Annotated in this window: 52 protein-coding genes and 2 tRNA genes (2 of these 54 only partly in view); 16 read left to right on the top strand and 38 right to left on the bottom strand. The window is 56.5% G+C overall.

Translation table 11 applies throughout. The annotated features are described in order from the left end of the window. The 18 genes from rplB to AB8880_03140 all read right to left on the bottom strand — a co-directional run. Window positions 1-153: the start of a 50S ribosomal protein L2 gene (rplB, locus tag AB8880_03225; protein XDZ66419.1), read on the bottom strand. It extends 672 nt beyond the left edge of the window; the window shows 153 of its 825 coding nt (coding positions 1-153); its start codon is at window positions 151-153; the stop codon falls past the left edge of the window. 4 nt (window positions 154-157) lie between these two features. After that, entirely contained in the window at window positions 158-487 is a 330-nt protein-coding gene (locus AB8880_03220) for a 50S ribosomal protein L23 (protein ID XDZ66418.1), read from the bottom strand. Then, window positions 484-1,101, bottom strand: coding sequence for a 50S ribosomal protein L4 (gene rplD / locus AB8880_03215; protein ID XDZ66417.1), 618 nt, complete (start codon window positions 1,099-1,101; stop codon window positions 484-486). Before rplD ends, AB8880_03220 begins: the two co-directional genes overlap by 4 nt. Before the next feature lie 5 nt (window positions 1,102-1,106). After that, on the bottom strand, window positions 1,107-1,976 hold the full coding sequence (gene rplC, locus AB8880_03210; protein XDZ66416.1) for a 50S ribosomal protein L3: 870 nt from the start codon (window positions 1,974-1,976) through the stop codon (window positions 1,107-1,109). A gap of 15 nt (window positions 1,977-1,991) precedes the next feature. Continuing rightward, the gene (gene rpsJ, locus AB8880_03205) at window positions 1,992-2,300 is read right to left on the bottom strand and encodes a 30S ribosomal protein S10 (protein XDZ66415.1); all 309 of its coding nucleotides are present in this window, start codon (window positions 2,298-2,300) and stop codon (window positions 1,992-1,994) included. 70 nt (window positions 2,301-2,370) lie between these two features. Further along, window positions 2,371-3,561: an elongation factor Tu gene (tuf, locus tag AB8880_03200; GenBank protein XDZ66414.1), complete on the bottom strand. Its 1,191-nt coding sequence runs from the start codon at window positions 3,559-3,561 to the stop codon at window positions 2,371-2,373. 26 nt (window positions 3,562-3,587) lie between these two features. After that, on the bottom strand, window positions 3,588-5,723 hold the full coding sequence (gene fusA / locus AB8880_03195; GenBank protein XDZ66413.1) for an elongation factor G: 2,136 nt from the start codon (window positions 5,721-5,723) through the stop codon (window positions 3,588-3,590). A gap of 24 nt (window positions 5,724-5,747) precedes the next feature. Continuing rightward, a complete protein-coding gene (rpsG, locus tag AB8880_03190) occupies window positions 5,748-6,218 on the bottom strand; it encodes a 30S ribosomal protein S7 (GenBank protein XDZ66412.1) in 471 nt (156 codons plus the stop codon). A gap of 12 nt (window positions 6,219-6,230) precedes the next feature. Further along, complete coding sequence (gene rpsL, locus AB8880_03185; GenBank protein XDZ66411.1) at window positions 6,231-6,602, bottom strand: 30S ribosomal protein S12; 372 nt, start codon at window positions 6,600-6,602, stop codon at window positions 6,231-6,233. Between the two features lie 290 nt (window positions 6,603-6,892). Then, a complete protein-coding gene (gene rpoC, locus AB8880_03180; GenBank protein ID XDZ67009.1) occupies window positions 6,893-11,098 on the bottom strand; it encodes a DNA-directed RNA polymerase subunit beta' in 4,206 nt (1,401 codons plus the stop codon). A gap of 15 nt (window positions 11,099-11,113) precedes the next feature. Continuing rightward, window positions 11,114-15,292 carry a DNA-directed RNA polymerase subunit beta gene (rpoB, locus tag AB8880_03175; GenBank protein XDZ66410.1) on the bottom strand — a complete coding sequence of 1,393 codons (4,179 nt, stop codon included), beginning with the start codon at window positions 15,290-15,292 and terminating at the stop codon, window positions 11,114-11,116. Window positions 15,293-15,431: 139 nt separating this feature from the next. Then, a complete protein-coding gene (gene rplL / locus AB8880_03170) occupies window positions 15,432-15,815 on the bottom strand; it encodes a 50S ribosomal protein L7/L12 (protein ID XDZ66409.1) in 384 nt (127 codons plus the stop codon). 48 nt (window positions 15,816-15,863) lie between these two features. After that, entirely contained in the window at window positions 15,864-16,373 is a 510-nt protein-coding gene (gene rplJ / locus AB8880_03165) for a 50S ribosomal protein L10 (GenBank protein ID XDZ66408.1), read from the bottom strand. A gap of 218 nt (window positions 16,374-16,591) precedes the next feature. Further along, entirely contained in the window at window positions 16,592-17,281 is a 690-nt protein-coding gene (gene rplA, locus AB8880_03160; protein ID XDZ66407.1) for a 50S ribosomal protein L1, read from the bottom strand. A 3-nt stretch (window positions 17,282-17,284) separates the two neighbouring features. Continuing rightward, a complete protein-coding gene (gene rplK, locus AB8880_03155) occupies window positions 17,285-17,713 on the bottom strand; it encodes a 50S ribosomal protein L11 (GenBank protein ID XDZ66406.1) in 429 nt (142 codons plus the stop codon). 36 nt (window positions 17,714-17,749) lie between these two features. Continuing rightward, window positions 17,750-18,280, bottom strand: a complete 531-nt coding sequence (gene nusG, locus AB8880_03150; protein ID XDZ66405.1) for a transcription termination/antitermination protein NusG — start codon at window positions 18,278-18,280, stop codon at window positions 17,750-17,752. A 52-nt stretch (window positions 18,281-18,332) separates the two neighbouring features. After that, window positions 18,333-18,530, bottom strand: a complete 198-nt coding sequence (gene secE, locus AB8880_03145) for a preprotein translocase subunit SecE (protein ID XDZ66404.1) — start codon at window positions 18,528-18,530, stop codon at window positions 18,333-18,335. Between the two features lie 225 nt (window positions 18,531-18,755). Next, complete coding sequence (locus AB8880_03140) at window positions 18,756-19,427, bottom strand: haloacid dehalogenase type II (protein ID XDZ66403.1); 672 nt, start codon at window positions 19,425-19,427, stop codon at window positions 18,756-18,758. Between the two features lie 246 nt (window positions 19,428-19,673). Between AB8880_03140 and AB8880_03135 the strand changes: the two genes are divergently transcribed. Further along, a complete protein-coding gene (locus tag AB8880_03135; protein XDZ66402.1) occupies window positions 19,674-20,903 on the top strand; it encodes an amidohydrolase family protein in 1,230 nt (409 codons plus the stop codon). A 7-nt stretch (window positions 20,904-20,910) separates the two neighbouring features. Here the strand turns inward: AB8880_03135 and AB8880_03130 are convergent, their stop codons facing one another. The 5 genes from AB8880_03130 to AB8880_03110 all read right to left on the bottom strand — a co-directional run bounded on the left by AB8880_03130 (window position 20,911) and on the right by AB8880_03110 (window position 27,578). Next, entirely contained in the window at window positions 20,911-22,224 is a 1,314-nt protein-coding gene (locus AB8880_03130; GenBank protein XDZ66401.1) for a TRAP transporter large permease, read from the bottom strand. Window positions 22,225-22,244: 20 nt separating this feature from the next. Beyond that, on the bottom strand, window positions 22,245-22,748 hold the full coding sequence (locus AB8880_03125; protein ID XDZ66400.1) for a TRAP transporter small permease subunit: 504 nt from the start codon (window positions 22,746-22,748) through the stop codon (window positions 22,245-22,247). A 68-nt stretch (window positions 22,749-22,816) separates the two neighbouring features. Continuing rightward, window positions 22,817-23,815, bottom strand: coding sequence for a TRAP transporter substrate-binding protein (locus AB8880_03120; GenBank protein ID XDZ66399.1), 999 nt, complete (start codon window positions 23,813-23,815; stop codon window positions 22,817-22,819). A 38-nt stretch (window positions 23,816-23,853) separates the two neighbouring features. After that, window positions 23,854-25,536, bottom strand: a complete 1,683-nt coding sequence (locus AB8880_03115; protein XDZ66398.1) for a hydantoinase B/oxoprolinase family protein — start codon at window positions 25,534-25,536, stop codon at window positions 23,854-23,856. Further along, window positions 25,533-27,578 carry a hydantoinase/oxoprolinase family protein gene (locus AB8880_03110; protein ID XDZ66397.1) on the bottom strand — a complete coding sequence of 682 codons (2,046 nt, stop codon included), beginning with the start codon at window positions 27,576-27,578 and terminating at the stop codon, window positions 25,533-25,535. Before AB8880_03110 ends, AB8880_03115 begins: the two co-directional genes overlap by 4 nt. Window positions 27,579-27,684: 106 nt before the next feature. Between AB8880_03110 and AB8880_03105 the strand changes: the two genes are divergently transcribed. Together AB8880_03105 and AB8880_03100 are read left to right on the top strand one after the other, a co-directional pair. Continuing rightward, entirely contained in the window at window positions 27,685-28,404 is a 720-nt protein-coding gene (locus AB8880_03105) for a GntR family transcriptional regulator (protein ID XDZ66396.1), read from the top strand. Between the two features lie 11 nt (window positions 28,405-28,415). Then, entirely contained in the window at window positions 28,416-28,898 is a 483-nt protein-coding gene (locus tag AB8880_03100) for a GAF domain-containing protein (protein XDZ66395.1), read from the top strand. Between the two features lie 6 nt (window positions 28,899-28,904). Here the strand turns inward: AB8880_03100 and AB8880_03095 are convergent, their stop codons facing one another. Beyond that, entirely contained in the window at window positions 28,905-30,053 is a 1,149-nt protein-coding gene (locus tag AB8880_03095; GenBank protein XDZ66394.1) for a M24 family metallopeptidase, read from the bottom strand. A 137-nt stretch (window positions 30,054-30,190) separates the two neighbouring features. On the opposite strand from AB8880_03095, the gene AB8880_03090 reads away from it, so the two are divergent. Genes AB8880_03090 through argE form a run of 3 tightly spaced genes read left to right on the top strand, consistent with a single transcriptional unit; the run spans window position 30,191 to window position 33,320 of the window. Beyond that, the gene (locus AB8880_03090) at window positions 30,191-31,042 is read left to right on the top strand and encodes a phytanoyl-CoA dioxygenase family protein (GenBank protein XDZ66393.1); all 852 of its coding nucleotides are present in this window, start codon (window positions 30,191-30,193) and stop codon (window positions 31,040-31,042) included. A gap of 8 nt (window positions 31,043-31,050) precedes the next feature. Beyond that, entirely contained in the window at window positions 31,051-32,166 is a 1,116-nt protein-coding gene (locus AB8880_03085) for an aromatic ring-hydroxylating dioxygenase subunit alpha (protein XDZ66392.1), read from the top strand. After that, window positions 32,163-33,320, top strand: a complete 1,158-nt coding sequence (gene argE, locus AB8880_03080; protein ID XDZ66391.1) for an acetylornithine deacetylase — start codon at window positions 32,163-32,165, stop codon at window positions 33,318-33,320. Before AB8880_03085 ends, argE begins: the two co-directional genes overlap by 4 nt. A 16-nt stretch (window positions 33,321-33,336) precedes the next feature. On the opposite strand, the gene AB8880_03075 is transcribed toward argE, so the two are convergent. Next, window positions 33,337-34,011: a DUF1028 domain-containing protein gene (locus AB8880_03075; protein ID XDZ66390.1), complete on the bottom strand. Its 675-nt coding sequence runs from the start codon at window positions 34,009-34,011 to the stop codon at window positions 33,337-33,339. Window positions 34,012-34,014: 3 nt separating this feature from the next. Continuing rightward, complete coding sequence (locus tag AB8880_03070) at window positions 34,015-34,437, bottom strand: RidA family protein (protein XDZ67008.1); 423 nt, start codon at window positions 34,435-34,437, stop codon at window positions 34,015-34,017. Window positions 34,438-34,615: 178 nt separating this feature from the next. On the opposite strand from AB8880_03070, the gene AB8880_03065 reads away from it, so the two are divergent. After that, window positions 34,616-36,151, top strand: a complete 1,536-nt coding sequence (locus tag AB8880_03065) for a 4-hydroxyphenylacetate 3-hydroxylase family protein (GenBank protein XDZ66389.1) — start codon at window positions 34,616-34,618, stop codon at window positions 36,149-36,151. Window positions 36,152-36,235: 84 nt separating this feature from the next. Then, on the top strand, window positions 36,236-37,186 hold the full coding sequence (locus AB8880_03060; GenBank protein XDZ66388.1) for a LysR substrate-binding domain-containing protein: 951 nt from the start codon (window positions 36,236-36,238) through the stop codon (window positions 37,184-37,186). Window positions 37,187-37,189: 3 nt separating this feature from the next. Here AB8880_03060 and AB8880_03055 read toward each other — a convergent pair whose 3' ends face one another. The 5 genes from AB8880_03055 to AB8880_03035 form a co-directional block, all read right to left on the bottom strand. Beyond that, on the bottom strand, window positions 37,190-38,008 hold the full coding sequence (locus AB8880_03055) for an ATP-binding cassette domain-containing protein (protein ID XDZ66387.1): 819 nt from the start codon (window positions 38,006-38,008) through the stop codon (window positions 37,190-37,192). Beyond that, on the bottom strand, window positions 38,001-38,954 hold the full coding sequence (locus AB8880_03050) for an ABC transporter ATP-binding protein (protein XDZ66386.1): 954 nt from the start codon (window positions 38,952-38,954) through the stop codon (window positions 38,001-38,003). The genes AB8880_03055 and AB8880_03050 overlap by 8 nt, the downstream gene beginning before the upstream one ends. After that, window positions 38,951-39,883: an ABC transporter permease gene (locus AB8880_03045; protein XDZ66385.1), complete on the bottom strand. Its 933-nt coding sequence runs from the start codon at window positions 39,881-39,883 to the stop codon at window positions 38,951-38,953. The genes AB8880_03050 and AB8880_03045 overlap by 4 nt, the downstream gene beginning before the upstream one ends. Further along, on the bottom strand, window positions 39,880-40,866 hold the full coding sequence (locus tag AB8880_03040; GenBank protein XDZ66384.1) for an ABC transporter permease: 987 nt from the start codon (window positions 40,864-40,866) through the stop codon (window positions 39,880-39,882). Before AB8880_03040 ends, AB8880_03045 begins: the two co-directional genes overlap by 4 nt. Window positions 40,867-40,927: 61 nt before the next feature. Continuing rightward, on the bottom strand, window positions 40,928-42,502 hold the full coding sequence (locus AB8880_03035) for an ABC transporter substrate-binding protein (GenBank protein XDZ67007.1): 1,575 nt from the start codon (window positions 42,500-42,502) through the stop codon (window positions 40,928-40,930). A 236-nt stretch (window positions 42,503-42,738) separates the two neighbouring features. Here AB8880_03035 and AB8880_03030 point away from each other — a divergent pair, with 236 nt between their 5' ends. Next, complete coding sequence (locus tag AB8880_03030; GenBank protein ID XDZ66383.1) at window positions 42,739-42,996, top strand: hypothetical protein; 258 nt, start codon at window positions 42,739-42,741, stop codon at window positions 42,994-42,996. Here AB8880_03030 and AB8880_03025 read toward each other — a convergent pair. From AB8880_03025 to AB8880_03005, 5 genes are all read right to left on the bottom strand, one after another. Then, window positions 42,993-43,529, bottom strand: a complete 537-nt coding sequence (locus AB8880_03025; GenBank protein ID XDZ66382.1) for an N-acetyltransferase family protein — start codon at window positions 43,527-43,529, stop codon at window positions 42,993-42,995. The genes AB8880_03030 and AB8880_03025 overlap by 4 nt on opposite strands. A gap of 107 nt (window positions 43,530-43,636) precedes the next feature. Continuing rightward, window positions 43,637-46,453: a cadherin domain-containing protein gene (locus AB8880_03020; GenBank protein XDZ66381.1), complete on the bottom strand. Its 2,817-nt coding sequence runs from the start codon at window positions 46,451-46,453 to the stop codon at window positions 43,637-43,639. 399 nt (window positions 46,454-46,852) lie between these two features. Next, window positions 46,853-46,928: transfer RNA gene (locus AB8880_03015), tRNA-Trp, on the bottom strand. An 8-nt stretch (window positions 46,929-46,936) separates the two neighbouring features. Then, window positions 46,937-48,127, bottom strand: coding sequence for an elongation factor Tu (gene tuf / locus AB8880_03010; GenBank protein XDZ66380.1), 1,191 nt, complete (start codon window positions 48,125-48,127; stop codon window positions 46,937-46,939). Between the two features lie 60 nt (window positions 48,128-48,187). After that, window positions 48,188-48,272, bottom strand: a tRNA-Tyr gene (locus AB8880_03005). Window positions 48,273-48,391: 119 nt separating this feature from the next. On the opposite strand from AB8880_03005, the gene rlmB reads away from it, so the two are divergent. Continuing rightward, window positions 48,392-49,276, top strand: coding sequence for a 23S rRNA (guanosine(2251)-2'-O)-methyltransferase RlmB (rlmB, locus tag AB8880_03000; GenBank protein ID XDZ66379.1), 885 nt, complete (start codon window positions 48,392-48,394; stop codon window positions 49,274-49,276). Between the two features lie 29 nt (window positions 49,277-49,305). On the opposite strand, the gene AB8880_02995 is transcribed toward rlmB, so the two are convergent. Together AB8880_02995 and AB8880_02990 are read right to left on the bottom strand one after the other, a co-directional pair. After that, window positions 49,306-49,467 carry a hypothetical protein gene (locus AB8880_02995; protein XDZ66378.1) on the bottom strand — a complete coding sequence of 54 codons (162 nt, stop codon included), beginning with the start codon at window positions 49,465-49,467 and terminating at the stop codon, window positions 49,306-49,308. 67 nt (window positions 49,468-49,534) lie between these two features. Further along, complete coding sequence (locus AB8880_02990) at window positions 49,535-50,536, bottom strand: NAD(P)H-dependent flavin oxidoreductase (GenBank protein ID XDZ66377.1); 1,002 nt, start codon at window positions 50,534-50,536, stop codon at window positions 49,535-49,537. Between the two features lie 173 nt (window positions 50,537-50,709). Between AB8880_02990 and AB8880_02985 the strand changes: the two genes are divergently transcribed. The 6 genes from AB8880_02985 to AB8880_02960 form a co-directional block, all read left to right on the top strand. Continuing rightward, complete coding sequence (locus AB8880_02985; protein ID XDZ66376.1) at window positions 50,710-52,689, top strand: AMP-binding protein; 1,980 nt, start codon at window positions 50,710-50,712, stop codon at window positions 52,687-52,689. Beyond that, the gene (locus AB8880_02980; GenBank protein XDZ66375.1) at window positions 52,686-53,531 is read left to right on the top strand and encodes an ABC transporter ATP-binding protein; all 846 of its coding nucleotides are present in this window, start codon (window positions 52,686-52,688) and stop codon (window positions 53,529-53,531) included. The genes AB8880_02985 and AB8880_02980 overlap by 4 nt, the downstream gene beginning before the upstream one ends. Window positions 53,532-53,599: 68 nt before the next feature. Further along, complete coding sequence (locus tag AB8880_02975; protein ID XDZ66374.1) at window positions 53,600-54,598, top strand: branched-chain amino acid ABC transporter permease; 999 nt, start codon at window positions 53,600-53,602, stop codon at window positions 54,596-54,598. A gap of 2 nt (window positions 54,599-54,600) precedes the next feature. Then, entirely contained in the window at window positions 54,601-55,677 is a 1,077-nt protein-coding gene (locus AB8880_02970) for a branched-chain amino acid ABC transporter permease (GenBank protein XDZ66373.1), read from the top strand. A gap of 54 nt (window positions 55,678-55,731) precedes the next feature. Continuing rightward, window positions 55,732-57,021 carry an ABC transporter substrate-binding protein gene (locus AB8880_02965; protein ID XDZ67006.1) on the top strand — a complete coding sequence of 430 codons (1,290 nt, stop codon included), beginning with the start codon at window positions 55,732-55,734 and terminating at the stop codon, window positions 57,019-57,021. A 96-nt stretch (window positions 57,022-57,117) separates the two neighbouring features. After that, window positions 57,118-57,671, top strand: partial view of an ABC transporter ATP-binding protein gene (locus AB8880_02960; protein ID XDZ67005.1) — the 5' portion only. The gene runs 262 nt beyond the window's last position; 554 of the gene's 816 nt are visible here — the first part of the coding sequence; it begins with the start codon at window positions 57,118-57,120; the stop codon falls past the right edge of the window.

Here is a 57,671-nt window from a genome sequence, read left to right as displayed (position 1 = left end):
GGCCGTGATATGACCGGAATTGTTCCTGCCGCCAGATTTGGTCAGGCCTTCGGTCAGTTTCTTGACTGGACCGCCCTTATGCAGATCGGAACGGTCAACGGTGACAAGACCACGCTGGCCGGGTGACGTCGGGTTATACTGCTTTAATGCCATCCCCTTACACTCCCTGCATCAGATCAATGCTCTGGCCGTCAGCCAGGGTCACGATCGCTTTTTTCTGGTCGATGCGGCGGCCCAGGACACCGCGGAACCGCTTTGTCTTGCCTTTCAGGACCGACGTGTTCACCGCCTCGACATTTACCTTATAGAGCAACTCAACCGCCGCCTTTATCTCAGGCTTGGTGGCGCTCATCGGCACGACAAAGCCGATCTTGTTCTGCTCTGCCTGCATCGTTGACTTTTCGGTTACGATGGGGCGCAGAATCGTATCATAGGCCTTATCCTGTGACATGAACGTTTCGGTCTTTGCGCGGGGACGGATACTCATTTCAGCCGCTCCTCAAGATGGGCCGCGCTGTCCTTGGTCAGAACCAGTACATCACGACGCAGAATGTCATATACATTAATTCCCTGCTGCGGCAGCACATCGATATTCGGAATGTTGCTGGCGGCGCGCTGGAATTTCTCGTCAATTGCCTCACCCCCGATAATGAGGGCGTTTTCAAGACCAAGCTTGCTGAGCTTGCCCTTGAGAGATGCTGTCTTGCCATCAGCCTTCAGCTCATCAACAATGAACAGCTTGCCGTCACGTGCCTTGCTGGAAAGAGCGGAACGCAGCCCAAGGGCACGAACCTTTTTCTGCAGGCTGTGGGCATGATCACGCAGGACCGGGCCATGAACAACACCGCCGCCACGAAAGATGTTGGTTGAACCTGCACCATGACGCGCACGGCCTGTTCCCTTCTGGCGATACATCTTGGCACCGGTACGGCTGATCTCGGAACGGATCTTGACCTTGTGGTTGCCGGCGCGGCGCTTGGCCAGCTGCCAGTTGACCACGCGGGCCATGATATCGGCACGTGGCTCAATCCCGAAGACATCATCGGCAAGACTTACGTCGCCTGCTGCCTTGTTATCGAGAGTTTTAACTGCAAGTTTCATCACACTTACTCGCCTTTCTTCTCTTCCTCAACAGCCTCAGCTGCGGGGGCTTCATCTGCCTGAGCTTCTTCGGCAGGGGCGTCTTCGGCTAGATTATCTTCTGCCGGGGCGCCCTCGGCTGCCATATCCTCTGCCTGAACATCTTCAGCCGGGGCGTCTTCGGCCGCAACTTCATCAGCAGGCGTTTCATCAGCCATGGCATCGGCGAGCAGACCGGCCGGGAACGGGGCTTCATCCGGACGCGCTGCTTTCAGTGCATCACTGATTAGCACATACCCGCCCTTGCTGCCAGGAATGGCGCCACGGATCAGGATCAGCCCTTCGGCCGGATCAGTAGCAACAACTTCAAGATTCTGGGTGGTCACCCGTTCAGCCCCCATATGGCCAGCCATCTTCTTGCCTTTGAAGACCTTGCCCGGATCCTGGTTGTTACCGGTGGAGCCGTGTGAACGATGCGAGATCGACACACCATGGGAGGCGCGAAGACCGCCAAAGTTATGGCGCTTCATGGCACCGGCAAAACCCTTACCCTGGGAAATACCGACAACATCAACCATCTGGCCGCTGACATAGTGATTGGCACCAAGTGTTGCACCAACCTCAAGCACCGCATCTTCGGAGACACGGAATTCAGCAAGTTTGGCCTTGGCTTCAACGCCAGCCTTGGCGTATTGACCGCGCAGGGCCTTGTTGACGTTTTTCACCTTGCGGGAGCCAACACCAAGCTGAAGGGCGGTATAGCCATCCTTTTCCTTGCTGCGGACCTGCGTGACCTGGCAGTTTTCCATCTGCAGGACGGTTACCGGCACATGGGCACCATCCGCGGCAAACACGCGTGTCATCCCAACTTTTCGAGCAATTACGCCGCAACGCATGGGTAAGACCTTTCCTTAAAGCTTAATTTCAACGTCAACACCGGCGGCCAGATCGAGCTTCATGAGCGCATCAACGGTCTGCGGTGTTGGGTCGATAATGTCAAGAAGACGCTTATGCGTCCGCATTTCAAACTGCTCACGGCTCTTCTTGTCGATATGGGGTGAACGAAGAACGGTGAACCTCTTGATCGAAGTCGGCAGCGGAATAGGACCGCAGACTTCAGCGCCAGTACGCTTGGCCGTGTTCACGATCTCTGTCGTGGACTGGTCAAGAATACGATGATCAAATGCCTTGAGCCTGATCCGAATATTCTGATTTTCCATTTTCTTAACCCTCTGGCGCTTACCAAAAGAGAACCGGCGAAAGTCCCGCCGGTTCTGATGATTAGTTTACCTACTTAACGATGCTTGAGACGACGCCGGCGCCGACGGTACGGCCACCTTCGCGGATAGCAAAGCGAAGACCTTCATCCATCGCGATCGGCGCGATCAGCTCCACCGTCATCGCAATATTGTCTCCGGGCATCACCATCTCCGTCCCTTCCGGCAACGTCACCGATCCCGTCACATCCGTCGTCCGGAAATAAAACTGCGGACGATAGTTCGAGAAGAACGGCGTATGACGTCCACCTTCATCCTTCGTCAGGATATACGCTTCCGCCTTGAACTCCGTATGCGGCGTGATCGATCCGGGCGCCGCCAGAACCTGCCCGCGCTCAACTTCCTCACGCTTCGTGCCACGAAGCAGAACCCCGACATTGTCTCCGGCCTCGCCCTGATCCAGCAGCTTCCGGAACATCTCAACACCCGTGCACGTCGTCTTCTCCGTCGCCTTGATCCCGACAATCTCGATCTCTTCGCCGACCTTAACCATGCCACGCTCAATACGGCCCGTCACCACCGTCCCGCGTCCCGAAATCGAGAACACATCCTCGATCGGCATCAGGAACGGCTGATCCTTCGGACGATCCGGCTGCGGTATATACGCATCTACCGCCGCCATCAGCTCCTCGATCGCCGACTTGCCGATCGTATCATTCGTCCCTTCAAGCGCCGCAAGCGCCGAACCCTTCACGATCGGAATATCGTCTCCAGGGAAATCATAGCTCGACAGAAGCTCCCTGATCTCAAGCTCAACCAGTTCCAACAACTCCTCATCGTCAACCTGATCGGTCTTGTTCATGAAAACCACCAGCGCCGGAACACCTACCTGACGCGCCAGAAGAATGTGCTCACGCGTCTGCGGCATCGGTCCGTCCGCCGCGGATACAACAAGGATCGCTCCATCCATCTGCGCCGCACCCGTGATCATGTTCTTCACGTAATCCGCGTGACCCGGGCAGTCAACATGCGCGTAATGACGATTGGACGTCTCATACTCAACATGTGCCGTCGATATCGTGATACCGCGAGCGCGCTCTTCGGGCGCCTTGTCAATCTGGTCATACGCCTGAAACTCCGCACCTCCGGATTCCGCCATCACCTTCGTGATCGCCGCCGTCAGCGTCGTCTTGCCATGGTCAACGTGCCCTATCGTGCCGATGTTTACATGCGGCTTGCTTCGATCAAACTTTTCCTTCGACATATCTGCCTCCTAGATGTCTTTCCGCCTTAGGCCATCTTGCTGCGGACTTCATCCGCAACGGCCTGTGGCACCTGTTCGTAATGGTCAAATTGCATCGTGTATTGCGCCCGGCCCTGGGACATGGAACGCAGGGTGTTCACGTAACCAAACATATTGGCAAGCGGAACCATGGCGCTGATCACACGGGCATTGCCACGCTGATCCATACCGCCGACATTGCCGCGACGTGAATTGAGGTCACCAATGATATCCCCCATGTATTCTTCCGGGGTAATAATCTCAACCTTCATCACCGGCTCGAGGAGACGCGGCGCTGCCTTCTGCATGGCTTCACGGAAAGCGGCACGTGCGGCTATCTCAAAGGCCAGCACTGATGAGTCCACATCATGGCTGGCGCCGTCGATCAGCTCGACCCCGAAATCAATAACCGGGAAGCCGGCGATCACGCCTGTGTCTTTTGCTGAAATAAGTCCTTTTTCAACACCCGGGACATATTCACGCGGAACCGATCCACCCACGACCTTGTTCTCAAAAGTGAAGCCTTCTTCAATCGGCTTGAAGACCAGCTTCACCCGCGCGAACTGGCCGGAACCGCCGGACTGTTTCTTGTGCGTGTAGTCAATTTCGACTTCCTTGGTGATCGTTTCGCGATACGCCACCTGCGGCGCACCGACATTTGCCTCAACCTTGAATTCACGCTTCAGGCGATCAATCAGGATATCAAGGTGAAGTTCACCCATCCCCTTCATGATGGTCTGGCCGGATTCTTTATCGGTGCTGACCTGGAAGGAAGGATCTTCCGCCGCCAGACGTGCAAGGCCTTGCGACATCTTTTCCTGGTCGTTCTTTGAATTCGGCTCAACGGCAATTTCGATCACCGGATCAGGGAAAGTCATCGTTTCGAGCACGACCGGGTTTGCAACATCGCAAAGCGTATCCCCGGTGGTGGTTTCCTTCATGCCTGCAAGAGCAACAATATCACCGGCAAAAGCCTCTTCGATTTCTTCCCGGTTATTTGAATGCATCATCATCATCCGGCCAATGCGCTCTTTCTTGCCCTTGGTCGAGTTCATGATGCTGTCGCCTTTTTTCATCATACCCGAGTAAATGCGCACAAAGGTCAGCGAGCCGACAAACGGGTCATTCATGATCTTGAAGGCAAGCCCTGAAAGAGGCTGGCCATCATCGGCATGACGCTCAATGTTACGGGTTTCCGTCTCATCACCTGGCTTGAACCCTTTATAGGCAGGAACGTCAAGCGGGCCCGGCAGAAAATCAATCACGGCGTTCAGCATGGGCTGCACACCCTTGTTCTTGAAGGCCGAGCCGCAAAGAACAGGAACAAAGGTCATGTTCAGGGTGCCTTTGCGGATCAGTTCACGCAAGGACTGGGGGTCAGGCTCTTCACCTTCAAAGAATTTTTCCATCCACGCATCGTCCTGCTCAACGGCAAGCTCGATCATGGCGGCGCGCATTTCTTCAGCCTTGTCCTTGAGTTCAGGACGAATTTCACCGAGAGTCCAGGATGCGCCAAGATCTTCACCGGCCCAGACCCATTCCTTCATGGTGATCAGGTCAACGAGCCCGGCAAATTCGCTTTCAGAGCCGATCGGCATATGAACCGGCAGCGGTGTTGCACCGGTGCGATCCTTGATCATGTGAACGCAATTGAAGAAGTCAGCGCCGATCTTGTCCATCTTGTTGACAAAAACCACGCGAGGCACTTCGTAGCGGTCGGCCTGGCGCCATACTGTTTCGGTCTGCGGCTCGACCCCGGCATTGGCATCAAGAACACAGACAGCGCCATCAAGCACCGCCAGTGAACGTTCCACCTCAATGGTGAAGTCCACGTGACCTGGTGTATCGATGATATTGAAGCGGAATTTTGCTTCATCCGCATTCGATCCATAAGGACCATCCGGGTTTTCCCCATCTTCGGTGCGGAACCACATGCAGGTGGTGGCGGCCGACGTAATGGTGATGCCACGCTCCTGCTCCTGTTCCATCCAGTCCATGGTGGCGTTGCCGTCATGAACTTCACCGATTTTATGGGATTTACCGGTGTAATAGAGAATCCGCTCCGTCGTGGTAGTCTTACCTGCATCAATATGAGCCATGATGCCGAAGTTGCGGTAGCGCTCAAGTTTATACTCTCTAGCCATGACGTCTAATCCTGTGCGTATGGGTTACCAGCGATAATGGGAGAAAGCACGGTTGGCTTCTGCCATCTTATGGGTGTCTTCACGTTTCTTGACGGCTGAACCACGGTTGTTCGAGGCATCGAGAAGCTCGGCGCTGAGGCGATCCATCATGGTATTTTCACCACGTTTGCGGGACGCATCAATCAGCCAGCGGATAGCCAGGGCCTGGGCGCGGGATGGCCGCACTTCAACCGGCACCTGATAGGTTGCACCCCCAACGCGGCGGGAGCGCACTTCAATATTCGGACGAACATTTTCAAGCGCATCATGGAACACCTTGATCGGCTCATTGCCGGAACGTTCCTTGACCTTGTCAAACGCGCCATAGACGATCTTTTCAGCGACCGAGCGCTTGCCGTCATACATCAGGCAAGACATGAACTTCGATACAACGACATCCCCGAATTTCGGGTCAGGCATTGCAGGGCGTTTGACAGCACTATGACGACGTGACATGGCTCTACCTCTTTATTTGGGCCGTTTGGCGCCGTATTTCGACCGCCGCTGACGACGATCGGCAACACCCTGGGTATCCAGCGTGCCACGAATGATATGATAACGAACACCTGGAAGGTCTTTTACCCGGCCACCGCGGATCAGCACAACCGAGTGTTCCTGCAGGTTATGGCCTTCGCCAGGGATATAGCTTGTTACTTCGAAACCATTGGTCAGCCGTACACGTGCAACTTTACGCAGGGCAGAGTTAGGCTTCTTCGGCGTTGTCGTATAGACACGGGTGCAAACGCCGCGCTTCTGCGGGCAGGCTTCCATCGCCGGAACCTTGTTGCGGGCCACTGGACGCGTCCGTCCATGGCGAATTAACTGGTTAATCGTCGGCATACCAGACTTTTTCCCATCATGTTCAAGCCGCATTAGCAATTGCCAGGTCAATACCGGCGGACTTCTGCGGAGTTAACAACCACCCTTGCAGGTGAACAAAGACCCGAGGCCGGGCCACTCTCCATATTTTGGCGTCAGTGTCTGTTATGATGCAGAATCACACACCACCTGAACCTTTGGAGTGGCCGGAAAGTAATGTTTTCCGGCCATCCGGTCAAGAGGTAAATCGCATACCTCCTGCAGATTTTTATTTGCCCGGGTTTCAGGCCCCGCCGAAGACGTAAATCCCTTTATTCCCCGGCACCGGCTTCAACCGCTTCCGGATCCTCCCCGGTTGCTGCAAAACTTTCCTCATCTGCAGCAAGAGCTTCGAGTTCCGCCTGTCGCTGGCTGATGATGCTGCGGTCCCGATCAGCGGCAATCGCCTTCAGGCGTGACATGACCGAACCTGTCCCGGCAGGGATAAGACGGCCGACAATCACGTTTTCCTTCAATCCACCAAGCGTATCTTCCTTGCCCGAGACGGCAGCTTCGGTCAGGACACGCGTGGTTTCCTGGAAGGACGCCGCCGAGATGAAGGAACGAGTCTGCAGGGAAGCCTTGGTGATTCCCAGAAGAACAGGCTTGCCCTTGGCTTCAGCGAGGCCTTCGGCCGCGGCCACGGCATTGGCAGCGTCGAATTCTTCGCGATCCACCTGCTCGCCCACAAGAAGGGTTGTCTCACCTGCATCGGTAACTTCAACCTTCTGCAGCATCTGCCGGACGATCACCTCGATATGCTTGTCATTGATCTTAACGCCCTGGAGACGGTAGACGTCCTGAATTTCCTTGACCAGATATTCAGCGAGCGCTTCAACCCCTAGAATATTCAGAATATCATGGGGAACCGGATTACCGTCGAGCAGCAGATCACCCCGGCGAATGACATCACCTTCCTGAACCGCCAGGAGCTTGCCCTTGGGTATCATGTATTCCACCGGCTCGATGCTGTCATCAAGCGGGATGACGCGAATACGGCGCTTGGTCTTGTAGTCGGCACCGAATTCAACACGTCCGTCAATCTCGCTGATGATGGCGAAATCCTTTGGCATCCTGGCTTCGAAAAGTTCAGCCACCCGCGGCAGACCGCCGGTGATATCTCTAGTCTTTGAGGATTCCCGCGGAATACGCGCGAGCACTTCACCGGCCTCGACCTCGGCCCCGTTTTCAACGGAAAGAATGGCATTGACCGACAGGAAGTAGCGTGCCTCAAGCCCGTTATCGAGAATAAGCACGTCCCCCTTGTCATCCCGCATGGTCAGGCGTGGACGCAGATCCTTGCCCTTTGTCTGGGATTTCCAGTCGATCACCTCACGATTGGTGATGCCGGTTTCCTCGTCGGTGACCTCACGCATGGAAACGCCATCGACAAGATCAACATAATTGACCACTCCCTTGACCTCGGAGACGATCGGAATCGTATATGGATCCCATTCTACCAGCCGCTGGCCGGCTTTTACCTTGTTACCGTCCTTGACGTAGATCTTCGCGCCATACTGGAGCCGGTAGCGTGAACGCTCACGCCCCTGATCATCGGTCAGCAACAGCTCGGTGTGCCTGTTCTTGACCACCGCGTTGCCATCAGGCGCAACCACAAGCGCGGCATCCTCGAACTTGACGATCCCGTCGATCGGGGCTTCGATGCTGGATTGCTCGGCCCCACGCTGGGCGGCGCCGCCGATATGGAAGGTCCGCATGGTCAGCTGGGTGCCCGGCTCACCGATGGACTGGGCAGCAATAACGCCCACGGCTTCACCGATATTCACCGACGTGCCGCGTGCCAGATCACGTCCATAGCAAGCCCCGCAGACACCAACCTTGGTCTCGCAGGTCAGGACCGAACGGATAAGAATGGTATCAATCCCCTCGGCCTCGATGCGTTCGACATCTTCCTCGTTGATGATCGAACCGGCGGGAACCAGCACCTCATCCGATGAAAGAGCAAGAATGTCTTCGGCAGCCGTACGCCCGAGAACACGCTCACCCAGGCTGTCGACAACATCGCCACCATCAATCACCGGACGAATGTTCAGGCCGTTTTGCGTACCGCAATCAACTTCGGTGATGATGCAGTCCTGGGCCACATCAACAAGACGTCGGGTCAGATATCCTGAGTTGGCGGTTTTCAGTGCCGTATCAGCCAGCCCTTTCCGTGCCCCGTGGGTGGAGTTGAAGTATTCCAGCACATTCAGGCCTTCCTTGAAGGAAGAAATGATCGGGGTTTCGATAATCTCACCCGAAGGTTTGGCCATCAGGCCGCGCATGCCGGCCAGCTGCTTGATCTGGGCGGCAGAGCCACGGGCACCGGAATGCGCCATCATATAGACCGAGTTCACCGGCTCACCTGGCTTGATGGTGGAGATCGATTTCATCATCTCGTCAGCCACAAGATCGGTGCAGCGTGACCACACGTCGACAACCTTGTTGTATTTCTCCCCTTGAGTGATGAGACCGTCCTGATACTGCTGCTCGAAGTTCTTCACTTCGGCTTCAGCCTCATCGACGAATTTGGCTTTTTTCTCCGGGGTATTGAGATCATCGATACCAAAGGAAATACCGGCTTCACAGGCTTTCTTGAAGCCCATTGCCATCAGCCGGTCACAGAAGATCACCGTCTCCTTCTGTCCGCAATAGCGGTAGACATAATCGATGACGCTGGAAATTTCCTTCTTGGTCATGAGCTTGTTGACAAGCTCAAACGGAACCGAGGAATTGTCAGGCACGATATTGGCGAGTTGCGCCCGGCCCGGGGAAGTTTCCACCACCCTAAAGACACGGGATTCACCTTCCCAGGTATGGACACGCACCTTGACTTTCGCCTGCAGGCTGACATGCCCGGCGTCATAGGCCAGCATCGCCTCTTCAGGGGAAGAGAAGATCATGCCTTCACCCTTTTCGCCTTCACGGATCAGCGTCTGATAATAAAGGCCAAGAATGATATCCTGCGACGGCACGATGATGGGCTTGCCATTGGCCGGGCTCAGGATGTTGTTCGTGGACATCATCAGCACCCGGGCTTCCAGTTGGGCTTCAAGGGAAAGCGGCACATGCACCGCCATCTGGTCGCCGTCAAAATCAGCGTTGAAGGCCGTACAGACCAGCGGGTGAAGCTGGATGGCCTTGCCTTCGACCAGCACCGGCTCAAACGCCTGAATGCCAAGACGGTGCAGCGTCGGCGCCCGGTTCAGCATGACCGGATGCTCGCGAATAACTTCTTCGAGAATATCCCAGACTTCCGGACGTTCCTTTTCCACCATCCGCTTGGCGGCCTTGACCGTTGTCGAGTAGCCATAAAGCTCAAGTCGTGAATAGATGAAAGGCTTGAACAGTTCGAGCGCCATCTTCTTGGGCAGGCCGCACTGATGCAGCTTGAGCTCGGGGCCGACCACGATGACCGAACGGCCCGAATAGTCGACGCGCTTGCCAAGGAGGTTCTGGCGGAAGCGCCCCTGCTTGCCTTTCAGCATATCCGAAAGTGACTTGAGCGGGCGCTTGTTCACGCCGGTAATGACGCGGCCGCGTCGGCCATTGTCAAACAGCGCATCCACCGATTCCTGAAGCATCCGCTTCTCGTTCCGCACAATGATATCCGGTGCGCGCAATTCGATCAGACGCTTGAGGCGGTTGTTCCGGTTGATCACCCGGCGATAGAGATCATTGAGATCCGAGGTCGCAAAACGGCCCCCATCGAGCGGTACCAGCGGGCGCAGTTCCGGCGGAATGACCGGCACGACATCAAGTATCATCCATTCCGGACGGCAACCTGAAGCAAGGAACGCATCGATCAGCTTCAATCTCTTGACCAGTTTCTTGCGCTTGGCTTCCGAGCCGGTTTCGCGAAGCTCTTCACGCACCGTCTCGCGCTCGGATTCAAGGTCGATCTCTTCGAGCACCTTCTTGATCGCTTCCGCGCCGATACCGGCCTCGAACGCATCATCGCCATATTCATCAAGCGCATCGTAATATTCGCTTTCGCTCAGCATCTGGCCTTTCTGCAGCGGCGAGAGACCCGGCTCGATGACAACGAAGTTTTCAAAATAAAGCACACGTTCAAGATCCTTCAGCGTCATGTCGACCAGAAGACCGATCCGCGACGGCAGGGATTTCAGGAACCAGATATGCGCCACCGGTGAGGCGAGTTCAATATGCCCCATCCGTTCACGCCGGACTTTGGAAAGCGTGACTTCAACGCCGCATTTCTCGCAGACGATACCGCGATACTTCATCCGCTTATACTTGCCGCACAGGCATTCGTAATCGCGGACCGGGCCAAAGATCCGGGCACAGAACAGGCCATCCTTTTCCGGCTTGAACGTCCGGTAGTTGATGGTTTCCGGCTTTTTGATCTCACCAAACGACCAGGACCGGATCCGTTCCGGGGAGGCAATGGAGATTTTGATCTTGTCGAAGCTTTGCGAGCTTGGCGCCTGGCCAAACGGGTTCATCAATTCGTTCATCATCGACTCCCTGGATTAATATTCGGATTCGTGCAGATCAACATTCAGGCCAAGGGACCGCAGTTCCTTGACAAGAACGTTAAAGGATTCAGGAATGCCGGCCTCGAAATCATCGTCACCCCGGACAATGGCTTCATAGACCTTGGTCCGGCCCGAAACGTCATCGGACTTGACCGTCAGCATTTCCTGCAATGTATAGGCGGCACCATAGGCTTCGAGAGCCCAGACTTCCATCTCCCCGAACCGCTGGCCACCAAACTGCGCCTTACCACCGAGCGGCTGCTGGGTGACAAGCGAGTATGGACCAATGGAACGCGCATGGATCTTGTCATCGACAAGATGGTGCAGTTTGAGCATATAGATATACCCCACCGTCACCGGCCGGTCGAAGACTTCGCCGGTGCGCCCGTCGGTCAGCCATTCCTGTCCGGTTTCACTCAAGCCTGCTTCCTTGAGCAGCGCCCGCACATCGGCTTCCTTTGCGCCGTCAAAGACCGGCGTGCCCATCGGCACCCCGCGAGAGAGAAGATTCCCCTGCTCGATCAGCTGGTCATCTTCCATCGCCGTGATGGTGGTATCGAACTCTTCCTTGGAGTAGATCTTCTTCATCATCTTGCGGAGATCTTCCGCCTTGCCGCTTCGTCCGGCAGCTTCGGCAGCAGCACCGATCTGCTTGCCAAGACCGGCAGAGGCCCAGCCAAGATGTGTTTCGAGAATCTGCCCCACATTCATGCGTGATGGCACGCCAAGCGGGTTGAGCACGATGTCAACCGGTGTCCCATCTTCGAGATACGGCATGTCTTCCGCTGGCAGAATGCGTGAGATCACGCCTTTATTTCCATGACGGCCTGCCATTTTGTCGCCGGGCTGCAGCTTGCGCTTCACCGCAACGAAGACCTTGACCATTTTCATCACGCCGGGAAGCAACTCGTCGCCGCGCTGAAGCTTGTCCACCTTGTCGTTGAATCTCGCCTCAAGAGCCTTGACCGAATCCTCGAAATTGGCGATCTGTGCTTCGATAGCCTTCTGATTGGCATCATTCTTGACGGTGATCGAAGGCCAGTTGGAGCGCGGCATATCGTCGAGCATCGCGCCACTGATACGACTGCCAGACGTAACACCTTTCGGGCCGGTAGCAATGGTCTGGTTGATGAGCATTTCCTTCAGACGGCCATAGAAGCCGCGTTCCAGAATTTCCTTTTCATCATCGCGGTCCTTGGCGAGACGTTCGATCTCAAACCGTTCGATCGCCCGGGCGCGTTCATCCTTGTCGACCCCGCGGCGGGAGAAGACACGCACTTCAACAACCGTACCGGCACCACCGGGCGGCACCCTAAGGGACGTATCACGCACATCCGACGCTTTTTCGCCGAAGATAGCCCGCAGCAGCTTTTCTTCAGGGGTCATCGGGGTCTCACCTTTAGGCGTGACCTTGCCGACGAGAATATCGCCCGACTTGACCTCGGCGCCGACATAGATCATGCCGGCTTCATCAAGATTCTTGAGCGCTTCTTCACCGACATTTGGAATATCACGGGTGATTTCCTCCATGCCGAGTTTGGTATCCCGGGCCATGATTTCATATTCTTCGATATGAATGGAGGTGAAGACATCCTCGCGCACGATACGTTCGGAAATGAGGATGGAATCCTCAAAGTTATACCCGTTCCAAGGCATGAAGGCGACCAGCACATTCCGGCCAAGAGCCAGTTCCCCATCTTCGGTGGATGGGCCATCGGCCATGATATCGCCCTTGTTCACCACGTCACCGACCTTGACCAGCGGGCGCTGGGTGATGCAGGTGTTCTGGTTGGACCGCTGGAATTTCAAGAGGGAATAGATATCCACCGGCGAGACATCATCTTCGCTGCTTTCCGCGGCACGGACAACGATACGCGTGGCATCAACCTGATCGACGACACCGCTCCGGCGGGCGACAATCGTCACCCCGCTGTCACGGGCAACAACAGCTTCCATGCCTGTTCCCACGAGCGGCGCTTCTGCCTTGATAAGCGGCACAGCCTGGCGCTGCATGTTTGATCCCATCAGCGCCCGGTTGGCGTCGTCATTCTCAAGGAACGGGATAAGGGCTGCGGCAACCGAAACAAGCTGCTTTGGTGAAACGTCCATGAGATCAATATCTTCCGGACGCGCAAGACCAATCTCGCCACCGCGACGGATTGGGATCAATTCACCGACAAAGCGGCCGGACTTATCCAGTTCTGCGTTGGCCTGGGCAATGGTATAGCGGGATTCATCCATGGCCGAGATATAGGTGACTTCACTGGTCACCTTGCCATCCTTGACCGTCCGGTAAGGTGTTTCAATGAACCCGTATCGATTGATCTGGGCAAAAGTGGCCAGCGAGTTGATGAGACCGATATTCGGGCCTTCAGGTGTTTCAATCGGGCAGATCCGGCCGTAATGAGTCGGGTGCACGTCCCGAACCTCAAATCCGGCGCGCTCACGCGTCAGCCCGCCCGGGCCAAGCGCCGAAAGACGACGTTTATGCGTGATCTCGGAAAGCGGGTTGGTCTGATCCATGAACTGCGACAGCTGGGATGAGCCGAAAAACTCCCGGACCGCTGCCGCAGCAGGCTTTGAATTGATGAGGTCAGCCGGCATCACGGTATCGATTTCCACCGACCCCATTCTTTCCTTGATGGCGCGTTCCATCCGCAGGAGACCGACGCGATACTGGTTTTCCATGAGTTCGCCAACCGAACGGACACGGCGGTTGCCAAGGTGATCAATATCATCGATATCACCCTTGCCGTCTTTCAGTTCCACCAGCACTTTGAGCATGGCGAGAATATCTTCGCGCCGCAGCACCCGGATCTGGTCATCGGCTTCAAGATCAAGACGCGCGTTGAGCTTGACCCGGCCAACGGACGAAAGATCATATCTGTCCTTATCAAAAAAGAGGCTTTGAAACAGCGCTTCGGCGGTTTCAAGTGTCGGCGGCTCACCCGGGCGCATGACCCGGTAGATGTCAATCAGCGCCTCTTCCCTCGAATTATTGCGGTCAGCGGCGAGAGTGTTGCGCAGAAATGCACCGACATTTACGTTGTCGATCGCCAGCACGGCAAAGGAGTCCGCCTTCATCGCTGAAAGCTCCTGCAGTGTCTCTTCGCTGACGATATCTCCGGCTTCGGCAATCACCTCACCGGTTTCCATATTCACGATGTCTTCGGCGAGATAATGGCCGTAAATCTGCTCTTCCTGAACCAGGATCTTTTCAATCCCGCTCTCGGCAAGTTTGCGAACCGCACGCGGGGTCAGCTTTTCTCCGGCAGCAACCACGACCTTGCCATTGGAGGCGTCAACCAGATCATGGGCCAGGCGCGCGCCACGAAGGCGGGAGGCGTCGAAATCGGTCTCCCAGCTGTCCTTGTTGCGGGAATAGGTGATGGTATCATAGAAATACCCGAGAATGTCTTCCCGCGACAGGCCATTGACCTTGTTGCGCTCAGGCTCAATCCCTTCGGCCTTGCACTTTTCGATATAGGCATCGGATGCCGCATCGGTCAGGGCCATCAGGAAGGTGGTGGCAGGCAGTTTGCGCTTGCGGTCGATCCGGACATTGAGCATGTCTTTGGCATCGAATTCAAAATCAAGCCAGGAACCGCGATATGGTATCACGCGAGCGGCAAAAAGAAGCTTGCCCGATGAATGCGTCTTGCCCCGGTCATGGTCAAAGAAGACGCCAGGCGAGCGGTGCATCTGCGAGACAATCACGCGCTCGGTGCCGTTGACAATAAATGTCCCGTTGCCCGTCATCAGCGGCATGTCGCCCATATAGACATCCTGCTCCTTGATATCACGGATGGAGCGGGTGCCAGTGATCTCATCCTCTTCCCAGACGACCAGACGGAGAATGACCTTGAGCGGCGAGGCATAGGTCATCCCGCGCTGCTGGCACTCTTCAACATCATATTTCGGATCTTCAAGTTCGTAGGAGACGAACTCGAGCATGGACTTGCCGGCAAAATCATTGATCGGGAACACCGATTTGAAGACTTCCTGAAGCCCGATATCTTCGCGTTCATGGGCAGGAATGTCCCGCTGCAGAAACGTCTCATAGCTCGTACGCTGTACTTCGATGAGGTTCGGCATGGCCGCAACTTCGGTGATCGAACCGAAAGTATGACGAAGACGTTTACGACTGTTGAGGGCGGTGACATTAGAAGTCATTGGATGATCCTTTGTGTTTAGAGCGTTGATTTAACACAATTTATCAAGACCGGATTTCCCGGACCAAACAAAACCCAAGCACCGGAAGGGAAACCCGACCGGTGCTTGGTGAAATATTATACGCCAGCAGGCGTAGCCATTACTTGACCTCGACGGTTGCGCCGGCTTCTTCCAGCTTCGCCTTGATGCTAGCGGCTTCATCCTTGGAGACGCCTTCCTTGACAGGTTTTGGCGCGCCTTCAACAAGGTCCTTGGCTTCCTTGAGGCCAAGGCCGGTAATGGTGCGAACTTCCTTGATGACGTTGATCTTCTTGTCGCCGGCAGCGGCCAGAATAACGTCAAATTCGGTCTGTTCTTCACCAGCAGCAGCACCGCCAGCGTCACCAGCGGCAACCGCAGCAACAGCTACCGGAGCGGCAGCAGCGGAAACACCCCATTTTTCTTCCAGCAGCTTGGCCAGTTCGGCAGCTTCCAGAACGGTCAGGGATGAGAGGTCTTCAGCAATTTTTTCAATATCAGCCATTTTTGTCTCCTTTGGCTTGAACTTAGAGATCGTGGGCAGGGCCCAGATTTAACCTTGCTCTGACTTGGCCTGGATTACCCGCGCCAGCTGTGCAGCCGGAGCCTGGGTAACGCGCGCGACCTTGGTGGCAGGTGCCTGAAGCAGCCCGACCAGTTTCGCACGCAGTTCGTCCAGGGAAGGCAGTTTGGCAAGGGCTTCAACCCCGGCCTTGTCCAGAATCTGGCCGCCAATGGCGCCCCCGACAATGGTCAATTTACTGTTTTCCTTGGCGAAATCCACGAGCACCTTTGCGGCGGTCACCGGGTCAGATGACGTGCCAATGGCCGTCGGTCCGGTGAAATAGTCGCTCAGGGTTTCGTAAGCCGTATCCTTCAGCGCGATTTTGGCAATACGGTTCTTGGTGACCTTGAAGGCGGCACCTTTTTCCCGCATCTTGTTCCTAAGCGCACTGCTTTCAACAACAGTCAGCCCAACCTGATGCGTTACAACCACAGAGGCTGCATCGCTGAAGGTTGCGTGCAGGGTTTCGATCAGTTCCGTTTTCTCGGTTCTGTTCACCGATCGTCTCCACTAGTTGTGGGGCTGGCCTGCCAGCCCCGGTTGCACGAAGGATGCCTGCAACTGCAGCCATCCCATGGCCTGCCCATAGTTCAAGCGAAATTCTCGCTCTCCCCGTCTGAATAGGATATTAAGCACCCGGAGGCACACCTACCGTCTTGGACAGGTGGGGCCGAAGCCCCGATCCGGCATCTTTCAATACCGGAAACCTTGAGGCCTCAGGAGGCCCGGGCCGGATCGACCTGAACGCCGGCGCCCATGGTGGAGCTGACATTGATCTTCCGGATGAATACACCTTTCGCCCCGCTCGGGCGTGCCTTGGCTACGGCATCGATGAAAGCGGCCGCGTTTTCACGCAGCTTGTCCTCACCAAAGCTGACCTTGCCGATCCCGGCATGAACAATCCCCGCCTTTTCGGCACGGTACTGCACTTCCCCGGCCTTGGCGGCGGCCACGGCATCGCCGACATTGGGGGTAACCGTGCCAAGTTTTGGGTTTGGCATCAGCCCTTTTGTGCCGAGGATCTTACCAAGACGCCCGACAACACCCATCATGTCCGGGGTTGCGATCACGCGGTCAAAATCAAGACGGCCGTTCTGGATTTCATCGGCCAGGTCTTCAGCACCAACCACATCGGCGCCAGCAGCCTTGGCTTCCTCCGCCTTGTCATCACGGGCGAAGACAGCAACACGCATCGTCTTGCCGGTGCCATGAGGCATGGCGACAACACCACGCACCATCTGATCCGAATGGCGTGGGTCAATCCCGAGATTCATGGAAATCTCGACGGTCTCGTCAAAAGACGCGGCCGCATTGCCCTTGACCATCTTGATCGCCTCTTCGAGAGAATATTGCGACATCCGGTCGATTTTCTCGTACGCTGCCTTCAGCTTTTTGCCTTGCGCCATGATTTACTCCGTCACTTCAAGGCCCATTGCGCGGGCCGAACCAAGGATCATCTGAACCGCGCCATCCTGATCAATGGCGTTGAGGTCACTCATTTTCTTGTCTGCAATATCGCGAACCTGATCCATGGTAACGGATCCAGCGACCGCCCGGCCAGGTGTCTGGCCGCCCTTCGCGAGCCCGGCGGCTTTCTTGAGGAAGAAGCTGACCGGCGCCTGTTTCATCTTGAAGGTGAAAGACTTGTCCCCGAAGACGGTGATGATGACAGGAACAGGCATGTTCTTTTCCATGCTCTCGGTCGCCGCGTTGAACGCCTTGCAGAATTCCATGATATTGACACCACGCTGCCCGAGTGCAGGACCAACCGGTGGAGACGGGTTTGCCGCCCCGGCAGGAATGTTCAGCTTGATATATCCTTCGATTTTCTTTGCCATGATTATATCCCTCGAGCATCAGACCTGGGGCTGATGTTAGATTTTCTCCACTTGCGAATATTCCAGATCAACAGGCGTTGACCGGCCAAAAATAGAAACCGTCACCTTGAGCCGTGACTTGTCTTCATCAACTTCTTCGACATAGCCGTTAAAGGAAGCAAACGGCCCATCAGAGACACGGACCTGCTCGCCGATCTCAAACAAGATATCGGTACGCGGACGTTCGATCCCTTCGGTCACCTGCTTGATCAGACGTTCGGCCTCACCCTCGGTGATAGGCACCGGCTTGCCCTGCCCGCCCAGGAAACCGGTGACACGATTCTGTGACTTGACGATATGCCAGGACTGATCGGTCAGTTCCATTTTCACGAGGATATAACCGGGGAAGAATTTGCGCTCCGAAGAGACCTTGGCGCCACGCCGGATTTCGGTCACTTCTTCGGTAGGCACCAGCACGTCCTCGATCTGGTCTTCAAGACCATAGCTTGCCGCCTGCTCCCGGATGGACTGGGCCACTTTCTTTTCGGAACCCGAAAAAACGTGAACAACATACCAGCGTTTTGCCATTCTTTGATACTCTCGCCAAATTATGGGGCAAAACACCCCAACCGCCGCTCACCTAGCCGCCAAAACCCAAAACCAATTGCACAACGTTTGACAAAATCCAGTCCAAAAGCAAAAAGAACGCGGCCGCAATAAAGGTCATCACCAGAACTGTTATCGTAGCGGTGACCGTATCGCGTCGCGATGCCCAGGTTATCCGGCTTATTTCCTGCCGAACCTGTCGAACAAATTGTGCAGGACTAGTTTTAGCCATTCCGTCGCATCCAAGCAAGCCAATTCTGGCCTTTGTGTTTCATTTCTTCCACCAGCGACCTTTGCGGCAGGTGCCGTTTGAGGTATCAGGATCTTTGATGGATGGCGGTTTCTACCCCAGGAAGGGGGCAGATGCAAGCCCAATTTAACGCATCGGGCAAATATTCAACCCGGCAGTCACACCTCATGCCCCTGCAGCTTTCGCCCTGATGCGGCTTTCACCTGGTCAGGAGATCAATTCCATGGCCTCTTCAAGAGAGGCGACAACATGGTCCGGCGACCGGGGCAGATCATCCCAGATACGCCCTGCCCGGTTCACCCAGATGGTGCGGAAACCGAAGGTTCCTGCCCCGGCCACATCCCAGTTATTCGATGAAAAGAACGTCACGTCCCCGGGCGCACATCCATAGGCATCGGTGACCATAGCATAGACCCGCATATCCGGCTTGTAGATACCGATGGCATCGACGCTCAGCACCTGATCAAGGAGCGGGGCGATTCCCGCCCCTTCAAGGGCATTTTCCAGCATCGACGGGCTGCCGTTGGACAGCACCCCGAGCTGGTGGCCGGCATTCTTCATGGCCGTGAGCTCAGCCGTGACTTCATCATAGGCGCTCAGCCGGGTGTAGAGCTGAAGCAGGCGTTCACGCACCGCTTGATCGCTGATGGCAAGCTCCTCAAGGGTGACATCAAGGGCATTCGTGGTGATCTGCCAGAAATCCACATACTCCCCCATCAGCGACCGAAGCCAGGAATAGCTGAGCTGGCGTTGACGCCAGGCTGCGGAAAGAGGCGCCCAGTTTTCCTTGATAGACGACATGCCGGGTTCTGCCGCCGCCTCACGGGCCGCGGCATCGACATCAAGCAGCGTTCCGTACACATCGAAAACAAGAGGCATGGGCCGTATCCTTGCTATTTCTCACCGGCTGATCATTCCGGCTTTGTGTTCACGCCGACAGTTCAACCATGAGATCATTTAACCAGATGATTCCCTTTCGGGCCAGTGCCATTTCCCGCCACCACGCAGCAGCTGGTCGGGCCGGGTCCCCGAGCGCTGCTGCTTGATGATTTCAGATGGAAGCATGATTTCAGATGAAACCCTTTCATTATTCTTCTAGAATATGCAGCAAAAGGGGGAAAGAACATGGCTGATATCGTATTTTCTGATGCAACCGTGCTGGATGTTGCTGCCGGCGACTATAGGACAGGGCAGTCGGTTCGAATCATCGATGGCAGAATTGCCGAGATCGGAGCTTCCGTTAAGGCAGGCAAGGACAGCACCGAAATTCCGCTCAACGGCAAAACCCTGATGCCCGGCTTGTGTGATGCGCATGTTCATGTCACCGCCTACACCGCCGATTTTGCCAAACTCAAGGCCACCTCCCCCTTTTATGTCGGCGTCAAGGCGCTTGAGATCATGGGGGGCATGCTGGCCCGGGGCTTTACGACGGTCCGTGACGCAGGCGGCGCGGATTACGGTCTTGCCCGCGCGATTGAGGAAAACCCGACCGCGGCCCCGAGGCTTCTTTTCTGCGGCCATGCCTTGTCCCAGACAGGCGGCCATGGCGATGTCCGCGGCCCGGGTGAAGTCAGCCTTCACCAGTGCTTCTGCTGTTCAGGCATGGGCCATGTCTGCGACGGTATTGCTGAAGTTCTGCGCGCAGCGAGAGAAGAAATCCGGCGCGGGGCAACGCATCTGAAGATCATGGCCTCCGGCGGCGTCTCCTCGCCGACTGATCGCATCACCTCCACCCAGTTCACCGAAGATGAATTGCGGGCCATCGTCAATGAAGCCAGGGCCGCCAATATTCCGGTCATGGCGCATGCCTATACGGCAAGAGCGATAAACCGCGCCATCCGCTGCGGCGTGACATCGATTGAACATGGCAATCTGCTCGATCAGGAAAGCGTCGATCTGCTGCTTGAGCATGAGCGGTATCTGGTGCCGACGCTGGTGATCTATCATGCGCTCATCGCCGAGGGAACCGAAGCCGGCCTTTCGGCCGAGCTTGTCCAGAAAACCTATGAAGTGCTCGATTCAGGGCTGGACGCGCTCAAACTTGCCTATCAGCAGAACGTCAACATCGCCTATGGAAGCGATCTGCTCGGCATCATGCATCGCCGCCAGCTCGAAGAATTCACCCTCAGAAGTCCGGTGGTTCCCAATGTCGATCTCATCCGGCAGGCCACCTCTAATGCCGCCAGACTCTTTGAGATGGAGGATCAGATTGGCCAGGTCAAGGAAGGCCTTCTGGCTGATCTGCTGGTAATCGACGGTGATCCTCTTGAAGATATCTCAGCCCTGACCACCCCTGAAACATCACTCAAAATGGTGATGAAGGAAGGCCGGATCTGCATCAACCATCTCGGTTGATGCTGTCCTATTTGTTGAACAGTTTATCCGGCAGCCAGAGCGCGATTTCGGGATAGATCGTGATGATGGTTGCGGCCACGCACATCAGGATAAAGAAAGGTGCCGAGGCAATCGCGACCCGGAAGATCGGCGTTCCCGTAAGCCCCTGAATGATGAAGAGGTTGAAGCCGATGGGCGGGGTAATCTGCGCCAGTTCAACCATGATGACCAGAAAGATGCCGAACCAGACCGGATCAAAACCGCTGGCCAGCACAAGCGGCAGGGTGATCGGCAGGCTCATCACCGTTATGGATATGCCTTCAAGGAACAGCCCGAGCAGGATATAGAAAATCGCCAGAACAAAGATCAGCTCATAGGGTGACAATTCCATCCTGGCGATACTCATCGCCACATCCTGCGGCACATGCAGATAGGCCATGCTGGTGGAAAGGAACGCCGCCGCCAGCAGGATCGACGCGATCATGCAGGACGTCCGGACCGATGCCATCAGACTTTCAAAGAAAATCTCCCGGGTCATCTGCCTGGTAACAAGAGCCATGATCAGGGTGGCGGTGACACCGACAGCCCCGGCCTCCGATGGGGTTGCAAACCCGGAATAGATCGCCCCGAGAACAATGAAAATAAGGAGCACAATGGGCACAAGATTGACCAGCCCCATGACCATGTCCCAGAGGCTTGGGGGCTCTTCCTTGGCCGGCGTCAGCGATGGGTTGAGAATACTCCGGCACATCACATACCCGGAATAGAGAAAGGCGATCAGCAGCCCCGGATAGACCCCGGCGGCAAACAGTCTTGAAATTGAAACTTCGGCCAGCACCCCGTAGACGATCAGCACGATCGATGGCGGGATCAGCAGACCAAGCGAGCCTGCACCGGCCAGCGAGCCAAAAGTCAGCGAGGGGGAATAGCCGCGCTGCAAAAGTTCGGTGGTGGTGATTTTACCGACGGTAGCGGTCGTCGCCGCACTTGAGCCGCTCACCGCCGCAAAAAGGGCCGACCCGAAAATATTGGTGTGAAGAAGCCGGCCGGGCAGATGATAGACCAGTGGCGACAGACTTCGGAAAAGCCGGTCCGAGATATCGGTCCGGAACATCAGCTCCCCCATCCAGACAAACATCGGAATGGCGGAAAGCTCCCATGATGTGGCGGAGCGGATGATCAGCGGCGCCATGATCGTCCCGATACGGTGCAGGGGCATATCCAGCAGCAGCGTCAGGCCCGTCACGCTGACCAGAAGAAGGCCTGAAAACACCCAGACACCCAGCCCGAGATAGAAAACCAGCAGCAGCAGAACGATAAAGGCGATATTGAGCGATTCCATCCTGTCTTCCTTCCCCGTTCCTACTCGTCTTCCCCGGATCGATATCGTTCAATCCGGACAAGAGCGGTCGTCAGCATTTGCAAAAGGAAGATGCAGAGACCGCAGAAGAAAACGCTTTCAACCATCCATATCGGGGTTTCGGTAAGTGTCGGGCTGATGGTGCCGCGCTCCCAGTTGCGGTAGAGACTGCGCCAGACATATCGGGCAAAGAACAGGATCACCGAGAAGGTAAAGGCGATACAGATCAATTCCACCACCAGGCTGAAAAGCCCGGAGATGGCATTGGTCAGAATATTGACCCGGATCAGCTTGCCCGAACTGAACGTATGCCCAAGCGACAGGAAGGTCATCGACGCAATCGCGTAGCCGACAAATTCATCGAGCGAATAGGTGGACGAATCAAAACCTGTCCGGGCCACGATTTCAACCAGAATATGGATCACCATATAGACAAGAAGACCGGCAGCAACCCATGCGCCTGCGGTGCTCAAGCGTCGTGACAAGCCTTCAAGCAAGCTGAGCATAACTCCCCCTTTTCGTAACGCTCAGGAAAGAACGGGCAGGTATGATGCCTGCCCGTTCCAGATCAGGTTCAGTTACCGCGACGCTTTTTATACTCGTCGAGGATGGATTTTCCGGTGTCACCAACCTTTGAGAGCCAGTCGGAATACACCGCATCCCCGGCTGAATTCAGCGCGCCCAGGAAATCTCCGGGAACCGTCTCCGCAACCGTGATGCCATTGGCACGCATGTCCTTGTAGTTCTGGCCCACACGTTCCGCCAATGCCGACCATGCCGCGTCGCTTGCCGCTTCCGACGCTTTCATGACCGCCGCCTTCTGATCCGCGCTCAGCGCATCAAAGGCATCCTTGTTGACATGGGTCATATTGAGCGACATCGAATAGTTGATGGCGTTGAAATGGGAAAGATGCTCCCAGAACTTGGCGTTCACCCCGCCTTCGGCCGACGTCAGCACCGCCTCGATACCACCTGCCGACAGCTGCGGGACGACATCGGCCCAGCTCATCTGCACGGCAGCGGCACCCGCGGTTTTCAGGGTCCGCGTGCCGCTGGCATCCCAGGCACGGATTTTCAGCCCATTGAGATCAGAGGTGGAAAGAACAGGCTTCTTTGACCAGATTCCCGCAGGCGGCCATGGCGATGCGTAGAGAAGGATCTGGTTATGCTTGGCAAAGACTTTCTCGTAATGCGGCTTGGCAACTTCCCAGAGAAGCTTTGCTTCCTCTGCCGACCCGACAAGGAAAGGCAATGATGAGAGGAGGAAGATCGGCTCAATCCCGGCGACCTGCCCCATGGATGTATTGGCAATCGGAAGTGCGCCATCGCCAACAGCGTCAAAATGTTCCTTTGATTTGTAGCCGATTGAGCCACCAAAATGATTGGTGACGACAACAGACCCGCCCGATTCCTTCAACAGGGTTTCCGAGAAGACTTTCTGCCCCTGGCCGTGAATCGAGCTTTCCTGATATTCATTGGCCATGTCCCATTTGACGGTGGCCGCTGACGCCGCTGAACTGAAGGCCAGCACAGCTGCCGCTGAAATCATGAATGTCTTTGCAAATATGTTCATTTTCTCCTCCCTTTATTGGACTTCTTACTGAACTGAAATCATCTTGACCGCTTTGGATAGTACTTGGCAAGAAATTCATCACTGAATTTTCCTGATCTTCTATCTTCTTCTTGATTTTCTTTTGAGCGTTTCTCCGGCGGGCCATATCCCCCTGCCCCCGGTGTTTCCATGAAAACGCAACTGCTGCTGTCAAGTTTGATACTGCCTGTCTTCGAGGCAAGTGGTTTCTTCTTCCCGCTGGCATCGACAATATAGAATTGCCCTGCCGCCCCCGGCTTGCCGCCAAACACCCCCCAGGGTTGATGCCGAAAGCGCTCCCCGACGCCATTGAATTCACAGACATGGCCGATCGGGCGGATGGTGCGGCGGATACCCATGCCGCCCCGATATTCACCCGCGCCGCCGGAATCCTCAACCAGCGCATAGGCCTCAACACGCAAAGGGTATTCCATCTCGATGGCCTCGACCGGAAGATTTGAGGTGTTTGTTATATTCACCTGCACCCCGTCCTTGCCGTCCTTGGTTGCCCGCGCGCCCATGCCGCCGCCCAGTGTTTCAAGATAGACATATCTGTTTTTTGTTTGAGGATCGGTTCCAGCGAAGACCGCGCTTGTATTGGCGCCATTGGCCGCCGCGGTTACCTCTTCGGGCAGAACATCCGCAAAAGCACCGATCACCACATCGACAACCCGCTGGCAGGTATTTGCCCGCAAGGCGACGCCGGCAGGCGCAACACAATTAAGGAAAGATCCTTTCGGCACGGTGATATCGATCGCCTGGAAAATACCGCTGTTATTGGGCATTTCCGGGTCAAGCAACGCTTTGAGGGAATAACACACCGCCGACTGGGTTGCATTGAAGGTGAGGTTGAAATTGCCGGGAACCTGCTCCGCGCTGCGAGAGAAATCAAACAGGATTTTATTCCCCTTTTTGGTGATATCCACCGCAATCCGGATATCGAGGGTATCGATACCGTCATCATCCATCATGTCTTCAAATTGATAGCTGCCGTCGGGAAGCGCCTCGATCGCCGTTTCCATGCGCAGGCGCGACCGGCTGAGAATGGCGGCAAAAATATCCTCAAGATACTCGGCCCCATGGCGGTTGATGATATCCCCGATCCGCGATGCCCCGAGGCGGCAGGCCGCAATCTGGGCGTTCAGGTCCCCTTTTCGTTCATCGGGAAGCCGCATGTTCAGCAACAGAATGCGGAGGATGGAATCATCCACCACGCCCTGCCTGTACAATTTGACAATCGGGATACGCAGGCCTTCCTTATAGATCTCATCCATACCGCCGGACATCGATCCGGCCATGGCCCCGCCAACATCCGCATGGTGAACGATATTGGCAACGAAGCCGAGCAGGCGTCCTTCGCTGAAAACAGGTATCGCCATGTTGATATCCGGCAGATGCGTGCCGCCCGCCACATGCGGATCATTGGAAATAAAAATGTCTCCTTCGGCAATATCGCCATCGTAGCGTTCAAGAATATGCGCAACCAGCCCGGCCATTGAGGCAAGATGGATGGGCAGGGCATGCTCCGCCTGGGCAATGAGGTTGCCCGCCGCATCGGTGATGGCCGTTGAGTGATCATGGCGTTCCTTGATATTGGTGGAAAACGCGCTCCGCATCAGGGTGATGAAACATTCATCGGCAATCGAATTCAGGTTGTTCCAGAGGATTTCAAGGGCGATGGGATCAGGTTCTTGGCGCGTCATCGGGTAATCTCCAGGATCAGGTTTTCCTGCGCATCCACCTTCATTCGGCACCAGGGCGGCATGAGCGTCGTCGCATCCGTCTGGGTGAAGATCGCCGCGCCTTCATGGGTGAAACCAGGTGCCAGCGATGCCCGGTCAAAGACAGGGGTCTTCTGGGGGCCATCACGATCAAACCAGACATCTCGATATCCCAGCGGCTCAGGCGTGCCGGATCTTGGCGCATTGACGCCTGAAATTTCCGGCAATGTGGCAATGGCCTGCAGGCGGATATTGACGATTTCCACCGCCGCCTGGGCATCGTGATGCCCATAACTCCGTTCATGGGCCTCGAAGAACAACTGCTTGAGCAGACCCGTCTCCGGCAGATCTCGTGACGCGAGCATGTCGCCCGCCGGCACGGATAATTCGTAATTCTGGCCGATATATCGCATATCGACCTGAAGCATCAGCGCCTGGGAGATGCTCCCTGCCCCTTCATCCTCGAACCATGGCATGGCTTTTTCAACCAGTTCCGCCAGCGCCGATTTTACCGGCGCAAGGTCACCATCGAGCGGCGTGCGCTGGGTGGCGACAAAACTTTCCTGCAGATCTGCAACAATCAGCCCTTCGGCGCAGAGAATACCAGGCGACCTCGGGATCAGTATCGTTTTCATGAGGAGAGATTCGGCCACATCCGTGGCATGCAACCCGCCGGCGCCACCAAAAGGCATCAGGGCAAAATGCCTCGGATCATGGCCGCGCTCGACCGTGACGGCCCGGATGGCTCTGGTCATGTTCGAATTGACAATGCCGATGATGCCAAGGGCGGTTGCCTCGACCGACATCCCCAGATGATCGGCAAGCGGCGTAATCGCAGCCACGGCCTTGGCGTGATCCAGCGCAAGCCCCCCGCCGACAAGTTGTTCGGGCAATCTGCCCAGTACCAGATTGGCGTCAGAGACCGTCGGCTCCGTGCCGCCATGCCCATAGCAGGCCGGGCCCGGAACCGCACCAGCGCTGATGGGGCCAACCTTCATCAACCCATCCTTGCCGATATGGGCGATGGAACCGCCGCCCGCCCCGACGGTATTGATATCAACCATTGGCAGGCGGATGCGAAATCCCGAAATATCCCGCATATTGGCAAGATCGGCCTTGCCATCGCGGATGACGCAGACATCCGTGCTCGTCCCCCCCATATCCAGGGTGATCACGTCACCGATTTCCGCCTTGCCTGCGCATTGCGCGGCCCCCACCACCCCTGCGGCGGGCCCGGAAAGTGCCATGCGTACCGGGAATTGCGATGCCCGCTCAACCGAGGTCAACCCCCCGCTGGACTGAAAAATACCAAGCCTGGCTGACGGCGCATCCCTGGCGATCCCGAGGTTGAGATTTTCCATATACCGACTGACTTCAGGCTGAAGATAGGCATTGATGACCGCCGTTGAAAACCGCTCATATTCGCGGAATTCAGGGTGGACCTCGCTTGAAAGCGATACCGATACTTCCGGCAATGCGGCCTCGATGGCTTTGCCGATGCGCTGCTCATGCGCCGGGTTCAGAAATGAAAAGAGCAGGCATACCGCCACGCCATCGATATCTTCAAGCGCACGGATATCTGCGATCACCCTGTCGATATCCTCGTTGCGCAACGGGGTGATGATCTCGCCCTTTGAGCCGATACGCTCGGCAATCTCAAATCGCCGGTGGCGCGGAATAAGCGGCGGCGGCGCATCGATTTGCAGATCATAGACCTTCGGCCTGACCTGGCGGCCGATTTCAAGCAGATCACGGAAACCACCTGTGGTGACAAGGGCAAGCCGCCCGCCTTTCCGCTGCAGGAGAGCGTTGGTCGCAACCGTTGTCCCATGGGCAAACCGCGCAACTTCCGCCCCGTCAATGGAAACCTTTTCAAGAAGCTCCCTGAACCCCTCAATTATCGCGCGAGAGGGATCTTCAGGTGTCGACGGCCTCTTGTGAATGAACACCTCGCCGGTATCGTCATTGCGGATGGAAAAATCCGTGAACGTGCCCCCGACATCAACCCCCAGAACCCAAGACATATTGACCTGACATCCTATTTGATACAGCGTTAATTCTAGTATAATATTTGCATACAGAAAAATATTTGCAACAAAAATACCTTGAAACCATCAACCGGGATGAAACGTGAGCGATACCGGAATTGAGCAAGGCACCTATCAGCGAGACGGCAACAGCGTCTACCGGCGGTTGCGTGAGTCTATCCTGCGCGTTGAACTCCAGCCCGGCGCCGTTATTGATGAAAGCAGTCTTGCCAGGAAGATGAACGTCTCCCGCACGCCGGTGCGGGAAGCGCTGATCCAGCTGATTGCCGATGGCCTTGCCATGCGCAAGGGGCGTGTCGTCGCCGTGGCCCAGCTTGATCTCGCCCGGATACCGCCTCTATATGATGCGCTTCATATATCAAGCCGGCTTGTCCAGCGACTTGCCGCGGAGATGCGCACCGAAGCCGAGCTTGATATCATCCATGATCGGATGATTCTCTTTGAAACCACGATACCATCTCTTGACGGCGTCATGCTGACCGAGGCCAACCACGAATTTCATCTGGCCATCGCCGATGCCACCTGCAATCCCTATATCTCTGACTTCTATCGAGGTGTTCTGACCGAAGCCTTGCGGCTTAACCGTATCTGCTTTTCCGCAAGCCGGGAGAACGATCAGAACATCTCAAGCCATCTTGCCGAGACCGCCCGGCAACATCGCCTTATCTTTGAAGCCATCAGGAACCAGGATATCGAACAGGCGGATCGCCTTGCCTTCGAGCATCACAAACTTGCCCGCGCACGACTGGACTCGCTTCTGTCGAGCCAGAGCAAAAGCCTGTCCGATCAACTGGAAATCTGAGGGTCTCTGTCATGCAAGAAACATATCAACACGCCATCGACCTGCTTCTTTCAGCCCAGCGCCGTACGCCCCAACCCCGGGAGATCTTCAGCACCCTGGATCAGGTCATGGGGGAGGAGATCGGCCACCGTCTTTTCACCGTCCTGCGGCAACACCGGCATCCACGAGAACTGGAACGCCTTTATACCAATCAGCCTCAAGCCTATCCTTTTTCGGGGCGCAAGGTCATCGTTCCGTCACGCTGGACAAGCGAGGTGCTTGATCACGGCAATCCCTATATCGGATATACCGCAGCAGATATCCGGGATGCATTTCCCGATCATGAAACAATCACGGCGCTTGGCTGTGCGTCGGTCCTCAACATCCCGCTGGTTTATGAAGGGGTTGTGCTCGGTTCGGTCAATCTTCTGCATGAAGAAGGCTATTATGGTGAGGCGCATGTCAACACCGCGCGCCTGCTTGCTTCATTTGCCCTGCCCGCTCTTCTGGCTTAGGTCAGATCAGCATTCCAGGAGATCAAGCCCGTGCCGCGACAGACGTTCAACGCCGTCGGCACCGACGCGCACCGAATGGCCAAGCGTCATGGCAAGACCGCTGTCGCTGTCCACCAGTATCATATGCAGGAAGAAGACCTGATTTTCCTGCATGATCATCGGATTGCCTTCATAGAACATGGGAAAATCAACCCAGATCGGGTTATACACCGCCCCCATCCCGTAGCCGCATGCCTGCAGTCGGGCATGACCAAATCCCTTTGCATCAAACACCCGGGCATGGGCGTCGAACACATCGCCCATCGGTTTGCCGGGCTTGATCGCCGCCTCACAGGCAAGCATGGCCTCGGCGGTGGCAGCGTGCATTTTCTTCTGGATATCGGAAGCCCCGCCAATCGCCAGCGTCCGCATCATGGCAGCGTGATATCGGGCATAGGCCCCGGACCATTCAAGGGTCAGCTGATCGGTCGCATCAAGATGGCGGCGGCCGGAATAATATCGCACCAGCAGACCACCGGGGCCTGAGCCGATGATGAATTCGTTGCCCGCGTAATCCCCGCCACCCTTGAACACCGCCCCCTGCATCGCGGCAAGGATATCGCCCTCAAAGGCCCCGGCACCAGCGATATCCAGCGCCGCGTCAAGAGCATCATCCGAAAGACTGGCAGCTTTGCGGTGCATCTCGATTTCGGCATCGGATTTAACGCGCCTGAGTTGCCGGATCAGATCCGAGGTTTCAATCAGGCCCGGCACCTCGCCGCGCAGCATCCGTCCGTTGCGATCCGTGAGGCCCGGCGTATCCGCCTCATAGCCGAGCGCGCCATCCACAACCCCGAGATCAGCCAGCAGTCGATATAGATCCTGCGCCGGGTTGGCGCCTTCGCGTTCGTTCCAGATATGGATATGATCGTCGTCCAGTGTTGAGGTATAGCGCGCCTGGCGAAGATCCGGCGCACGTGTCAGCAGGTGGATATCCCCGCCTTTCGTCATGACGAGACACTGGAACATCGCAAATCCGAACGTATCATAGCCGCAGAGCCAGAAATGGCTTTCCGGCGCGAACATGAGAATGGCATCGAGCCCGGCCGAACTGATCGCCTCCTTCGCCAGGTGCTGACGGCGGGAAAATTCATCGCGGGTAAAGTGAAGTGTCATGACGAGCCCCCTCAGGACATGGATTAAACGATCAATACCGCGAATTAGTTTATACAAAGCAGGCCATAAGGAAAGACACTTGCACGGATTGAAAAATAGCCGAATACTGAAACAGCAAAATACAGAAGGAGGTGGCCGTGATCACGCCAGCACAAAAGGATTTCTTCGATGCCAATGGCTATCTTGTTGTTGAGGATGTGGTGAGCCCTGAACTTCTGGCTTCACTGCGGCAGGATTTCAACACCTGGGTTGAGGAAAGCCGGGGCCATGACGGCAGTTTTGGCGAGATGATCAACGGCAAGCCCCGCTTCGATGTGGAAAAAGGGCATAGCGCGGATCAGCCGGCGCTCCGGCGGGTCAACGCCCCGCATGAGATTTCCGATGCCTATCGAAAAGCCATGGCCGATAGCGGGATGACCGATGCGGTGGCTGAACTGATCGGCCCGGATATCAAACTTCACCACACCAAGATCAATTCAAAGCTTCCCGGTTCCGCCACGGCGGTGAAATGGCACCAGGACTTCCCCTTCACCCCCCACAGCAACGACAGCCTTGTCACCGCCCTTCTGATGGTGGATGAGGTTACCGAGGAAAACGGTCCTCTCGAAGTCTGGCCCGCCACCCATGATGGCGAGATTCACAGCCTCTGGCATGACGGGGTATTTACCGGCGCCGTCACCGAAGAGGTGACCCGCAAGGCACTGGACAACCGCGTTCTCTGTACCGGCAAGGCCGGATCGGTCTGCCTGATGCATACAAGGCTTCTTCATGGCTCGGCTCCGAACAACTCGCCGGACCCACGAACGCTTTATATCTGCGTCTACAGCGCCGCCGACGCCGTCCCGCTTTCGCCATCGCCCGTGCCAACCAGGGATCAGGGTATGATCGTACGCGGCAAGGATCGGCGGCAGATCAGGTCAACCCCCTTTGATATTCCATTGCCGCAGCTTCCCGATGGAGCATCCTTCTTTGATCAGCAGCAACGTTGAGGTTCAAGATGCCGCTAGATGCCGAAAAAACATCCCTTCTTCAATCCATCGCGAGAGATACCTCCCGTGCGCCGCATTCCATGCCGGGCTGGTATTATGCCGATCCGGACTTCTTCGCCCTTGAAAAGCAGACCGTGTTTCGCACCGGCTGGGTTGCCGCCGGCCACCAGAGCGAGATCACGAAACCGGGTGAATATTTCACCCTTGTCATTGGCGATGAGCCGGTGGTTGTTCTCCGGGATAAAGACGGCAAATTGCGTGCCTTCAGCAATGTCTGCCGACACCGCGGAATGCAGCTGGTCGAAGGCAAAGGACGCGCGCCGGTACTGACCTGCCCCTATCATGCCTGGAGCTATGCGCTCGACGGGTCCCTCAACAAAGCCCCTTACATGGATCAGGTGCCGGATTTTGATGCTGCGGGCTGCAGTTTGCCGGAATTCCGGCTGGATCAATGGCTTGGGTTTATTTTCATCAATATCGACGGCAACGCCCCTGATCTTGGTGCGGAGATGGCAGGCATGATGCCCTTTCTTGAAAACTATCGTCCCCAGGATCGCCACAGCACCGAAACCTGGGTTGAAACCTGGCAGACCAACTGGAAGTCGCTCGTTGAAAACTTCATGGAAGGCTATCATCTTTCCGTGACACACGCCGAAACCCTCGATCACATCACCCCGACACGGCTTTGCGAAAAGCTCGGCAACGGATCTAGATACACCGCCTACCGGTCCAATTACGATGACAGTTTCCCGCAGCGGAAACCCTATCCCGAAGGCCTGACCGCCAAGGAAAGACGATCATCGGTGCTGTTCTCCGTCTACCCGAATTTTGTCATCACGGTGGGCCCGAACTGCGCCATTTTCCTCATCCTCCTTCCGGACACGCCCGAAAGCGTCAATATCAGGATGGGGGTGCTGGTTCAGGACGGCGCGGATGATCTTCAGGCCACCAGGGACTACATTTCCCTTGCCCATGAATTCAACGCCGAAGACAAGGCCGTGCTTGAAATCATGCAGAAAAGCACCGGCACCGCCTACCGGCCGATGGCACCTCTTGGCCCTGCCGATCTCGAAGGGACGATCTGGGATTTCACCCGTCATATCGCCAGTAGCGTTTCCGCATGATCACCACGACTGAAGCGCTTCACCATCTGATCGGATTTCCCACCGTCAGCCGCGACAGCAACAGGCAATTGATCGAATGGGTGGCGGCATTGCTTCGCCGGCATGGTGTTGAGCCGATCATCATCGAGAACGAAGACGGCACCAAGGCCAACCTTTTCGCCTCCACCGGGCCCGAGGGAGTTGCCGGCGTCATGCTGTCCGGACATACGGATGTAGTGCCGGTCGATGGCCAGGACTGGACAAAACCGCCCTTCGAATGCACCGAAGAAGATGGCCGCCTATATGGCCGCGGCACCGCCGACATGAAGGGGTTTATTGCATCATCACTTAGTGCGTTCTGCCATGCCACGACCAGATCGCTCGCAACACCGCTCCATCTGGCGTTTTCCTTTGATGAGGAAATTGGCTGTATCGGGGTGCGTTCACTCATCTCCATGCTTGGCGACGCCCCGGTCCGGACAGCCTTCTGCATCGTGGGTGAGCCGACCCATATGGCGGTTGCGACAGGTCACAAAGGCAAGACGGCGTTAAAGGCCACCTGCATCGGCAGTGAAGCTCATTCCGCCCTTGCCCCGACCGCGGTCAACGCCGTATATCTGGCCTGTGACCTCATCCAGGAAATCCGCCATATCCAGGAAGACCTCAAGCTCCATGGCCACCGGGATGACGCCTATGACATCCCCTACACGACTCTGCATGCCGGGCTTATCAATGCTGGCGTTGCGCTCAACATCGTGCCTCGCCATGCCGAAGTGGCCTTTGAGATCCGCAATCTTTCCAGCGACAGCCCCGATGCCATTCTCGAACGCCTGCAGCACGCCATCGCCCCGATTATTGCCGTTGCCCGCAAGACGGCACCTGCGGCGGATATCCAGATCAGGATCACCAACACCTATCCCGGGCTAGAAACCCCGCTTGAGTCAGAGATTGTGTCTTTCGTCACCGGGCTGACCGGCAGCAACAAGACCATCAAGGTTGCCTTTGGCACCGAAGGCGGGCTCTTTCAGCGTGATCTTGGCATTCCCACGGTTGTCTGCGGCCCTGGTTCCATGGAACAGGGACATAAACCTGATGAGTTTGTGTCACGCGATCAGCTCGACGCCTGCGATGACATGCTGGCCCGGCTGATCCTGCGGCTTGAAGAAGGGATCTAGGCCCCTTGCCTTCCCGTCACGCGTCACCCGGAACGCCGTAGCTCGGCGCTGCCGAAGGGTTGAGCGCCCGGGTCACATAATCCTGCATCTGCGGCTTATACACAGCCCAGCCTTCAGCCATGGCCGTGATCGGGCAATCTTCGGACCAGTCGCAGCGGATTTCCGCGAGTGGCCAGGACTGGCGATCAACAATCAGCAGCCCGGCGGAATGCACCGGCCCTTCCTCCCCGCCGGCATCGAGCGCCGCCATCATGGCCGCCACCAGCCGGTCCCCGAGATGCCCATCAGCATGGTGAAACGCATCAAGCATGGCCGCAGGAACACCGGCATCGGCAAGGATATTTCCCGCCGCCGCGGCGTTGAGCGACTGCGCTTCGGCATGGGTGCCGAGGGTGTTCCGCCCTGAATGGATGGCCGTGCCTCCCTTACGGTCCACCGCCAGAAGCTGACGATATTCCGTGTGTTCGGCTGAATTGATGACCTTCTTTATCGCCTCTTCGGCTGAAAGGCCCGCCGCCATCGCATCAAGCGTTTTCGGGCCCAGCGACGGGTCAGTCACGTTCTGGCTCGAAACCGCGCCGACTCCTGCCCGGGCATGGGCACATCGTGCCGCCACCGCCGGCGAAGACGACGAGACCGCCATGCCGAAAAGTCCGGTTTCAGCGCATCGCGCAACAATCGAAAACGTCATGATCTAGCCCTCGTCATCGGGAATGACTGCTGTTGCCTCGATTTCCACCAGCCATTCCGGTCGTGCCAGCGCATCCACCACCACCCCGGTGGAAACAGGATGCACGCCCCTGATATATTTCCCCATGGTCTGGTAGACATCTTCGCGGTAGCGGATATCCGTCAGGTAGACAACAATCCGCGCCAGATGCTCCATCCGGCCTCCGGCCTCTTCGATCAGTTGCTGAATATTCTGCATCACCTTATGTGTCTGCGAGACGAGATCCAGCTGATCGATATTCGTCGCATCATCCAGATTCTGCGCCACCTGGCCACGCAGATAGATGGTCGTCCCCCTTGCTACCACGGCCTGCGCCAGATCATTATCCAGTTTCTGTTCCGGATAGGTGACTTTCGTGTTGAATGGTCGAATGCGTTTATGTGCCATGTCTTCCCCCTGATACATCTGATTGAGCTTAACTTCAGGCATCACCTAATCCAAGCGAAGATTGATTAGATAATTCCTAACCAGAGTTTTGGAATTCCCTTCTTAATCCCCACCTCGGAAACGACAATACTGTCTTTCTTATCTTCGGGGAAGATACGGAAAACGGGAGGAGCTGAACATGATCCGCACAGGCGCAGAGTACAAGGACAGCATTCGCGGCACCCGCGAGGTTTACATGAATGGTGAGCGTGTCGCCGATGTTACGACTCATCCCATGTTCAAGCCGATTGTCGATATCCGGGCGCGCATCTACGACATGCAGCACGAAGAAAAAACCCGGGCGATCATGACGGTTGAACAGGATGGCGATATCAACGCCGTCGGCAACGCGCTCCCCTATACCCAGGAAGACTGGTGGGCAAAGCGCCGGGCATCCGATGCGGTCATGGAAGACGTCGGCGGGATTGTCACCCGTGTCGGGGATGAAACCGTGGGTGAGATGTGGTCTCTTTATGATGGCCAGGATGTGCTCAATGAAGTCGATCCGCAGTTTTCAAAGAATATTGAGCGTCATATTCACCGTGTTCTGCATGAAGACCCGTTCCATGTTTCGGCGAACACCGACCCCAAAGGCGACCGATCCAAGGCGCCGCAGGATCAGGACCCGGACATGCTGCTTCATGTGGTCAAGGAAACCGACGAAGGCATTGTGGTGCGCGGCGCCAAATATGAAACCGCGGCGGCCTATGCCAACCAGGCCTTCACCAAGCCCACGATCGCCAACTGGGGGGATGCGGCGCTGTCAGATTACGCGGTGGGGTTCATCTGTGATCTCAACTCCCCCAACCTGAAGTTTATCTGCCGTGGAGGTTTTGCCGGGGCTTCCGGTCAATGCCCGCGCGCCAACCAGCTGGATTACCCGCTCGCCAACAAATTCGATGAAGTGGATACGATGGTGATCTTCGACAATGTGCTGATCCCCTGGGAAAACGTACTTTTCTACAGGCATACAAGGGCGGCGGCATTCATCCGCGCCACCCTGCATCGCTATTCGGCTTTTGCCTTTGTTCAGCGCACCCTCAAACTTGCCGACATGATGATCGGTGCGGCACTCTTCAATGTGCGCCAGACCGGCCTTGAGCACCAGCCCGCCGTTCAGGAGAAACTGGCAAGCCTGGCCATCTGGCGGGAGAATATCAACGCGCATCTCACCGCGGCCATCACCCTTGGGGAGCGTTCGCCGGCAGGATTGATGATGCCCAACCAGTCGCTGCTCTATACCGGACGCTGCACGGCGCTCAACCATTTGAACGAGATGATGCATATTGCGCGGGAGCTCTGCGGCGGACAGATCTGCGTGACGCCGAATATCGCCACCTTTACCTCGCCTGAAACCGCCCCATGGATGGAAAAATACTACACCATCAATGAGAAATGGGGCGCAGAAGACCGGCGCAAGCTCCTTGCCTATGCAAGAGACCTCTTGAATTCCGACTATGCCGGCCACCGGCTGACCTTCCAGCTTTTCGCGCAATCCGCCCCTTTTGCCCAGATGGGAGCGGTATGGCGTAACTTTGACTGGGAATCCACCCTTGATTTCGTCCAGAAGAGCGCCGGCCTTTCAGACAAAGTCCGCCCGGCCCCCGATAACATGGGGGGAGATCCGGCAATCCGGCAGTGGTTCGACAGCCAGAAAAGCCAGGCCGCCGAGTAGTTTCGTTTTCCCAAACCCGATGATTTGCTGATTAGGCTTGCCTTAATCAGGCGATTTCTGGCAGGCTTGTTGCGGCAGGCAGGCATGAAATTACGCTACACTTTACGACAACTGGAATATTTCATCGCGGCGGGTGAGGCTGGCAGCATCATCGAGGCGGCAAAGGCGATCAGCATTTCTTCGGCCTCGATATCGGCGGCAATCAGCCAGCTTGAAGCCGAACTCGGCGTCACCTTGTTTATCCGTCAACATGCCCAGGGGCTTTCGCTTACCACCGGCGGCCAGCGGATTTTCAACGAAGCCAAGCGTATCATGGATCAGGCCCATGCACTCACCGATCTTGCCGGGGATATCAGCAGCATCCCCCGGGGGACGATTTCACTCGGCTGCCTTGTTACCCTAGCGCCGATGGTCAGCGCCAGTATCCGGCGCAGTTTTGAAGCGATCTATCCGGAGGCGAAAGTCAGTGTTAAAACCGCCCATCAGGCTGATCTCCTGGCCATGCTCGGCCGGGCTGAGATAGATCTGGCGATCACCTACAACCTCGATATTCCAAGTGATATCGCCTTCACCGGCATGATTGAACTGCCGCCTTATGTCATGGTTTCTGCCTCACATCCTCTGGCGGGCATGTCTTCGGTTGCTCTTGCGACCCTCGCAGGCGAGCCCATGGTGCTTCTTGACCTGCCGTTCAGTCGCGAATATTTCCTCGCCATGTTTCATGAGCAGGGCCTGCGCCCGAAGATTGCCGAGCGGAGCCCGGACCCGGCCGTAATGCGCAGTCTTGTGGCCAACGGTTTCGGCTATGGGTTGATGAATATCCATCCTGCCTCCGCTCTGGCGCCGGATGGAGAGGAACTGGCCTTTCTTGAAATTGAACAAACCCCGCGCCCGCCACGTCCCATGGTCCTTGGAACGGCCCGAAAAAAGGGCAGCCTTGCCCCCAGGATCGTCGAAGCCTTCGCCGAGCATCTGCAGCAACGGGTTGACCAGAACACCCTGCCCGGGCTTGAACCGGCACCAACCCGGACCTGACCACTAGAACCGGATACGCGGCGTCGAATTGATCAGCGTTCTCGTGTATTCCGCCTCAGGGTTTGAAAACAGGGCATCGGCGGAGTTTTCCTCAATCAGGCGGCCATTCTTGAGCACACCGACATGATGCGCCATCACCCGGACAACGGCCATATCATGCGAAATGAACAGATAGGTAAGGCCAAGCTCTTTCTGCAACTGCTTGAGAAGATTGAGCACCTGCGCCTGCACCGAAACATCAAGGGCCGAGGTCGGCTCATCGCAGACGATGAACGCCGGGTTGGAAGCCAGCGCCCGGGCAATCGAGATACGCTGCCGCTGGCCACCTGAAAATTCATGGGGATATTTGCCGGCATCGCTTGCCGAAAGCCCTACCTGCTCGAGCAGGCCCCGGACACGTTGCTGCTGGGCGGCGTCACCATCGATCAGCCCGAAGGCACGGATGGGCTCGGCCAGAATATCCCCCACCCGCCAGCGTGGATTGAGCGAGGAGTAAGGGGATTGAAAGACCATCTGAAGTTTCTGCCGCACCGCGTCATGGGTGCTCTTCGCCACAGACCCGTCGTTGAGATCATGGCCATCCACCGAGATCACCCCCTGATGCGGCCTGAGCAGCCCCACCACCATCCGGGCGATGGTGGACTTGCCTGATCCGCTCTCCCCGACAAGGGCATAGGTCCGCCCCCGGGGAATGGCAAAACTCACATCGTCAACCGCCACAAGATGATGCTCCGGCGCGCCGGTTATCTTGCGGACAAGCCATGGCGAGGACAGATCAAAGACCCGGGTCAACCCGGAGCAAGAAAGAAATGGATCAGCCATCACCATCCTCCCCGAAATGATGGCAGGCAACGCCATTGCGAAAGGCAGGGTTTTCGACAGAACATTGAGGCAGGCAGGCCGAACAGCGCGGGTGGAAACGGCATCCCGATGGCAGCGCGTTCAGCGGCGGCATGGACCCGGGGATCTGCGAGAGGACCGTATCCGCGTCTACCCCGTCAAGTGCGGGCGTTGAAGCAATCAGCCCTTTGGTATAGGGATGACGCGGCTCGCGCATCACGTCCGCTGTAGGCCCGATCTCCACCAGCCTTCCGGCATAGAGAACGGCGACCCGATCGGTTGTCTGTGCAATCACGCCCATGTCATGGGTGATAAGGATGACCGAAGCACCGCGCTTCCGGCAGATATCCCGCAACAGATCAAGCACCTGGGCCTGCACCGAAACATCAAGGGCAGTGGTGGGCTCATCGGCGATAATCAGATCAGGTTCCGCCGCCAGCGCGAGCGCAATCACAATCCGCTGCCGCATCCCGCCTGAAAACTCATGGGGATAGGCATCAAACCGGTCCGCGGCAATCCCGACTTCCTGAAATCCGGCAAGGGCGCGCTGCCTTGCTTCGGCCGTGGTCACATCGAGATGATGCAGGATGGTTTCGATGAGCTGGTCTCCCACCCGCCGCAGGGGATTGAGACTGGTCAGCGGATCCTGGAAAATCATCCCGATCTGCCGCCCCCTGAGTGAGGTTCCGTGCTCCGCAACAGGTTTGCCTTTAAGGCGGATCACCCCGCCATCGATACGTCCCGGCGGTTCGATCAGCCCCATGATCGCCGCCCCGGTGATCGATTTCCCGGCACCGGACTCCCCCACAAAGCCAAGGATTTCCCCGCGCTCAAGGGTGAAGGAAACATCGTCAAGCGCGGTCAGCACCGCCCGGCGGGTGGGGAAAACAACCCGCAGCCTTTCTATTTCAAGCAATGGCGCCGTCATTTGAGCCTCGGGTTCAGGGTATCCTTGAGCCAATCCCCCAGGAGATTGACCGAGAGCGCCAGCGCCAGCAGGGTCAGGGCCGGAAACAGCAGGATCCACCACTCGCCTGAAAAAAGGTAATCCTGGCCGATGCGAATGAGCGTGCCGAGGCTTGGTTCCGTCGGCGGCGCGCCGACACCGAGAAAGGACAGCGTTGCCTCGGCAATGATCGACAGCGCCAGGGTGATCGTGGCGATGACCAGCACCGGCCCGAGCACGTTCGGGAGGATATGCCGGCGCATGATCTGCAGACGGCTGAGCCCGATGAGCCGCGCCGCCTGCACATATTCCTTTTCCTTTTCAACAAGGGTTGTTGCCCGGACGGTACGCGCGAACGGCACCCATTCCGAAAGACCGATCGCCAGAATAAGCACAAGTATCGCCATCTCATCCCGGAGATCAGGGGGAATGATCCCGCGCAACACCCCGAAGATCAGCATGGCAATCAGAATGGAAGGAAACGTCATCTGGATATCGGCACATCGCATGATGAGGTTATCCACCCAGCCGCCGATATATCCCGCCAGAAGCCCGAGGCTGACCCCCATCCCCATGGCCAGCATCACCGACATGATCCCGACAAAAAGCGACACCCGGAGCCCGTAGATTATCGCCGAGAGCAGATCACGGCCCTGATCATCGGTTCCCAGAAGAAACTGCTCGCCGGTGAAGGTATTGGGTTCCATCGGCGGGGTGAAGCCGTTCATCAGATTGAGCGATGCGGGATCAAAGGGATTGGTCGGGGCAACCAGCGGCGCCAGCACCGCAATCACGGCCAGCAGCAGCACGACCACCGAAGCTGTGATGGTGACCGGCGCATGCCGATAGTCAAAGACAAAATCACTCTCCAGAAACCGCTGCCAGCGTGTTTTTGGCGCCGTTTCCTTCATGACCCGCCTCCTTTGAGATGATCATCCTTGATCCGCGGATCGATGGCGAGATAGAGCAGATCAACAGCAAAATTGATGATCACGAACAATGTCCCCACCAGCAGCAGATATGCCGACATCACCGGAATATCGACAAAATAGACGGCATTGATGAACATCAGCCCCACCCCGGGCCATTGAAACACCGTCTCGGTAATGATCGCGAAGGCCACGATCGCACCCAGTTGAAGCCCTGCCACGGTTGTCACCGGCACCAGCGTGTTTCGGAGCGCGTGGCGGAACAGCACCATCCGTTCGGTAAGCCCCCGCGCGCGGGCGAATTTGATGAAATCCTGGCGCAGAACCTCAAGCATCTCGGATCGCACCAGACGCATGATCAGCGTCATCTGGTAAAGACCGAGTGTGATCGCCGGCAGCAGGATCGATTTAAGCCCGGATACCGTCAGCAACCCGGTCTCCCAGACCCCGATCATGACCGTTTTCCCGCGGCCGAAAGACGGCAGCCAGCTGAGCTCCACCGCAAAAAGCCAGATCAGCAGCACACCGATCAGAAACGTGGGCAGCGACACCCCGATGAGCGAGACCGTCATCACCAGATTGGCAAGAAATCCATTGCGCCTTACCGCCGTGTAAATGCCCAGCAAAATCCCCACCGTGAGGGCGAACATCGCCGAGACAAAGGCAAGTTCAAGGGTTGCCGGCAGGCGTTCGGCAATCAGGCCGGATACAGGTTCCGCCGTGCGGTAGGATATCCCGAAATCACCACGGACAGCATTCCAGATGAACCGCACATACTGGACAACAATCGGGTCTTCGAGCCCCATCCGTTCGATGAGCTCTCTCCGGTCCTCAACCGTGGCTTCCTGGCCGAGGATATTATCCACCGGATCACCGACAAAGCGGAAGATGCTGAACGACACCAGCGCCACCAGCAGAAGCACAAGCACGGCCTGATACAGGCGTCTGATGAGGATGACCAACATGGATCTGTTCCAGCAAAAATGCCTGAAAAGACCGGGGCGGATTGCCGCCCCGGCCTGCAGATTACTTGAAGCTCAGATACTTGAAATGAGGCTGATCTTCCGGCTGGACATCGAAATTGATGCCATCCTTCATGCCCCAGTTCAGCACCTGGTTATGGATCGGCAGATAGATCTGATCGGCCTGAACCTGCGCCCAGATCTCCGCGATGGTCGCATCACGCTTCGCCAGGTCCGTTTCGGATTCGAGGCTGACGATCTTCGCATTCACCGCCGCATTGCTGTAGCCGGTATTGTTCCATGAGCCGCGATTCTCGGTGGTCTCGTGAACAAGGAAGTTGAAGATGTAATGCGAGTCAAACGTCGGCACACCCCATCCCAGCATGTAGAACTCGGTTGTCTTGTTCTTGATAAGCGGGAAGTGCTGGGCCTTCGGCTTGGCGTCGAGATTGACCTTGATGCCGATCTGGCCAAGCATGCCGACCGCGGCAAGGCAGATCGCCTCGTCGTTGATATATCGGTCATTGGGGCAGTTGAGGGTGACCGAAAACCCGTCGCCATATCCCGCCTCGGCCATCAGTGCCTTTGCCTTGGCGACATCATGGGCCGGGATCTGGTCAAGCTCCGGCGTCCAGCCATTGACAAATGGCGGCATGATGACATTGGTTGGCGAGGACTGATCCCGCATCACCACTTTCTTGATCGCATCACGATTGATGGCGATATTCATGGCCTGCCGCACCCTCAGATCAGCAAACGGGTTCTTGCCATCGACATTGTCGGTCTTGAGGTCATCAAGGCCGCTGTTCATGCCGAAGAAAATCACCCGGTTCTGGGCGGCGGTGACCACCTTGAGACCGGACTGCCCCCGGACACGGCCCAGATCCTGCACCGGCACGTCCTGAATGAAATCCACCTCACCGGAAAGCAGGGCCGCCACCCGTGTCGCGGCGGACTGGATCGGCGTGTAGACAATCTCGCTGACTTCAAGCGGAAACTGCCCCTTGCCCCAGTAATTCGGGTTGGCCTTGAGCACGGTCTTCTGGTCCGGGGTCCGGCTCATCAGCATATACGCCCCGGTGCCGTTGGTGTTCTGCGAGGCAAACGTGGTTTCGCCCCCCGCCACATCCTGCGGTGCGCCGGCGCCATTGGCTTCGGTCCAACCACTGTCCATCATGAACAGGTTGGTCAGGTTGTTGATCAGGAGCGGGTTCGGCCCATTGGTTTCCATATCGATGGTATGGTCATCGACCTTGCGGACTTCCTTGACGCTGGTGAGCAGCTCCTTCATGGCCGAGGTCGGCATCATGGCGCGATTGAAACTGTAGACCGCATCATCGGCGGTGAAAGCCGAGCCGTCGTGGAACGTCACCCCCTTGCGCAGGGTAAAGCGCCAGACATTAGGGTTGTCCGGCAAAGCCTTCCATGAAGTGGCGAGTGCCGGCGTGATCTGCCCGGCCATGTCGCGATGCAGAAGCGGCTCATAAATCTGATGTGCGAGCGTATGGGTTGGCCCCTCGTTCTGGGCGTGGGGGTCAAGTGTCAGCGAATCTCCTGATCTGGCCCAGCGCAGCGTTTCGGCATGGGCGGAAGAAAAAGCAATGCAGGTCATGGCCAGCACGGCTAGTCCTGTTTTCATGATACTCATGCGTATCTCCTCTCCAAAGATTATAAATATTCTTAACTGCAATCTTTTCGCGTTCCGGCCCGAGAAGCAAGTGATTTATCCGCGTTGTCTTCGCCCGGGAATAGATCTTTACCTGTTTCGGCCTCCGGCGTAGTCTAAAAGGGAAATTGCAGCGCCCCGATACCCTGGCACAGACCCCGCGAAGCCAGCGAGCATCCATCGCAATTTGATATGTTACGATCAGCAAGGTGTATTCAGATCACATGGTCAATCCCGCCCCGGAAAAAGCCGCCATTACTGAAGCCTCCCTTGAGGAAGATGAACTCTTTCTTGAACAGTTGAAGGATTCCTTCTGCTTTTTCTTCGCCGCCACGGTGACAATCATGGAGGTGGTGAAATATCTCTCCCCCCACGCGTCGAACAACCCTCATGCGTCGAACAAAAGGAAGAGCCCCGGGCGCTCCTCAGCTGAATTCAGCCAGCCATCTTCTGAACCGCGTCCCTAATCCAGCCTGACCCCGAGGTCACGCTGCATATAGGTCACATCAAGCCAGCGATCAAACTTGAAGCCGATCTGCTTTGCCACCCCGAGATGCTCAAACCCCAGCGCTTGATGCAGACCGATGGAAGCGGCATTGCCGCCATCACCGATCACTGCCATCATCTGCCGGTAACCGGCTTTCTGGCACTGGAGTATCAATTCGGCCAAAAGCGCACGGCCTACGCCCTGCCGCTGATATCGCGCATCGACATAGATCGAGTTTTCCACCGTAAAGCGATAGGCGGAACGGCGGTTGTAGAAACCGGCATAGGCATATCCGCGGATCTGCCCGTTTTCATCAGCCTCCACCAGAACAGGCATGCCGTCATCGGCCATAAGGGCAAGGCGCCGCGCCATCTCCGCCTCGGTTGGGGGTGTTTCCTCAAACGAGGCTGTTCCATGTCGCACATGATGGGCATAGATGGCGGCAACCGCCGCCAGATCATCGTTTGCATAAAACCGCACCATGGAAAGGGCTGAATCTCCGGCCTGCAACATCAGGAAAAAGTCTAACCCTGCGCCAGGCCGGGCTCAAGCAGGAAAGACATCACCTTTCGGCGATGCCTCATCCGCCCCCGCCCTGATCCCGGAGATCAGGGCTTGGGTCAAACCACATCAATCGTCAGCACCGCGTAATCCTGGAAGAGAAGGTTTTCCACATTGGGGTAATCTTTAAAATTGAAAATATAATCCGGGTCTGCGACGACGTTGCCATCCTGGTCAGTCGCGTAGCTCGCTTGGATGAGATTGGGAATATCCGCAATGCCACTCCCCACATGGTTTTTCGTGTTCTGAACAGCATCATATAATTCGCTGAGCTTGACCTCCAGCTGCTTAAAACTAGGCGACGCAATATTCAGTTCTGGTGAGCCTTGGTTGGCTTGCACAGCCACAAACGGAGGGTTGGCTGTAAGCGTCTGGCGGGTTACGAAATCTATCTCCGAGATAGAATAGGTTGTGTTGTCTTCAGGGTCGATCGCACTCCCCGTGTTGGTGAAAATCAGCCCATGCACAAATAAATTAGGCCTGTCGGTAATTTCACTTTTTTCCTCGGCCGTATCCGGGTAGACGGAAGCATCGTTGCTGGCAAGAACAACAACTTTATATTGATCCCCGCTGGAATAAGATGAGATTTCCCCGGATTTGGCCTTCAGCGCCCCGGTAGCGGAATCGATTTCAAACTTGCCGTTATCCTGTACCCCCACCGGCAGGGAATAGGAAATCGAATCCCCGTCCTTGTCCGTCGCCGAAATCGTTCCGATCGCGTTACCGGTATTGGTCCCGGCGGCGACAGAGATGCTCTCCTGCGTTATTTCCGGGGCAGTGATTGCCACATCCGAAAGATAGATCACGTAGAGTTCCGTGAGCGGGTTCTCGTTATTCTCATCCGTCGACGTGATCCGCACCGTCAGTGTATCTCCCTTCTCGAAATCCCCCGAATCCTTGCCTGTGTAATGGAGCTTGCCGGAAGAAATCTCAAAATCCGCGTTGTTGTTCGCGCCATCCACCAGCTCGAAATTCACCTGCGTTGAAAGCTGATGGCTAAGCTCACCTATCTCAACCCGAGAGGAACTCCCATCCGCGTTCTCCGCCAGGAGACCGTCGCCATTAGCATCCACATAGCCGGTCCCCTCATCTGCAACCTTCACCCCGCGAAGCTCGATCGTGAACGGGATTGCCGCTGTCTGTGCCCCGCTATCCGGATCCGTCGCCATAAGCGTGATCGCGTAACTTATTTTTTTTGCCTTCTGCCCCGATTCAAAACCCAGCACCATCCCCCCGTTGCCATCGGAAACAACCTCAAACACGTCTTTATCCGCCCCGCCCAGCGAGATATTTGCCGGCGTGTAATTCTCTCCCGCATCCGGGTCTGTCACCGTCACCGTGCCTATGATGGTATCACTGAAGGCGAACCGGTCACTGCTCAGGCTGATCCCCGTCGGCGCTTCATCCACGTCCGTCACCGCGATGGTCACCTCCTGATTGGTGGTGAAACTGCCCGACGTCGCCCGAACCGTGAATGTGTAGCTGTCTTGCGTCTCATGGTCCGGTATGATGGGCTCCGTGAGCGTCACTTCCCCGGTGCTGGCGTCGATCTCGAAATCACCCCCTCCCGACAAGGACCAGGTGATCGGCGTCACATCATAAGTGCCTGTCGCCGTGTAGGCCACCATGCTGGCCGAAGCTTCCGTTTCCTCCACAATCGCCGTGCCCGTCCCGCCCGAGGTAATCCCCGGTGCTTCGTCATTCACGTCCGTCACATTCAGCGTGAAGACCTGTGCGGCTGGTGCACTCCCTGATCCGGTCACGCTCGCCGTCACCGTCACCGTATGGCTGGTGTTCGTCTCATAATCCAGATCAACTCCTGCCTTCAGCCACAGTTGCGTGCCATTCCTGATCTCAAACCGCGTCTCGTCACTCACCGTCGCCGTGTTCATCCCCAACCCGTCATCGGTAAACGTGATTACCGCAAGTTCCCGCGCCGCAGTCGTGCCTTCCGCCACGCTTGCCGTGCTCGCCGAAAGCGTCATCGCCGTCGGCGCGTCATCCGCATCCGTCACCGTCACCGTGACCGCCGCTGTCGCCGTCAGGGTGCCCGTCCCACTCCCCGTGGGTGCCGCCTCCACTATCAGATCAAAGCTCGTGGTTGCCCCTTCGAAATCCACACCTGAACCTGCATAGCTGATCTGACCTGTGCTCGCATCAATCCGGAAATCTCCGGAACTCTGCTCCCCGTCAGCAAACCGATAGGTGAGCAGGCTGTCCCCGGTATCCTCGTCACTCGCCCCGACTGTGCCGATCGCCACCGCCCCGCCGCTGCCATCGGTGTTCTCCGCCAGCATGAACCTATAGGACGAGGCACCAAACATCGGCAGATCATCCGCGTCCGCAAGATAGATAAGGTAATTCTCCGTGATCTCGTTCTCGTTATTCTCATCCGTCGAGGTGATCAATACCGTCAGCGTATTCCCCGTCTCGAAATCTCCGGATGCATTGCCGGTGTAATAGAGGGTGCCTGAAGAGATCTCAAAATCCGCGTTGTCTTCCAGGAAATCGTCATTCTCGTCCTTCGTCAGCTCGAAATTCACCTGACTCGAGATCTCATGGCTCAGCGCCCCGATCTCGACCCGGATTGAAGCGTTCTCCGCCAGAAGCCCGTCGCCATTATCATCCACATAGCCAGACCCCTGATCTGCCACCCTTATCCTGCCAGCATCATCCACGCTGGCAGGGAGACCGCCAGCATCCATATCGCTACTACGCCCACCTGAACACGCCGCCAGCACAAGCCCGCCTGCTGTCCACACGAATACCGATATCATCCCGTCGCCCCGGCGCCGATGCCTGAAGGCTTCCGGCAACCTGGATTGAAACAGGTGGGTGGAGGATTGGCGGGCGGGGTGGTTCATCTCGTTTGGCATGGTCTTGCATCCTGTGTTTTGTTCGTGCTGATCTCATCACAAATCCGCCAACAACCATCACGAAACAACATCTGACGCCAAAATCCACAACTTCAAAAACCACAGCTTATAGTCAATATCTGGTGATACTGCTGAAACAGACTTGATGTTCAGGCTACGATAAATTGGTTAATTTAAAGTGAACAAAACACGATTTTTTTCACTGAACGGCCCCCCTTCCCCACCTGTTATAGCACAATATAATGAGCGCATAATTCCAACAGAATGCAAACCCTTCCCACGGACAGATCAACCCATGGCATAGAAGTTAAAAAGTTAATTTTTTATTATGATTAGAAAAAGCTTAGCTTATCAGATCAAAAAAACCCCGGGGAATTGCCCCGGGGTTTTTTGTATTCGTGGCAGGAGTGGAGGGACTCGAACCCCCAGCCCCCGGTTTTGGAGACCGGTGCTCTACCAATTGAGCTACACTCCTATTCGCACCTACTTAACGATGCTTGAGACGACGCCGGCGCCGACGGTACGGCCACCTTCGCGGATGGCAAAGCGAAGACCTTCATCCATCGCGATCGGCGCGATCAGCTCTACCGTCATCGCAATATTGTCCCCGGGCATCACCATCTCCGTCCCTTCCGGCAGTGTCACCGATCCCGTCACATCCGTCGTCCGGAAATAAAACTGCGGACGATAGTTCGAGAAAAACGGCGTATGACGTCCACCTTCATCCTTCGTCAGGATATACGCTTCCGCCTTGAACTCCGTATGCGGCGTGATCGATCCGGGCGCCGCCAGAACCTGCCCGCGCTCAACTTCCTCACGCTTCGTGCCACGAAGCAGAACCCCGACATTGTCTCCGGCCTCGCCCTGATCCAGCAGCTTCCGGAACATCTCAACACCCGTGCAGGTCGTCTTCTCCGTCGCCTTGATCCCGACAATCTCGATCTCTTCGCCGACCTTCACCATGCCACGCTCGATACGGCCCGTCACCACCGTCCCGCGACCCGAAATCGAGAACACATCCTCGATCGGCATCAGGAACGGCTGATCCTTCGGACGATCCGGCTGCGGAATATACCCATCTACCGCCGCCATCAACTCCTCGATCGCCGATTTCCCGATCGCATCATTCGTCCCTTCAAGCGCCGCAAGCGCCGAACCCTTCACGATCGGAATATCGTCTCCAGGGAAATCATAGCTCGACAGAAGCTCCCTGATCTCAAGCTCAACCAGCTCCAACAACTCCTCATCGTCAACCTGATCGGTCTTGTTCATGAACACAACAAGCGCCGGAACACCTACCTGACGCGCCAGGAGAATGTGCTCACGCGTCTGCGGCATCGGTCCATCCGCCGCGGATACAACAAGGATCGCTCCATCCATCTGCGCCGCACCCGTGATCATGTTCTTCACGTAATCCGCGTGACCCGGGCAGTCAACATGCGCATAATGACGATTGGACGTCTCATACTCAACATGTGCCGTCGATATCGTGATACCGCGAGCGCGCTCTTCGGGCGCCTTGTCAATCTGGTCATACGCCTGAAACTCCGCACCTCCGGATTCCGCCATCACCTTCGTGATCGCCGCCGTCAGCGTCGTCTTGCCATGGTCAACGTGCCCTATCGTGCCGATGTTTACATGCGGCTTGCTTCGATCAAACTTTTCCTTCGACATCGCCCTGTTTCTCCTTCAGGTGTATGCACTGGCAGCTCTTGATCTGCCCGGTCGTAAAAGTGGTGGTGGGGGTAGGATTCGAACCTACGTACGCTACGCGGGCAGATTTACAGTCTGCTGCCTTTAACCACTCGGCCACCCCACCATAAATGTTTGAACTCTCCGGAAAACCCTGTGATACAATCTGCGGGCATCCGATACGAGTCCATGGTCAAGCGTGGTAGGAAAGCCCAGCGGTTTTGTCAATATGAAAGTCACCAGATAATGCGAAAAAATAAGCACACCAGAACCCATCCCCGGGCCAATGCGAAACCCGGCGATATGAAATCACGCCGCCAGAAACGCCCGCCCACAAGGTCGGGCACCTCCTCCGCAACGCCGGAGAAGAGACAAAAAACCCTGCCCGAGCGGATGATTTCCTGCCCCCCAGGCAAGGTCATGATCTGGGGGCGTCATGCCGCCTTGTCTGCCTTGTGCAACCCGAAACGCCGTATTTCGGCGATATATCTGGACCCGGGCCATACTGAATGGTTTCAGTCGCTTGAACTCGAGGCCTCGCATCCCGCCCCGATAATGATGGACAAGATCACCATGGCCGCGAGCCTTGATAGCGAGGATAAAGCCGTCCATCAGGGCGTTATCGTCATCGCCGCCCCGCTTGCGGCCCCGCATCTTGATGACTGGCTGGGTCAGGACCTGCCTGAACGGCCGCTCGTGCTGCTCCTCGATCAGATCACCGACACCCGGAATATCGGCGCGATCATGCGATCTGCCCGGGCGTTTCGCGCGGCGGCAATCATCACCACCGACCGCCATTGCCCGGAAGAAAACGCGACCATGCTCAGAGCCGCCTCAGGCGCGGCAGAACATATTCCGCTCATTCGCGTGACCAACCTTGCCCAGGCGATGGAAAAGCTGAAGGATCACGGGTTTACAATTGCCGGACTCACCGCCCAGGGGACAACCCCGATCCAGCACCTCGCCACCGAACAACGGCTTGGTCTCGTGCTTGGCGCCGAAGGCAAGGGCCTCAGACGGCTGACGACTGAACGCGCGGATCTGCTGGTGCGCATCCCGATTGATGATGATGCGGAATCCCTCAATGTTTCCAACGCCGCCGCGGTTGCACTTTTCGCCGTTCAGCCCTGAGGCTGGAACCGGCATCCTTGCCGATCAAGTCAGATCCCCGGCCAGAAGGACATCACCACCAGCACGATCAGCGCAACAATGCCGATCAGCGTGACCCAGCCCTTGCCATGCAGATGGTCGAACACATCCAGAACAGGCCCCATCAGGCGGCGCTGGCGATCTTCACGCCCGGGTGGCGGTTTCGGTTTCATCACCACGCCGCCCCACGGATACCGCGCCTGTAGGTTGCGCGGGCATCGGCGTTGAAGACAAAGGCGTTCAGCATCCGTCGCCTCCATAGGCCCGGGCGCGGGCGCGCTGGGCTTCGACGGCTTCAAGATATTCACCTTTGAGCCGTTGCACCAGTTCCTCAACCCCGGGAACATCCTCGACACTGCCGACCCCGTGGCCAGCAGACCATATATCTCGCCAGGGCTTTGCTGTATTGGATTCCTTCAATGCTTCGCCCAGTTCGGCGTTGATATCCATCTCGCCATGTTCCGGCAGGGAATCGATATCAATCCCGGCCTTTTCCAGACTCTGGGCGATGAAATTTGCATTCACGCCGGTCACCGCCTTGGTGCTGACGATATCGGCGGCAGTCGCGGCCACGATCATGTCCTTATATTCTTCGGCTGACATGGACTCGCGTGTGGCGATGAAACGTGTCCCCATATAGGCGTAATCCGCCCCCATCACCTGCGCTGCGGCAACATCCGCTCCGCTGGAGAGAGACCCGGACAAAACAATATGCCCGTCGAAAAAGGCCCGTATTTCATGCACCAGCGCGAAAGGATTGGCCTGGCCGGTATGCCCGCCGGCACCTGCTGAAACAGCAATCAGCCCGTCAACTCCGGCCGCCGCCGCTTTGCGGGCATGGCGCAGGCTGATCACGTCATGAAGAACGATACCGCCATACCCATGGACCGCATCCACCAGATCACTGACCGCGCCAAGGGATGTGATGATGATCGGCACTTCATGTTTGACGCAGAGCGCAAGTTCATCCTCAAGTTTGGCATTAGACCGGTGGACGATAAGGTTGACACCGTAAGGGGCAGGCCTGCATCCGCTTTCACGCTCGAAAGCCGCAAGATTCCCCTCGATTGCCTCGAGCCATTCCCCGAAACCTTCGGTGGTGCGCTGATTATGGGCCGGGAACGTGCCGACGACACCGGCACGGCAGCAGGCGGTCACCAGTTCAGGTCCCGACGACAGGAACATGGGTGCGACAATAAGCGGCAACGTCAGCGAGGAAGAGTACAGGGGGTTCTCAATCACGGCATTCTCCAGAAAATTCAACCCCTGGCCTCAGGTGTCGGGAAGGTCTTTATCATATCCGCCAGAGGCAAGAAAATTTGCGAAGACCTATTTACAAGGTCAGACTGGATGTTAACCTAATTGGAAAACAGGAACAATCCAAGCAAATTGGAATTAGGGCAGGGAGATTGCGGATGACTGACGCAGGCACGCGTCCGGATGATGTGGCTAAAGGCAACCTTGATACGGTCCCGAAGCTTATTGCCCATCACGTTAGCCGGATTCCGGATCAAGCCGCCTATCGCGAAAAGGAATTCGGCATCTGGCAAAGCTGGACCTGGAAGGAATCCGGTGAAGCCATTGACGCTCTTGCACTCGGCCTCATCGAACTTGGGTTGAACGAAGGCGATCATATTGCCCTGATCGGCCGCAACAGACCATATTTTTACTGGGCCATGATTTCAGCCCAGTCCGCCGGGGCTGTTCCGGTTCCGATCTATCAGGATTCCGTTGCAACCGAGATGGCCTTTGTGCTGCAGCATTGCAACGCCAGGTTCATCATTGCCGAAAACCAGGAGCAGGTTGACAAGGTTCTTGAAATTCAGGACCAGCTCAAGGATCTCGAATGGGTCATCTACATAGACCCGCGGGGCATGCGCAAATATGACCATGTGCGCCTGTGCAAATATTCCGTCCTCCAGGAACTCGGTCGGGAAACCCGGGGCAAGCATCAGGCGGAACTCAAACGCCGAATGGAAAGCCAGCATGGGGACAGTACCTGCGCGATGCTCTACACATCCGGGACAACCGGCCAGCCCAAGGGGGTTGTGCTTTCGCATCACAACGTGATTTCCACCTCCCGATCGTCGAGTGATTTCGATGGCCTGCGCGCAACCGACAGCGTGCTCGCTTATCTGCCCATGGCCTGGGTGGGGGATTTCATCTTTTCGATCGGTCAGGCGAGCTGGTGCGGCTTTTGCGTCAACTGCCCGGAATCCACGGACACGATGCAGCATGATCTGCGCGAAATCGGGCCCAGCTATTTCTTTGCGCCGCCAAGGTATTTTGAAACCGTGCTGACCACCGTGCTGATCCGGATGGAAGATGCCGGCACCTTCAAGCAGCGTATCTTCAATTATTTCATGGACCACGCAAGGCGCGTCGGCGGCTCAATCCTCGATGGCGAGGAGGTCGGCTTCATGGACCGGTTCAAATACCGGCTCGGCGGCATTCTTGTTTATGGTCCGCTTAAAAACACACTCGGCCTGTCAAAGGTTCGGGTCGGATACACCGCAGGTGAGGCTATCGGCCCCGAGATCTTTGAGTTTTATCGCTCGCTTGGAATCAATCTCAAGCAGCTTTACGGCCAGACCGAAGCCAGCGTCTTCATCACCCAGCATCCCGATGGTCAGGTGCGGTCCGATACGGTGGGCATCCCGACCCCGGGGGTTGAAATCCGCATCGACGACAACGGTGAGGTGCATTATCGCTCCCCCGGCACGTTTGTTGAATATTACAAAAATCCGGCCAGCACGAAAAAGACGAAAGACAAGGAAGGCTGGGTTGCCACGGGGGATGCGGGCTTCATCGAAAAGGAAAGCGGCCATCTGCGCATCATCGACCGCGCCAAGGATGTCGGCAAGATGAAGAACGGCAGCCTGTTTGCCCCCAAATATGTTGAAAACAAGCTGAAATTCTACCCCAACATCCTCGAAGCCGTGATCTTTGGTGACAACCGCGATGAATGCACGGCGTTTATCAATATCGATCTTCAGGCGGTGGGAAACTGGGCGGAACGCAACAATATCGCCTATGGCTCCTATCAGGAACTCGCCGCCCTGCCCCAGGTCTACGCCACCATCCAGAGCCATGTCGAAGAGGTCAACGCGTCGCTTGCTGAAGATGAGATGCTGGCAGGCTGCCAGATCCACCGGTTTCTGATCCTGCATAAGGAACTTGACGCCGATGACGGGGAGCTGACCCGCACCCGCAAGGTTCGCCGCAACATCATTGCCGATAAATATGGTGACCTGATCGAGGCGCTCTACAACGGTTCAGCATCCATTTATACCAAAACCGAAGTGACTTATGAGGATGGCAGCAAGGGTTCCATCGCTGCAACGCTTGAAATCCGGGCCGCCGCCACCATCAACGTGACAAGAACCGCCGCATGACAACACCAGCAACCGCAACAACCACAGCCATTCCAGCAGGCAAGACCATGACCCCCGATGGCCGGCTCATCGGCGGCAAGGTCATGGAAATGAAGAACATCACCCTGCGCTTTGGCGGGGTGGTGGCAATCCGTGATATTTCCTTTGATATCCTCGAAGGAGAAATCCGGGCGATCATCGGGCCGAACGGGGCCGGCAAATCCTCGATGCTCAATGTCATCAACGGGTTTTATCATCCCCAGGAAGGTGAAATCTGGTTTCATGGGGAACGCCGCAAATCGCTAAAACCCTATCAGATCGCGCATCAGGGCATTGCCCGGACCTTCCAGAACATTGCCCTCTTCAAGGGGATGACGACGCTGGACAATATCATGACCGGGCGGCTCACTCACATGAAATCAACCCTCTTCACCGAAATGCTCTGGAAGGGCGCGGCGGAAAAAGAGGAGATCGCCAATCGCGAGTTTGTTGAACATATTATCGATTTTCTTGAAATTCAGTCGATCCGGAAGACCCCGGTAGGACGTCTTCCCTACGGCTTGCAGAAACGGGTTGAACTTGGGCGCGCGCTGGCGGCCGAACCCTCTCTTCTCCTGCTTGATGAGCCGATGGCCGGGATGAACATCGAAGAGAAAGAGGATATGTCACGCTTCATTCTCGATGTTAATGAGGAATTCGGCACCACGATCGTGCTGATCGAACACGACATGGGCGTCGTGATGGATATCGCCGATCGCGTTGTCGTCATGGATTATGGCAGGAAAATCGGCGATGGCACGCCGGCAGAAGTTCGATCCAACCAGGACGTGATTGACGCCTATCTCGGGGTATCTCATGACTAGATCGTCTTTCTTCTGCCCGATGATGTGGGGCCCGAGAATGTGGGGCCAAAGGATGAGAGGACAATATTATGGGTGCTGAATTTTATTTCGGCATGGAAGTTTTCATCAACGGGCTGATGGCCGGGGTGATGTATTCCCTTGTGGCCCTCGGATTTGTCTTGATCTTCAAGGCTTCCGGTATTTTCAACTATGCCCAGGGGGTGATGGCGCTGTTCGCGGCGCTGACGCTTGTCGGCTTTCAGGATGGCCAGATACCCTTTGCCCATCTGATCAACGCCGTTTTCGGCACCGAAGTGCATCATTTCGGCTGGCACCTGCCTGCTTTTCTCGCCATCCTGTTCGCGCTTCTGGTCATGGTTGTCTTTGCCGTGCTGGTGGAAAAACTGATCCTCAAGCATCTCGTCAACCAGGAGCCGATCATCCTTTTCATGGCCACCATCGGCCTTGCCTATTTCATGGAAGGCTTTGGTGACCTCATGTGGGGCTCGGATGTCAAGAAACTTGATGTCGGCATCCCGCAAGGCGGCAATTTCTGGATTGAGGAAAACACCGCCTTCCTTGGCGGGGATGATTTCTACGGCTTTTATCTCGATACGCTCGATATCTATGCCACGGTCATTGCAACGGTGCTGGTGGCAGGGCTTGTGATCTTCTCCCAATACACCAAAATGGGCCGCGCCCTCAGGGCTGTTGCCGATGATCATCAGGCCGCGCTTTCGGTGGGGATCTCACTTCGCGGGATCTGGGTGATCGTGTGGGGCATTGCAGGTTTTGTCGCGCTGGTGGCCGGGATCATGTGGGGGTCGAAATCCGGCGTCCAGTTCTCGCTGTCGCTGATCGCGCTGAAAGCCTTGCCCGTCCTGATGCTGGGCGGGTTTACGTCAATCCCGGGGGCGATTATCGGCGGGTTGATCATCGGGGTTGGTGAAAAAATGTTTGAATTTCTGATCGGCGCACCGTTTCTGGGCGGGGCCACGGAAAACTGGTTTGCCTATATGCTGGCACTGGTTTTCCTTGTCTTCCGTCCCCAGGGGCTGTTCGGCGAAAAGATCATTGAGAGGGTCTAGCCATGCTGTATCGTGAGGCGGGTGATTTCAAAACATCCTATCGGTCGGATCAGCAGACATTCCCCATTCTGTTTGATCGCGTGGCTTTCGCGGTGGCAATTCTTGCGGCCTTTCTGGTTGTGCCCTTTGCCATTAACGATTACTGGGCCAATGCGGTATTTCTGCCCTTTCTGATCTATTCGATTGCCGCGATCGGGCTCAACATCCTGACGGGATATTGCGGCCAGGTGTCGCTGGGTTCCGGCGGGTTCATGGCGGTGGGGGCCTATGCCTGCTACAAGCTCATGACCGCTTTCCCTGAAATGAGCATCGTCGTCTGCATCCTTCTTTCCGGCGGTATCACCGCCATGGTGGGGATTGTGTTCGGGTTGCCAAGCCTGCGCATCAAGGGCTTTTATCTGGCCGTGGCGACGCTGGCCGCCCAGTTCTTTCTTGTCTGGCTCTTCAACAAGGTGCCGTGGTTTTACAATAATTCCGCTTCTGGCCAGATCAACGCCCCGGAGCGGGAGATTTTCGGGTATATCGTCACCGGGCCCAATGCGTCGCCGGTCACGATCTATATTTTCTGCCTGAGCTTTCTTGTGGTCTTGGCCCTTCTGGCCAGGAACATGACACGCGGGTCCACCGGTCGTCGCTGGATGGCGATCCGGGATATGGATATCGCGGCCGAGATCATTGGCGTCAACCCGCTGATGGCCAAACTTACCGCCTTCGGGGTGAGTTCATTTTATGTCGGGATCGCCGGCGCCTTGCTGTTTTCGGTATATCTTGGCGCCGTGGAAGTCGGTGAGGTCTTCGGCATCCAGAAATCGTTTCTTGTGCTCTTCATGATCATCATCGGCGGGCTTGGCTCGATGTTCGGCTCTTTTGCCGGGGCGGCATTCATGGTGCTCTTGCCGGTGCTTCTCAAGAATATCATGGTGGGGCAGTTTGGCTGGGCCACCGATATTGCGGCGCATTTTGAATTCGTGATTGTAGGTTTCCTGATCATCTTCTTCCTTATTGTCGAGCCTCATGGGCTGGCAATGCTGTGGCGGATTATCAAGGAAAAACTGAGACTCTGGCCCTTTCCGCACTGATCGGGTCATTGCAACTGCTGCTTCAGGCGGCGAAAATGTTGAACTAATGGAGGAATCAACATGAAACTCAAGACACTGATGATGGCGGGAGCCATGGCTGTCACGATGGCAGGCCCGGTAATGGCAGATCTTGTCTTCCCGTCGCTGAGCTACCGGACAGGTCCTTATGCCGCAAACGGCATCCCGTTTGCCGATGGCTATGCGGACTATTTCACCCTGTTGAACGAGCGGGATGGCGGCATTGGCGGCGTTCCGATCAACGTGGTCGAATGTGAAACCGGCTACAACACCGAAAAAGGCGTGGAATGCTACGAATCCACCAAGGGCATGGGCTCGCTGGTATATCAGCCGCTTTCCACCGGCATCACCTACCAGCTGATCCCGAAAGCCACCGCAGATGGTATCCCCATCCACTCCATGGGCTATGGCCGGACGTCGGCTGCCAACGGCAAGGTGTTCAGCCATGTCTTCAACTATCCGGCCAACTACTGGAACGGGGCTTCGGCGGTGGTCAATCACCTGCTGGAAATCAACGGCGGCAATATCAAGGGCAAGTCACTGGCGCTTGTCTATCATAACTCCGCCTATGGCAAGGAGCCGATCCGGACGCTCGAAGAGTTGTCCAAAAAGCACGGCTTCAACCTCACCCTTCTGCCGGTGGATCACCCCGGTCAGGAACAGAAGTCCCAATGGCTTCAGATCCGCCGCGAGAAGCCGGATTATGTTGCCATGTGGGGCTGGGGCGTGATGAACCCGACCGCTATACAGGAAGCGGCCAATATCCGTTTCCCGATGGAAAACTTCATCGGCGTATGGTGGTCCGGGTCTGAAAATGACGTCCGCCCGGTGGGTGCCGCGGCCAATGGCTACAAGGCCCTGAACATGCACAATGTCGGCGACGACTACCCCGTTTATGGCGATCTGAAAAAATATGTCTACGACGCGGGCAAGGCTGCCGGTGCCGGTGATCAGATGGGTACGGTCCTCTACAACCGGGGCATGTATGCGGCGATGCTTGCAGCCGAAGCTGCCCGCAACGCCCAGAAGATTTCAGGCAAGGCTGACATCACCGCCGCCGACATGCGCAACGGGATGGAAGCACTTGAGATCACCGAAGCCCGCATGACCGAACTCGGCATGCCGAATTTCGGTCCGAGTTTCAAGGTTTCCTGTGAAAACCATGGTGGCCCGGGTCTGGCCGCAGTTCAGCAGTGGGATGCGTCAAGCGGCACCTGGAAGCTGATCTCGGACTTCAAGCCAACCGACACCGATGTCATCAATGCCCTGATCCAGGAAGACAGCGCAGCTTACGCGGCGGAAAACAACATCGCCGAACGTTGCTGACCTGATCAAAAACCCGGCCCTCTTCCCGGGGGCCGGGCCTTAATTCATTCATGATGGAACAGATTTAAAGGCCGAGACATGACAGCGACAACTCCGATGCCCGAAAATCAGGAAACCCTGCTCGATGTCAATAATATCGAAGTGATTTACAACCACGTCATTCTGGTGCTGAAAGGCGTGTCGCTGACCGTGCCGAAAGGCGGGATCACGGCCCTTCTTGGCGGCAACGGCGCCGGCAAGACAACAACACTCAAAGCCATTTCCAATCTTCTTCATTCCGAGCGCGGGGAAGTCACCAAGGGATCGATCCGATATCGCGGTCAGCCAGTGGCTGATCTTGATCCGGCAACACTTGTCCGCAAGGGCGTCATTCAGGTCATGGAAGGCCGCCATTGCTTTGAACATCTGACGATTGAAGAAAATCTTCTGACCGGTGCCTTCACGCGCAAGGCCAGCCGCGGGGATATCAACGCCGAGCTTGAACGTGTCTACACCTATTTCCCGCGGCTGAAGGAACGCCGCAAGTCCCAGGCCGGATACACGTCCGGCGGGGAGCAGCAAATGTGCGCAATCGGCCGCGCCCTCATGTCGATGCCGGAAACTGTCCTTCTTGATGAGCCTTCGATGGGCCTGGCCCCGCAGCTGGTCGA

It is taken from the genome of Alphaproteobacteria bacterium LSUCC0684 (genome assembly GCA_041228335.1).
In the GTDB taxonomy this organism is placed as follows: Bacteria; Pseudomonadota; Alphaproteobacteria; order Puniceispirillales; family UBA1172.
Note: the sequence above shows the minus strand (reverse complement) of the source record. Positions and strands in the feature narration are given on the sequence as shown.

Coding starts and splice junctions, on each gene's coding strand:
- AB8880_03025 (XDZ66382.1), bottom strand. CDS start 43,529: ATGTTGCAGGCCGGAGATTCAGCCCTTTCCATGGTGCGGTTTTATGCA.
- AB8880_03115 (XDZ66398.1), bottom strand. CDS start 25,536: ATGACGCGCCAAGAACCTGATCCCATCGCCCTTGAAATCCTCTGGAAC.
- rpoC (XDZ67009.1), bottom strand. CDS start 11,098: ATGAACGAATTGATGAACCCGTTTGGCCAGGCGCCAAGCTCGCAAAGC.
- AB8880_03125 (XDZ66400.1), bottom strand. CDS start 22,748: ATGCTCAGCTTGCTTGAAGGCTTGTCACGACGCTTGAGCACCGCAGGC.
- rplA (XDZ66407.1), bottom strand. CDS start 17,281: ATGGCGCAAGGCAAAAAGCTGAAGGCAGCGTACGAGAAAATCGACCGG.
- AB8880_03220 (XDZ66418.1), bottom strand. CDS start 487: ATGAGTATCCGTCCCCGCGCAAAGACCGAAACGTTCATGTCACAGGAT.
- AB8880_02985 (XDZ66376.1), top strand. CDS start 50,710: ATGACTGACGCAGGCACGCGTCCGGATGATGTGGCTAAAGGCAACCTT.
- rpsG (XDZ66412.1), bottom strand. CDS start 6,218: ATGTCACGTCGTCATAGTGCTGTCAAACGCCCTGCAATGCCTGACCCG.
- AB8880_02995 (XDZ66378.1), bottom strand. CDS start 49,467: ATGAAACCGAAACCGCCACCCGGGCGTGAAGATCGCCAGCGCCGCCTG.
- fusA (XDZ66413.1), bottom strand. CDS start 5,723: ATGGCTAGAGAGTATAAACTTGAGCGCTACCGCAACTTCGGCATCATG.
- AB8880_03075 (XDZ66390.1), bottom strand. CDS start 34,011: ATGACGTTTTCGATTGTTGCGCGATGCGCTGAAACCGGACTTTTCGGC.
- AB8880_03020 (XDZ66381.1), bottom strand. CDS start 46,453: ATGCCAAACGAGATGAACCACCCCGCCCGCCAATCCTCCACCCACCTG.
- AB8880_03070 (XDZ67008.1), bottom strand. CDS start 34,437: ATGGCACATAAACGCATTCGACCATTCAACACGAAAGTCACCTATCCG.
- AB8880_03055 (XDZ66387.1), bottom strand. CDS start 38,008: ATGGCTGATCCATTTCTTTCTTGCTCCGGGTTGACCCGGGTCTTTGAT.
- argE (XDZ66391.1), top strand. CDS start 32,163: ATGATCACCACGACTGAAGCGCTTCACCATCTGATCGGATTTCCCACC.
- rlmB (XDZ66379.1), top strand. CDS start 48,392: ATGCGAAAAAATAAGCACACCAGAACCCATCCCCGGGCCAATGCGAAA.
- AB8880_02970 (XDZ66373.1), top strand. CDS start 54,601: ATGCTGTATCGTGAGGCGGGTGATTTCAAAACATCCTATCGGTCGGAT.
- rplK (XDZ66406.1), bottom strand. CDS start 17,713: ATGGCAAAGAAAATCGAAGGATATATCAAGCTGAACATTCCTGCCGGG.
- rplD (XDZ66417.1), bottom strand. CDS start 1,101: ATGAAACTTGCAGTTAAAACTCTCGATAACAAGGCAGCAGGCGACGTA.
- AB8880_03100 (XDZ66395.1), top strand. CDS start 28,416: ATGCAAGAAACATATCAACACGCCATCGACCTGCTTCTTTCAGCCCAG.
- AB8880_03140 (XDZ66403.1), bottom strand. CDS start 19,427: ATGCCTCTTGTTTTCGATGTGTACGGAACGCTGCTTGATGTCGATGCC.
- AB8880_03065 (XDZ66389.1), top strand. CDS start 34,616: ATGATCCGCACAGGCGCAGAGTACAAGGACAGCATTCGCGGCACCCGC.
- AB8880_03095 (XDZ66394.1), bottom strand. CDS start 30,053: ATGACACTTCACTTTACCCGCGATGAATTTTCCCGCCGTCAGCACCTG.
- tuf (XDZ66380.1), bottom strand. CDS start 48,127: ATGTCGAAGGAAAAGTTTGATCGAAGCAAGCCGCATGTAAACATCGGC.
- AB8880_03060 (XDZ66388.1), top strand. CDS start 36,236: ATGAAATTACGCTACACTTTACGACAACTGGAATATTTCATCGCGGCG.
- secE (XDZ66404.1), bottom strand. CDS start 18,530: ATGGCTAAAACTAGTCCTGCACAATTTGTTCGACAGGTTCGGCAGGAA.
- rplC (XDZ66416.1), bottom strand. CDS start 1,976: ATGCGTTGCGGCGTAATTGCTCGAAAAGTTGGGATGACACGCGTGTTT.
- AB8880_03120 (XDZ66399.1), bottom strand. CDS start 23,815: ATGAACATATTTGCAAAGACATTCATGATTTCAGCGGCAGCTGTGCTG.
- rpsL (XDZ66411.1), bottom strand. CDS start 6,602: ATGCCGACGATTAACCAGTTAATTCGCCATGGACGGACGCGTCCAGTG.
- AB8880_03130 (XDZ66401.1), bottom strand. CDS start 22,224: ATGGAATCGCTCAATATCGCCTTTATCGTTCTGCTGCTGCTGGTTTTC.
- rplL (XDZ66409.1), bottom strand. CDS start 15,815: ATGGCTGATATTGAAAAAATTGCTGAAGACCTCTCATCCCTGACCGTT.
- AB8880_03050 (XDZ66386.1), bottom strand. CDS start 38,954: ATGACGGCGCCATTGCTTGAAATAGAAAGGCTGCGGGTTGTTTTCCCC.
- AB8880_03110 (XDZ66397.1), bottom strand. CDS start 27,578: ATGTCTTGGGTTCTGGGGGTTGATGTCGGGGGCACGTTCACGGATTTT.
- AB8880_03035 (XDZ67007.1), bottom strand. CDS start 42,502: ATGAAAACAGGACTAGCCGTGCTGGCCATGACCTGCATTGCTTTTTCT.
- AB8880_03045 (XDZ66385.1), bottom strand. CDS start 39,883: ATGAAGGAAACGGCGCCAAAAACACGCTGGCAGCGGTTTCTGGAGAGT.
- nusG (XDZ66405.1), bottom strand. CDS start 18,280: ATGGCAAAACGCTGGTATGTTGTTCACGTTTTTTCGGGTTCCGAAAAG.
- AB8880_02975 (XDZ66374.1), top strand. CDS start 53,600: ATGGGTGCTGAATTTTATTTCGGCATGGAAGTTTTCATCAACGGGCTG.
- AB8880_03040 (XDZ66384.1), bottom strand. CDS start 40,866: ATGTTGGTCATCCTCATCAGACGCCTGTATCAGGCCGTGCTTGTGCTT.
- AB8880_03135 (XDZ66402.1), top strand. CDS start 19,674: ATGGCTGATATCGTATTTTCTGATGCAACCGTGCTGGATGTTGCTGCC.
- AB8880_02980 (XDZ66375.1), top strand. CDS start 52,686: ATGACAACACCAGCAACCGCAACAACCACAGCCATTCCAGCAGGCAAG.
- rpsJ (XDZ66415.1), bottom strand. CDS start 2,300: ATGGAAAATCAGAATATTCGGATCAGGCTCAAGGCATTTGATCATCGT.
- AB8880_03085 (XDZ66392.1), top strand. CDS start 31,051: ATGCCGCTAGATGCCGAAAAAACATCCCTTCTTCAATCCATCGCGAGA.
- rpoB (XDZ66410.1), bottom strand. CDS start 15,292: ATGACTTCTAATGTCACCGCCCTCAACAGTCGTAAACGTCTTCGTCAT.
- tuf (XDZ66414.1), bottom strand. CDS start 3,561: ATGTCGAAGGAAAAGTTTGATCGAAGCAAGCCGCATGTAAACATCGGC.